The organism is Frondihabitans sucicola (assembly GCF_030296615.1).
Taxonomy (GTDB): domain Bacteria; phylum Actinomycetota; class Actinomycetes; order Actinomycetales; family Microbacteriaceae; genus Frondihabitans; species Frondihabitans sucicola.
The window spans coordinates 57,672-112,674 of sequence record NZ_AP027732.1; the positions used below are offsets into that span (position 1 = coordinate 57,672).

The window sequence follows — 55,003 nt, forward strand, 5'->3', positions numbered from 1 at the left end:
CCTGGTCTGCGGCGCAGCGGCGATCGCCTTCGTCCGGCTCGCTCCTCGGCCGCGCCGCTTCGTCCGGGCCGACCGCGGCGACCGGGCCGCTCGGGTCTCGGCCCGCCTCGGGCAGAACCTCCGTTCGCCCCGACAGCTCGTGCTCTACGCGCAGGGTTTCCTTCTGATGGGCGGCTTCGTGGCCCTCTACAACTTCTTCGGCTTCCGTCTCACGGCAGCGCCTCTCTCGGTGCCTCCCGCCGTCGCCGAGTTCGCGTTCGTGGCCTACCTCGCCGGCACCGTCACGTCGTCCCGGGCCGGCGCCCTCGCCTCCCGATTCGGTGAGCGCCGCGTGCTCCTCGCATCGGGGCTGGTCATGCTCGGTGGAGTCGCCCTGACGGTGACGACCGAGCTCGTGCCGGTCGTCATCGGGCTGATCCTCGCGACCGGCGGCTTCTTCGGGGCGCACGCCGTCGCATCCGGCTGGGCCGCCCGCGACGCCGGAGGAGCGCGAGCCCAGGCGTCCGGTCTCTACAACCTCTGCTATTACGCCGGGTCGAGCGCCTTCGGCTGGCTCGGCGGCCTGGCTTTCGATGCCGGAGGCTGGACCGGTACGGCGGTGACCGTCATCGGCCTCGTCGTCGTGGCTCTGGCGGCGGCGGCCGTCGGACTGCCTCGGCGGGTCGTTCCGGCGGTCGGGTGATCCGCGCGGTGCGCCGGACGGTGGAACGCACCGTGCTCGGGCGTCGTGTCTCGGCACAAACATCGGATGTATGGTGTCAGGACGAGAAAGCGAGGCGCGTGTGGCCGTCACGGATGAAGCGATCAGCAAGATCCAGGCGATGATCGTTGCAGGCGACCTCAAACCGGGCCAGCGCCTCCTCCCGAGAAAGAGCTCAGCGAGAGCCTCGGCCTGTCTCGGAGTTCGCTGCGAGAAGCGGTGAAGGCCCTCGAACTCATCCGAGTGCTCGACGTCCGGCGGGGCGACGGCACCTACGTGACCACGCTCGATCCCGGACTCCTTCTCGAGGCGGTCTCGTTCATCGTCGACATGCACCAGGACAACTCGCTCGTCGAGCTCTTCGAGGTGCGCAGAATCCTGGAGCCCGCAGCAGCGGCCATCGCGGCGCTGAACCTCGACGAAGCGGCGATCGCGTCGCTCCGCACCATGGTAGACGAGGTCGACGAGGCCACGACAGTCGAGGATCTGGTCGCCCACGACCTCGAGTTCCACGCCAGGATCATCACCGCGAGCGGCAACTCCTACCTGTCCAGCATGCTGGAGGCCCTCAGCAGCCGGACCGTCCGAGCGCGCATCTGGCGCGGACTCACCGAGGAGCGCTCCGTGGCCAGGACGCTCGACGAACACCACGCCATCGTGGATGCGCTCGCCCGGCACGACACCGAGCTGGTGCGCGCCCTGGTGACGGTGCACGTCAGCGGCGTCGAGAACTGGTTGCGGCGTTCGCTCGAGTGACCACGTCGTCGAGCCCGTAGACGCGCGACGCCGTGCGACGGAGGACGGCGTCCTGCTCGTCCGCCGACAGCTCGGCCAGGGCGTCGCGCACCGTGCCGACCGTGGCCCCGTAGGAGGCGTGCGCGAGCGACACCGGCCAGTCGCCTCCGAAGAGCAGGCGGTCGACCCCGAAGGTGGCGAGCGCCGCGTCGATCTCGGCCCGGAGGGCGGACGCCGCGTGCTCTTCCGGGGGACGAGTCCGCCCAGTCCGGAGAGCTTGGCGACGACGTTGGGCCGCCCCGCCAGGTCGGCGAGGTCGCGGCGCCAGCGGTCGCGGGCCTCGGGCTCCGCGTCGGCGAGGGCCGGCTTCCCGAGATGGTCCACGACCACCACGAGCTCGGGGACGTCGTCGACGAGTCGGGTGAGGGCCGGCCACAGGCGGGGCCACGCGTCCGGCACGTCGAGCGGCAGGCCGGCTCCGGCGAGTTCGCCGAGCGTCCGGCGGACGGTCGCCAGGTCGAGGACATCCGGTCGAGGATCGTCGTGGACGAGTTGCCGGATCCCGACGACCGCTGCGCCCTCGTCCTGCCAGGCGCCGATCCGCGCGGTCGCCGCGGAGGTGTCCTCGAGCGGAATCCACGCGACGACCCCGGCCGCCCAGGCGTTCCGCGCGGCCACGTCGAGCAGGGCAGCCGTGTCGCGATCGGTGTCGGCCGCCTGCACCAGGATCGCGCGATCCACCCGCGCCGCGGCGAGTACCCGCGCGGCGTCGTCCGCGCCGAAGCTGGCATGGGCCGCGCCGAGCGCGGGCGTGTTCCAGGCGTAGTCGCCCGTCGAGAGATCCCAGAGGTGCAGGTGCGAATCGACGATCACGGGATCAGGCCGCGATCACGGAGATCCGCCCAGAGCCCCTCGGGGATGTCCGTGACGAAGCGCTCGACGTTCTGAGCCACCTCGTCCGCGGTCCGCGCACCGATGACGATGCTGGTGACCGCTTCGTGGCGCAGAGGGAACTGCAGGGCGGCCGCCGGCAGCTCGACGCCGTGGTTCGAGCAGACCTCCGCGAGGTGTCGCAGCCGATCGAACACGGCTTCCGGCATCGCCGCGTACTCGTAGGTGAGGTCGGAGCGGGGCACGCGCCGGGAGAGCGCACCCGAGTTGTACACCCCGACGTCGACGACCTCGACTCCCGCGGCCGAGCATTCGGGCAGGAGCAGCGGCAGCGCGGGCTGCTCCAGCAGTGTGTACCGCCCGGCGACCATCACGACGTCGATCAGGCCGGTCGCGACCGAGGCCCGAAGCGCCTCGACGGACTTCGACCCGACGCCGACGGCCGTGACCAGACCCTCTTCCCGGAGTCGCGTCAGGGCCGGCAGGGCCGTCGCGAGCGACTCCTCGAGGCCGTGCTCCTCCGGGTCGTGGAGGTAGAGGATGTCGATGCGGTCGACACCGAGGCGTTCCAAGCTGTCCTCGAGGGAGACACGGATGCCGCGCTCGGAGGCGTCCCAGATCCGCGCGGTGTCGGCTGCGACCGCGAAGCCCATGTCGTCGGAGCGGCCCGCCGTCTCGGGGCTCGGACGCAGGATCCGCCCGACCTTCGTCGAAAGGACGTACTCGTCGCGCGGACGGCCGACGAGCGCCGCGCCCAGCCGCCGCTCGGCGAGACCCAGCCCGTAGTGCGGCGCCACGTCGAAGTGGCGCACCCCGAAGCCCACGCGGCATCGACCGCGCCGCGGGCCGTGTCGTCATCGAGTGGAACGAAGAGGTTCCCGAGGGCCGCGGCCCCGAAGCCGAGGCTCGGCAGCCCCAGGCGCGATCGTCCCGGCCCCAGAACGGCGCGCGTCAGGGGCGTCACGGCCCGGTCGCCGGCAGGGACCACACCAGCGGGATGCCGCTGTCGTCGCCGGAGTAGTCGTCCTCGACGTCCAGGAGCTCGGACATCGTCCCCTGCCAGCGGACGTTGACGGGGTCGTCGGCGAGTGCCAGGCGCATGGCGCGATAGTCGTCGACCTCGACGAGGTGGAAGAGGTCCAGGCCGCTCCGCCAGATACTCCAGGACACGACGCCGGCGGCTCGCAGTTTCGGGTCGAGGTCGTCGGGGATGCGCGCGTGGATCCGGTCGTAGTCCGCCTCCTTCCCCGACTTCAGGCGCGTGTGGAGCGCGATCCGTTCGGTCACGCCTCGTCCTTGAGGAAGAGCTCGACGACGGGGATGGCGACGTCCGGGCGCACCACCGGCAGCTGCAGCGTCAGGGTCCCAGCGGGTTGTCCGCCCATCCCGGTGGTGAGCGCCGGAGTGTCGGGATCGATCTCGCGGAAACTCAACTCCGAGGCGTCGCCCAGGAGTTGCGCGTACTCGACCTTGCCGGCGAGGCCGGGGAGGTGGATGTGCTCGAAGGGCCAGGAGAACAGGTGGAGGTAGAGGCGATTGCCGCGCTGCGTGTAGCGCGCGTCCACCGGAGTCTCGAAGGCCGAGGCCCCCGCGCCGTAGATCGAGCGCGAGTGCAGGTGCATCCACTCGGCGAACGCCTCGAGGGCCTCGGTCGCCACGGAGTCGAGCTCTCCGCGCGCCGTCGGCCCGACGTTGAGCAGCATGTTGCCGTTCTTCGAGACGCCGTCGACCAGCATCCGGATCATCAGCTCCGGCGCCTTGTGGTTGTGGTTGTCGCGGAAGTATCCCCAGCTGCCGTTGATCGTCTGGCAGGCTTCCCACGGGACCTCGACGCCGTCGACCTTCATCGGCTCCGACGGCTGGTACTGCTCCGGTGTGACGATGTCGCCGGGGATCCCGAGCCGATCGTTGACGACGATGCCGGGCTGCAGTTCGCGGGTGAGAGCGAGCAGCTCTTCTGCTCCCCAGTCTTTCGCGCCCTTTCCTCCCCAGACGGGGTTGTGCGGCTCGTACTCGTAGGAGAAGTCGTAGAAGAGGTAGTCGATCCGGCCGTAGTCGGTGAGCAGCTCGCGGATCTGGCCGTGGAGGTACTCGCGGTACGTGGCCATGTCGCGCCCCGCGTTGAGGCGCTCGATCTCCTCCGGCGAGTCGTCCCGGCGCGGGTGCCGACCGTCGATCGTGAAGTCCGGGTGATGCCAGTCGAGCAGGGAGTGGTAAAAGCCGACCCTCAGGCCCTCGGCCCGCACGGCGTCGACGAACTCGCGCACGAGGTCGCGGCCGGCGGGCGTGTTGGGCGCCTTGTAGTCGGTCAGCGCCGTGTCCCACAGACAGAAGCCCTCGTGGTGCTTCGTCGTCAGCACCACGTACTTCATGCCGGCGGCCTTGGCCGCTCGAGCCCACGCGCGCGGGTCGTAGAGGTCGGGATCGAAGTACTTCGCGTACTTCTCGTACTCCTCCTGCTGGATCTTCTCGTAGTTCATCACCCACTCGTGGCGGGCCGGCAGGGCGTAGAGGCCCCAGTGGATGAACATGCCGAACCGGTCGTGCGTGAACCAGGGCGCGATCTCGCCGGCGACCGCTTCGGCGTCCGTGTCGGTGGGGGTCGGAGTGGTGGTCATGCTGTGTTCCTTTCGAGGAGGTCGAAGACGTCGAACTGTCGAGGGCGGGTGTTCAGCGGCCGCCGAGACCGCTGGTGACGATCCCCTTGACCAGGTGACGCTGAAGCAGGATGAGCAGGATCACGGTCGGCACCATCGAGATGACGCTGGCCGCCATGACGAGGTTCCACTGGCTGCCCTGCTGACCGAAGAACTGCTGGAGCCCCAGAGGGATCGTTCCGTGGGCGTTCACGTCGTTGACGACGATGAGCGGCCAGAGGAACGAGTTCCAGTAGGTGATGAAGGAGAACACGGCCAGGACGGCGAGGGTCGGTCTGGCCAGCGGCAGCATCACCAGGAAGAAGGTCCGGACGGTGCCCGCGCCGTCGACGCGCGCGGCGTCGTCCAGCTCCTGCGGCACCGTCAGGAAGAACTGGCGGAGGAGGAAGGCCCCGAGAGCGGTGAAGGCCCAGGGGATGATCAGCGCCTGGAAGGTGTCGACCCAGCCGAAGCCCTGCATCATCACGTACATCGGGATGACCAGGACGTCCTGCGGGATCATCAGGGTCGCCAGGAACAGCACGAACACCGTGTTGCGTCCGCGCCAGCGGAGTCGGGAGAACGCGTAGCCGCTGAGGACGGCGACGGCCATGTTGATGGCCGTTCCCGCGATGGCGACGAACAGCCCGTTGACCAGGAATCGCGCGAATGGAAGGTAGGTGAACGCGTCGACGTAGTTCTGCCAGACGATCGCCGAACCCCAGAGCGTCGGCGGTGTGGTGAAGGTCTCCGCCGCGGGCTTGAGCGACGTGGCCACCATGTAGATGAGCGGCGAGATGAAGGCGAGAGCGATCAGGCACAGGATCACGTAGCCGATCGTGCTCTTGACCCGCTGCCCCGTGGTCCGCTGGACGACCCGCTTCTTCACCGGGCGGGTGGGCGCCGCCGCCGTTCTCGGACGGACGCCGATGCCGCTACTCATAGTGCACCCACTTCTTCTGGCCGATGAACTGCACGGCGGTGATCCCGAGGATGATGATGAACAGCACCCAGGCGCCGGCCGAAGCGAGTCCGAGTTGCTGGTACTGGAAGCCCTGGTTGTAGATGAACTGTACGAGAGTCAGGGTCGAGCTGCCCGGGCCGCCCTTGGTCAGGATGAACGGCTGGACGAAGACCTGGAACGACGTGATCAGGGTCATCATCGTGGCGAAGAACACCGACGGGGAGATGAGCGGGAACTTGATCCGCCAGAACGTCGTCCAGGCCCCGGCGCCGTCGAGCTCGGACGCCTCGACGAGGTTCTCGGGGACGGAGTCGAGAGCGGCCGAGAAGATGAGCATGTTGTACCCGAAGCCCTGCCACACGCTCATCAGCACGACGGCGATCATGGCCCAGTTGGCGTCTGCCAGGAAGTTCGGCGCGTGGAAGCCGAACACCGTCTGGACGCTCGCGTCGATGGCGCCGCCCGGCTGGTAGAGCATGCGCCAGACGACCACGTTCGCGACGATCGGGGTGACCGTCGGGATGAAGAACAGGACCCGGAAGATGTGGCGGTGCCGGATCTTCGGCGTCAGCCAGGCCGCCAGGCCGAGCGAGACGATGAGGTTGAGCGGCACGTAGAGGATCGTGAACAGGAACGTGTTCAGGATCACGGTGCGGAAGATCGGATCGGCGAGGAGCTGGGCGTAGTTGCCGAATCCCACGAAGGTGTGCGCGCCGAGCAGCGGCCAGTTGTTGAAGCTGATCACGAGGGACGCGACGATGGGCACGACCGTGAACAGGGCCAGTCCGATCGTGTGGGGGCCGGCGAAGGCGAAGCCCCACCAGGATCTCCGCCCCTGGCCGTCGCCGTCGCGATCCTGCTTCCTCTCGGAGATGGCCGTCGCGGCCGCGGGAGCCGCGGGCGTCGGCGGGGCCACTGATGTCGTCGTCATTGCGTGGTGCCTCCTCGATCGGGTCGTCGGGGGCGGGTCGCGTGCGCGGCCCGCCCCCGCGGGACTACTTGGGCAGCTGGCTCGAGATCTGCGTCATGACCTGCGAGCCGCTCTGCTGACCGTTGACGGCCTGGATGCCGTACTGAGCGAAGAGCTGACCCAGTTGATCGCTGTTCTTGTTGCCCGGCAGCGGCACAGCTCCCTTGAGAGCCGTCGCGAAGACGTCCTGCGCACCATCGATCTTGGCGTTGTCGAACCAGTCCTTCTGGACGGCCGTGCGACCGGGGAACGCGCGCCCCTTGGCTGCCAGCTCGCCGAGGGTCTTCTCACTGGTCATCGAGACGATGGCCTTGTACGCCTGGTCGGGGTACTTGCACTGCTTCGAGATGCCGAACCCGGAGCCCGCCGAGAAGGTCGTCTGGGTCGAGTCGCCGACCGGGAGGGTCGTCACGCCGAGGTCGAACTTCGCCTTCGCCTTCTGCGTGATCAGGGACCACGGGCCGTCGGTGTAGGTGGCGGCCTGGCCGCTGACGAACTCGTTGTCGTCGTTGGAGCCGTCGGCGCTGGCGGGCAGCGCGTAGCCCTTCTTGACGAGGCTGGCCAGCCAGTCGAGACCCTTCTCGAACTTCGGGTCGGTGGCGTTCAGCGTGCCGTCCTCGGAGATGACGCGGCCGTCGTTGTAGGCCAGGATCGACGACTCGAGGCCGAGGTCTTCGGCCGTCGAGGCGAAAAGCGTCTTGCCCTTGGCCTTGAGCGCGGCACCGGCCGCCTCGAACTGCGAGACGGTCCAGCCCGGCTTCGGCTCGGCGACGCCCGCCGCCTCGAACATGTCCTTGTTGTAGAACATGAGGTAGGGGCCGGTGTCGTAGGGCAGCGCGTAGAGCTTGCCGTCGACCTTCATCCCGTTGAGCGCGGTGGTGTCGTACGCGCTGAGGTCGGTGTCGTTCTTCTTGGCGAGTGAATCGATCGCGACGAGCTGGTCGGTGTAGTTCGCGGCGCGGAGGCTCTGGAGCGAGACGATGCAGGGCGCGCTTCCGGTGCTCAGCTGCGTGCGGAGCTTCGTCCAGTAGTCGTTGAACGGGGCGCCCTGAATGGTGACCTTCAGGCCGGACTGGTCGGCGTCGGCCGCGTCGGCGACCTTCTGCCAGGCGGCCTGGTCGGCGTTGCCAGCGATCCACATGCCCCAGGTGAGCGCCTTGGCGCTCTGCGAGCCGGACGAGCCGCTGGAGCCCGAGCAAGCGGTGAGGGCGATGGTCATCGACATGGCCACCGCCGCCCCGGCGAGGATTTTTCTCTTCATGGTGATTCCACTTCGTTGTGTCGGATGAGGAGGTGATCGGTGTTGACGGGTGAAGCTGGCCGGGGTCAGCCGGCAGCCGCGACGACGGAGTCGTCGTCGGCTCGCCAGGCGGAGCCCTGCGGGTACTCGAAGTTCACGAAGGTGTCGTCCCAGACGTCGACGCCGGCCCCCGGGGCGAGCGGCGCCACGTAGTTGCCGCCCCGGATCTCGACCGGCGTGACGAAGTGCTCGTGCAGGTGATCGACGTACTCGATGCGCCGGTAGGCGAGCGTGCCGGAGACGGCGACGAAATCGAACATCGACAGGTGCTGGACCGCCTCGCAGAGGCCGACGCCGCCGGCGTGCGGGCACACCGGGACGCCGAACTTGGCGGCGAGGAGCAGGATCGCGATGTTCTCGTTCACACCCGCCACGCGGGTGGCATCGATCTGCAGGTACGACAGCGACCGGGCCTGGAGCAGCTGTTTGAAGACGACCCGGTTCGCGATGTGCTCCCCGGTGGCGACCGGTACCGGCGCGATCCTACGAGCGATCTCGGCGTGGCCGAGGATGTCGTCCGGGCTCGTGGGCTCTTCGACCCAGGCGAGGTCGAACTCGGCGAGCTCTCCGATCCAGGCGACCGCCTCGTCGACGTCCCAGCGCTGGTTCGCATCGATCGCGATCCTGATGTCCGGACCGACGGTCTCGCGGGCCAGGCGAAGGCGCCGGATGTCGTCCTCGACGGAGCCGCCGACCTTGAGCTTGATCTGCGTGAACCCCTCCTCGAGGGCCTCGCGAGAGAGTCGGACGAGCTTCTCGTCCGAGTAGCCGAGCCAGCCGGGCGTGGTCGTGTAGGCGGGGTATCCCTCGGCCAGCAGCCGCGCTTCGCGGTCGGCTCGCCCCGGCTCCGCGCTCTTCAGGATCTCGAGGGCCTCCTCGCGCGTCAGCGCATCCGAGAGATAGCGGAAGTCCACGAGATCGACGATCTCCTCCGGCGACAGCCGAGCGAGCACCTGCCAGAGAGGAAGGCCCGCGCGCTTCGCCTTGAGATCCCACAGAGCATTGACGACCGCCCCGATCGCCATGTGCATGACGCCCTTCTCCGGGCCGAGCCAGCGGAGCTGCGAGTCGTGCACGAGTTCGCGCCAGAAGCCGCCGAGGTCGTTCAGGGTCGCCTCGACGTCTCGACCCACGAGGAACGGGGCCAGGACCGCATAGGCCGCGACCTCGACGTCGTTGCCGCGGCCGATCGTGAAGACGAAGCCGGAGCCCACGTGTCCGTCTGCCGCGTCCGTGTGGAGGTGGACGTAGGCGGCGGAGTAGTCGGGGTCGGCGTTCATCGCGTCGGACCCGTCGAGATCGCGGGAGGTCGGAAAACGCAGGTCGTGCGTTTCGAGATATGAGATTCGGCTCACCTGGACTCCTTTGACGAGGTGGGGGCAACTCTAAACATCTGATGTCTAGATCGTCAAGTAGAGATTTCGGCGCCTTTTTGAGCTACTTTGGGGAAGGCAAAGGCGCAGAGTTCGGATGCTTCGCGTCGATTCAGGAATGGAGACGTGATGCGATTTCTCAGGACGGGCCCCGTGGGCGACGAACGGCCGGCGGTCACGACCGCCGACGGGACATTCGACCTCGCCCCTCTGTTGGACGAGCTCGGAGTGCCCGACATCGGCCCGCGATTCTTCGAGGTCGGCGGGATCCTGCGCACCTCCGACGCGCTCTCCGCGGGCGTCCTGCCCGCCGCGACGATCGACGGCGACCGAGTCGGCTCGCCCCTCGCCCGGCCCGGCAAGATCGTCTGCATCGGGCTGAACTACCGCGACCACGCAGCCGAGACGCACGCCGAGATCCCGAGCGAGCCCATCGTCTTCATGAAGGACCCGTCGACCGTGGTCGGCCCGAACGACGACATCCTGATACCTCCGACGAGCGAGAAGACCGACTGGGAGGTGGAGCTGGGGGTCGTCATCGGCGAGCGAGCCCGCTACCTGCCCGACACGGCGAGCGCAGGATCCGTGATCGCCGGCTACGTCCTCTCGCACGACGTCTCCGAACGCGAGTACCAGCTCGAACGGGGTGGCCAGTGGGACAAGGGCAAGTCGTGCGAGACGTTCAACCCGCTCGGCCCGGAGTTCGTCACGGCGGACGAGATCGACCCGTCGAACCTCCGACTCACCCTGTCGGTCAACGGCGTCAGCCGTCAGAACGGCACGACGCGAGACCTCATCTTCGACGTGAACCACGTCGTCTGGTACCTCAGTCAGTTCATGGTGCTCGAGCCGGGAGACGTCATCAACACCGGCACCCCGGCCGGAGTCGCCCTGGGTCTTCCCGAGCACCCCTACCTGCGACCCGGCGACGTCGTCGAGCTGTCGATCGAGGGCCTCGGCCGGCAGCGGAGCACGCTCGTGCGGGCTTCCACCGACCCGTCAGCAGGCCCGTCCACCGGCCCGTCCGCCGGGGCGTCCGCCGGGGCGGAGGTCGCAGCATGAGCGGCGCCCTGGACGGCCTGCGAGCCGTGGTGACCGGCGGTGCGTCCGGGATCGGCGCAGCCATCGTCGACGCTCTGCTCGAGGGAGGCGCTCGAGTCGCCGTGCTGGATCGCGACCTGACCGGCGCTGACGGTCGAGCTCTCGGGATCCTGGCCGACATCTCGAACGACGAGTCCGTCCGCGTCGCGATCGACGAGGCGGCGACGGAGTTCGGCGGGATCGACACGCTCGTCAACAACGCCGGGATCGGTGCCCAGGGCACCATCGCCGACAACCCCGACGACGAGTGGCACCGGGTCTACGACGTCAACGTCGTCGGCCTCGTCCGCGTCACCCGGGCCGCGCTCCCCCATCTCCGCTCGGCCGGGCGCGCCTCGATCGTCAACACCTGCTCGATCGCCGCCACGGTCGGCCTTCCTCAGCGGGCGCTCTACAGCGCGACGAAGGGCGCCGTTCTCGCTCTCACCCGGGCGATGGCGGCCGACCACCTCGCCGAGGGAATCCGGGTGAACTGCGTCAACCCCGGAACGGCGGACACCCCGTGGGTCGGGCGTCTGCTCGACGCCGCCGCCGACCCTGCGGCCGAGCGCGCCGCCCTCGAAGCGCGCCAACCCCACGGGCGACTCGTCTCGGCCGCCGAGGTCGCCGGCGCCGTCGCCTACCTCGTCAGCCCGGCCGCGTCGTCGACCACGGGAACCTCGCTCGCGGTCGACGGCGGCATGGACGGGTTGCGCCTGCGCGACTGACCCGGGCGGCGCGCACTGCGCGCCGCCCGGCAGACCCTCGTCAGTCGGCGTTGCCGATCGTCTCGGCCTCGGGGAACACGTCGGCGTCTTCGACGCGGTCGAGTTCATCGCGCTCGGGTTGGGCGACCTCGCCGCGGTCGGCCGCGGTCAGCGCCTTGTGTGCGGTGCTCAGCACGATCGCCGCGGCGAGCAGCGTGGCCGTCCCGAGCAGGAACGGCACGTGCGCGTTGAACGCCGTGACCAGCAGACCCGCGACGAACGGCGCCATGCCGCCGCCGATGAAGCGGACGAAGCCGTACGTCGCGGAGGCGACCGGGCGCTCGACCGGGGCGATGCTCATGACCGCCGTCGTCACGAGCGTGTTGTTCACGCCGATGAAGGCGCCCGCGATGATCACGGCGACGATGACGGCGACGTGGTTGTAGGGGAAGACGCCGATCACGGCCAGGTCGATGGCCATCAGGACGAAGTTGACGTAGAGGGTGCGCGGCGTGCCGAAGCGACGCTGCAGCCACGGGGCACCCCACACCGCGAACACGGCGACGAGGACGCCCCAGCCGCAGAAGACGAGCCCCAGCTTGATCGGGCTGTCGATTCCCATCAGGAACGGCGAGTAGCCGAGGACCGTGAAGAAGCCCCAGTTGTAAAGGAATCCGACGATGCTCGTGGTGCGCAGCGACTTGTGCTTCAGCGCGGTCAGCGGCTCGGAGAGCTTCTGCTTTCGCGCCGGTTTCGGCATCTTCGGCAGGAGGAAGATCGTCGCGAGAAGCGCGATGAACATCAGGACCGAGACGCCGTAGAACGGGCCGCGCCAGCTGATGTTGCCCAGGACCCCGCCGATCAACGGCCCGAGCGCGATGCCGACCCCGAGGGCGCTCTCGTAGAGGACGATGGCCCCCGCGAATCCGCCGGAAGCCGATCCGACGATCACCGAGAGGGACGTCGCGATGAAGAGCGCGTTTCCGAGGCCCCATCCGGCGCGGAACCCGACGATCTCACCGATCGAATTGCTCGACCCGGCGAGAGCCGCGAACACGACGATGACGGAGAGACCTGCGATGAGGGTGCGCTTCGGGCCGATCCGGCTCGAGACCCACCCGGTGCCGAGCATGGCCACTGCCGTGACGACGAGGTAGCTGGTGAACAGCAGCTCGACCTGCGACGGGGTGGCGTGCAGTTGGCCGGCCAGCGACTTCAGGATCGGGTCGACCAGGCCGATGCCCATGAACGAGACGACGCAGGCGAACGCGACCGCCCACACGGCGCGTGGCTGTTTGAACGGACTCGGCGGCTTCGACCCGTCGGTGGTGTGGTGTGAACTCATGTGATCAGTGCTCCTCTTCGACGAACCGCCGGAGCGCGGGGACGGCATCCGCCAGCGCGCTTCGCGATTCAGGATCCAATTGCTCGAGACGCGCGGAGATGAACCGCGTTCGCGTGACGCGATAGTCGGTCAGCCGAGCCAGGCCGTCCTGGGTCAGCGCGACCAGGACGGCCCGCCCGTCGCCGGGGTCGGCGCGACGCTCGGCGAGCCCACCGTCGACCAGTCGGTTGACGAGGGTGGTCATGCCGGGCTGGGTCAGCCCCTCGCGCTCGGCGAGATCGGTGATGCGGAGCGGACCGAGCGCGTCGAGCCGAGACAGCGCGCTGAGCGCGCTCTTCGACAGGTCGGCGGGCTCGCGCGAATCGCGCAGCCAGGTCACGAGCGCCTCGAGCGCGTGGGCGACGTCGACGTTCTGAACGGTCTCTCGCGTCGCACCCATAGTCCGATTATATAAACCAGTTATGCATGTGGTCAAGCGGGTGCGTCAGGACCAGTGGAGTCACCAGGTGCGGGCGTTGGCCGGGGCCAACCCGGCGCCGGATTGCCGGGTCACTTGACTCCGCGGATGAACATCAGGAGTGTCGCCCCGAGGGCAGTCGCAATGATCGCGAAGGGCAGGAGGGCCACGTAGCCGCCGAAGAGCGCGATTGCCGCACCCCCACAGTCACCCCGATCGTCTGCGGAAGAGTGGTCGTGATGTTGATGATGCCGAGGTCTTTGCCCGTGTTCCCACCCTCGGGAAGCACCAGCGTGATCAGTGTGAAGTCCACCGAGATGTATCCGCCCATTCCGAAGCCAGCCAGAGCTGAATAGACCAGCATCGACGCCAGAGTCGGCGCGACCAGAGGCACGATCAGCCCCACGATTATCACGGCCGAGGCCACGTAGATGATCGGCTTGGTCCGCTGGAACTTCTGAACCGCCAGCCCCGCAGCCAACGTGCCGACGATCGACCCGACGAGGTTGGCAAGACCGATGGTGGGGATCGCGGCCACGGCCGCGTCACCAAGGCCGATGAAGTTCTGCAGCAGGTAGAGCATGAACGTCTGGATCGGGAAGTAGCCGGTGAACAGAAGAAAGCGGCCGAAGAACGCCCACGCGAAATTCGGATGGGTCATGGGATTCACCCAGAATGTCGACAGGATCGCCCGCACGTCGAGCGGCAGCCGCGTTTCGCCCACGTTCGATTTGACGTTGACCAGCGAGAACACGATGACGAGAACCGCGAGTAATCCACCGAGCACCAGGTAGGCGATGGTGATGCTCGTCGAGAACGTCGCACCGATGGTCTGTCCGACGACGCTTCCGATCAGCTGAGCAAGTCCGAACGCCGCGGAGAACATTCCACGCTTGACCGCTGGGACACGATCCGGGATATAGGCGCTGACCGGAGTGAGGATGAGCGCCGTCGTGAACTGGATCGCGACCAGGAGGACGATCATGAGCGCGATCGAGTTCGCGAACGAAAGCGCGACGGCCAAGCCGAAGGTGCCGACGGCGCCCACGATCATCCAGGGGCTCGGCCGCCGAGGCGGGAACGAGTGCGGTCGGTCACTGTTCCAGCGATCGGAGCAGCCACCATCGAAGCGATCGCGCCGATCCCGACGATGAGCGCCAGCGAGCCGTTCTGGCCGACACGATCGATTCCCTGGACCTGCAGCGGGAGCAGGATCCCCTGCACTCCACCCCAGAACACACTGAAGCTCAGGATGGCGAGGGGAAGCGTCACGAACAGCATCCTGAGGTTCAGCGACTTGAGCGTCGGACGGGGCGAATCGATCAGGTCCCCGAGGTCGGGATTCGCTTGCTCTCCGGGAAGAACGGTCATGGGCACACTCCTTCGTGCTGGTGGCGGGGGTCGCCCAGGACGCTATCACTAAAAACCTCCACCCGGAACCTCCGCGTGGAACTTCTTTGACAGCGCGCGGGCGTACCGAACCACCGACCCGTCAGCGGCCGCCACGCGAAGCCGACGCCTTCAGGAGACGGGCAGTCGGCCTCAGTCGATCGAACTCGTGCCCAGCAACCGATCCAGGAGGTGCATCGCCCCGCGCATGTCGACAGTGGGATCGATCAGCCACTGGGTTGCCAGACCATCGCAGGCAGCGATGACGAGGGAAGCAGCCACCTCCAGGGGGATGTCCTCACGAATCGTGCCCTCCTTGCGACCCACTTCGAAGATGGCGGCCAGCGCTCCCCGAACTCGCTCGTAGCGCTCGACGAAAAAGGCTCGCGAGTGCTCGTCGTGGGACTCGAGAGCGTGGGCGGACATCGTGTTGTACAGAGCCATGAGTCCGGGAATCCGCATGTTGTAGTCGGCCCCGCGGAGGACGAAATCCACTGCGCCTTGCCCCGACTCTTCAGCGAAATCCATAGCGCGCCGGTCGGCCTCGCGAAGCACTTCGAGAAGGAGTTGATCCCTCGAATCGAAATAGTGCCTCAGAGCCGCATGGGAAACACCGATCGCCTCTCCCAGCGCCCTCAGGGACGTCCCCTCGAAGCCTCGCTCATTGAACACGGCAAGCGCGCGGTCGAGGATCTGCTGACGACGCTGGACACCTTTCGGATACGGGCCCCGCCTGCCGGTGTCTTCGCGTGAGACTCGCGACTCGAGCTCCGAATTGGACATTCTCATCTCCTGCGATTGACCTTGATTGCTTCGCCCGGCGCGGCGATCAAGCCAGTCTAGGTCTGCCGGTTCGTCGAAAACCTCCACATGGAGCTTTATGCTAAAGTCGGCTGGCTCGTCTTGATGGGACAGGACGAGGCCCAAGAGTGACGAAGAGGTACTAGATGACCGACAGCACACCCACCATCGACAACTCCGCCTGGTGGCGGCAGGCCGCGATCTACCAGATCTACCCCCGGAGCTTTGCCGACGGGAACGGTGACGGCATCGGCGACTTGACCGGCGTCCTGAACCGCGTGGACTACCTGGGATCTCTCGGAGTCGATGCAGTCTGGTTCAGCCCGTTCTATCCGTCCGCTTTAGCCGACGGAGGCTACGACGTCGACGACTACCGCGACGTCGATCCGGCGATTGGCACTCTCGACGAGTTCGATGCCGTGATCGCCGAGCTCCACGCTCGGAATCTGAAGGTCATCATCGATATCGTGCCGAATCACAGTTCGAATCGGCACGCTCGATTTCGCGAAGCCCTCTCGGCGGAGCCCGGCGCACCGGCTCGCAGGCGATACATCTTCCGAGACGGCAAGGGGCTCTCCGGTGAGCTCCCGCCCAATGATTGGCAGTCCTTCTTCGGCGGCCCCGCGTGGACGCGCGTTCCTGACGGCCAGTGGTACTTCCATCTCTTCACCCCGCAGCAGCCCGATTGGAACTGGGACAACCCGGACGTTCGAGAGGACTTCCTCCAAACCCTGCGATTCTGGGGCGACCGAGGGGTCGATGGCTTCCGGGTGGATGTCGCCATGGCCCTCGCGAAAGACCTTCACGAGCCATATCCCGCCTGGGAGACGGTCAGCGCGAACCTTCCCGAACCGATGGGGTCCGGCGGCCGCAGCAGGTTCGCGGACGGTAATCATCCGCTTGTCGATCGAGACGAACTCGTCGATATCTACTCGTCGTGGCGCCACCTCTTCGATTCTTACGACCCGCCGCTCTTCGCAGTGGGCGAGACCTGGGTCGAGCCGCATCGCCTGATCCGATATTCGAGCCCGGACAGCCTTGGTCAAGCCTTCAACTTCGATTTCCTCTGGAATCCGTGGGATGCCCGCAGCTTCCGCGACGTCGTTCACGACAGCCTGGACCGCGCACATGCTTCAGGGACATCGAGCACCTGGGTCCTCTCCAATCACGACATCATCCGCCACGCGACGCGATTCGCGCCAAGTCCTTTGCCCCAGTCGAGACGAAGCACCAGCGCAGTGCCGCTCCCGCCAGGAGCACGTGAGCACGGCCTTCGGCGAGCGACGGCCGCCACCCTGCTCGCACTGGCCCTCCCGGGAAGCGCCTACCTCTACCAGGGCGAAGAACTCGGCCTGCACGAAGTGACGGACATCCCAGACGATGCGCGACAAGACCCGCAGGGCCGAAGCATCGACGGCATCTTCGCCACGCGCGATGGCAGCCGAGTCCCCCTGCCCTGGACGTCTTCGAAGCCCTTTTTCGGCTTCAGCACGGGCGGCTCGCACCTACCGCAACCCGACTGGTTCGCAGACGTCTCGGTCGAATCCGAGTCGGCAAGCCCTGCATCGACACTGTCGCTCTACCGATCGGCTCTCGCGCTGCGGAGACGCTTGCAGTCGGGTGAAGAGCTCGAATGGATCGACCTCGGCCCGGACGTCGTCGCGTTCCGCCGACCCGGCGGATGGACCTCGGTCACCAACTTCGGCAGCGATCCCGTTCAGCTGCCCGAAGGCGAAATCCGCCTCACGAGCGGACCACTCCAGGGCGGCCTGCTGGCCTCGGAGACGACCGCCTGGCTAGAGAGGTCGGATCGCGCCTGAGCCTGATCGCATCGACCGCGCCGCGACGTCGTGGGGACGGGCGATCGGTCAGCGGCCGCCGGTCACTGCATCGACTTCGTCGACTCCGATCGGCCTGGCATCCTGGAGTCGCCTCGGAGTCCAGGCGCAGCCAGCGCGGTGACGATCGCGAAAACACCGACCGCCGATCAGACCCAGAACACGATGGCGAAGGTGTCGCCGATCAGCGGCTCCTTCCCGCGAAGCTCGACCAGGGTGATCGCCACGAGTGCGACGGCGCCGACGGCCAGAAGACCGATGGACTTGAAATCGCCTCAGCCCCACGTCTCCGGAGCGATCGTGAGACTGATGGTCCCGGCCAGGTCGACGCCATCGGGCTTCCGGATCCGCGGACGCCGGCATGGCGACGAGCCGAGCGACCTCACCCCCGCCCGACGGCCGCCGCAACGGACGACGACACCGGCAGCGACATCGGGTGGCCGCCCGTCATCTCCTGGAGGATGCGGAAGACCTGGCGGCTGTAGCCCGACTCGTTGTCGTACCAGACGTAGAGGACGACGTGCTCGGAGCCGTCCGCGATCGTGGCCAGGCCGTCGACGACGCCCGCGCGACGGGTTCCGAGGAAGTCGGTGGAGACGACCTCCGGAGACTCGATGTAGTCGATCTGACGGCGCAGCTCTGACGCCAGCGACACGTCGCGCAGATACGCGTTGACCTCGTCTCGGGTGGCGGGCCGCTCGAGGGTCAGGTGCAGGATCGCCAGCGACACGTTGGGGGTCGGAACCCTCACCGCGTTCCCCGACAGCCTTCCCGCCAGTTCGGGCAGGGCCTTCTCCGCCGCCCGCGCCGCCCCGGTCGCCGTGATCACCATGTTGAGGCCGGCGGCCCGGCCACGACGGTCGGCCGAGTGGAAGTTGTCGACGAGGTTCTGGTCGTTCGTGAAGGAGTGGACCGTCTCGACGTGCCCGTGCGCGACGCCGAACCGGTCGGCGATCACCTTGAGGACGGGGACGATCGCATTCGTCGTACACGATGCGGCGCTCACGATCCGGTCGTCGCCGAGGGAGTCGTGGTTGATGCCGTGGACGATGTTCTTGATCGCGCCCGCGCCGGGAGCGGTGAGCAGCACCCGAGACGCGCCGCGGCTGACCAGGTGCTGCTCGAGTCCGTCGGAGTCGCGCCAGCGGCCGGTGGTGTCGACGACGATGGCGTCGTGGATCCCGTACTCCTCGTAGTCGATCGCGGAAGGCGAGTCGGAGTAGACGACCTGGATCAGGGTGCCGTTGGCGAGGATGGTGTCGCTCTCGACGTCGACCGAGATCGTGCCCTCGAAAGGCCCGTGGATGGAATCGCGACGGAGGAGGCTGGCGCGCTTCACGAGGTCGTTGGCGCCCCGCCGCTTCACGACGACCGCGCGGAGGGTGAGGGCGCCGCCTCACCGGCGCGCTCGAGCAGGATCCTGGCCAGCATCCGGCCGATTCGGCCGAAACCGTACAGGACGACGTCACGCGACGGGATCCTCGGCGGCCGTCGCCCGACCCGCGCGCCAGGAAGAGCTCATCCGCCAGGAATTCGGCCAGGGTCGCACTCGTGGTGTCCTCGCGGAACCGCAGGGCGAGCTCGGCGATGTCGACCGACGCCGGGGACAGGTCGATGCGGTCGAGTTCGGTCAGGATCGCCAGGCTCTCCGTCGCGGGCAACTCGGCCTCCTCGATCCTGCGAGTGAAACGGTGCGCCTTCAGGATGCCGATGGGCGACTGCCCGAGGAGAGGACGACCGTACAGGGACGCCACGACGTCCTTGTGCCGGTAGAGACGACCGATGAGCGGGATCATCGCCTCGGCCGCTGCCAGTTTGTCCGTCCAGGTGAGTTGAAGGGCTTCGCGAAGAGCGGGGTCGGTCATTCCGCACCACCCGTGTGCCACGTGGATCCGCGGTGGTCGGCGATGACGCAGGCCGGCCCGTCGCCCGTTCCGACGCGTTCTCCGTCCGAGAGCATCGGCACGGCGTTCTTCTCGCCGGGCCCGATCCGCGGCAGGTTCGAGACGATCGACATCAGGCCACCTTCTCGACGAACCGCGCGCTGTGGAGGCTGTAGCGCGTCGACCGCAGGACGTCCGCGAACTCCGGAGGAACCCGGTCGCCGAACTGGGCGAAGAACTCCTCCGTGAGGTCGCACTCGGCCAGCCAGGAATCCGGATCGACGTCGAACAGCTGCTCGAGCCGGTCTCGCGTCACGTCCAGCCCGCTGACGTCGAGGTCGCGGAGCCGGGGAACCTCGCCGATGGGAACCCGGACCGCCGGGATCCTGTTCTCGACCCTGCGCAGGATCCACTCGAGAACGCGGGAGTTGTCTCCGAAACCGGGCCAGAGGTAGCTGCCGTCGTCGCCCTTGCGGAACCAGTTCACCTGGAAGATCTTCGGCGCGCGGCTTCCGAGCCGATCGCCGACGTCGAGCCAGTGCGACCAGTAGTCGGCCATGTTGTACCCGCAGAACGGGAGCATCGCGAAGGGGTCGCGCCGGAGCGACCCGACAGAGCCCTCGGCCGCGGCGGTCTGCTCGGACGAGATCGTGGCGCCCAGGAAGACGCCGTGCTTCCAGTCTCTCGCTTGAACGACGAGGGGCACGTTCGTGGCACGTCGGCCACCGAACAGGATCGCGTCGAGGGGGAAGCTCTCGTGGGCGTCCTCGGCGAGCGTGGGGCACTGGTCGATGGACACCGTGAACCGCGAGTTCGGGTGCGCGGCCGGAGTGCCCGACGAGGGCGTCCAGTCGGCGCCCGTCCAGTCGATCAGATGCGCCGGAGCCTCGGGAGTGAGGCCCTCCCACCAGACGTCACCGTCGTCGGTGAGCGCGACGTTCGTGAAGATCGTGTTCGCCCGAACCGTCTCGACGGCGATCGGGTTGGTCAGCGTGCCCGTCCCGGGAGCCACCCCGAAGAAGCCCGCCTCCGGATTGATGGCGTGGAGGCGCCCGTCGGAGCCCTGCTTGAGCCAGGCGATGTCGTCTCCGATCGTCTCCACCGTCCAGCCCGGGATCGTCGGCTGGAGCATCGCCAGATTCGTCTTGCCGCAGGCCGATGGGAACGCCGCCGCCACGTGGAAGGTGTGGTTCTCGGGCGAGGTGACCTTGATGAGCAGCATGTGCTCGGCGAGCCAGCCCTCGTCGCGCGCCATCACCGACGCGATCCGGAGCGCGAAGCACTTCTTGGCGAGGAGAGCGTTGCCACCGTAGCCGGAGCCGTACGACCAGATCTCTCTCGTCTCCGGGAACTGCACGATGTACTTGGTGTCGTTGGACGGCCAGGCGACGTCCTCCTGAAGGGCACCGTCGTCACCGCGGAGCGGGTGTCCGAGACTGTGGACCGTGGCGACCCACGGCGTCCCCGCGTTGATCTCGCGGAGCACGCGGTCGCCGAGCCGGGTCATCAGCCCCATGCTGAGCACGACGTAGGCGGAATCGGTGATCTCGACGCCGAGCTGCGAGAGCGGACCTCCGACGGGGCCCAACGAGAAGGGGACGACGTACATCGTGCGCCCGCGCATGCTCCCCGCGAAGACGCCGTCGAGCTCGGCCCGCATCTCGACCGGATCCCGCCACTGGTTCGTCGGTCCGGCGTCGTCCTCGTCGACGGAGCAGGTGAACGTCCTGCCCTCGACCCGCGCGACATCGTTCGCACTGGTTCGCGCCAGGTAGCTTCCCGGTCGGAGATCCGGGTTCAACTCGACGAGCTTTCCCTCGGCGACGAGCTGCCGGGTCAGACGCCGGCTCTCCTCGGCCGAACCGTCGCACCACACGATGTCGTCGGGCTGGGTCAGGCGTGCGACGTCGGCGACCCACGCGTCCAGCCGGACGCGCGGTGATCCCGGAACGACGTTGTGCTCCAGGCGAGCCGGGTGGTTCGGGTTCGTGATCATCAGCGATCTCCTTGGGTCGAGGCCTTGTCCTGTCTCGATTCTTGGTGGAGATCAGCGTGAATTTCGAAACTGATCGTGGGGAAAATCGCCCTTTTCCCGATATCGTCAAAGAATGAGCGCAGACATCGACGTCATCACGTTGGGGCACCGCATCCGCCACTTCCGCACCGAGAAGGGAATGACGCTGTCCGACCTCGCCGGAGCGAGCGGAATCTCGACCAGCCAGCTGTCCCTCGTCGAGACCGGCAAGCGCGAACCGCGTCTCTCCCTCCTCGGCGTCATCGCCGAGGCCCTGTCGGTTCCCCTGACCGATCTGCTCAAGAACGAGGCGCCGGATCCCCGGTCGGCCCTCGAGGTCGAGATCTCCCGTTTCCAGGGCGGTCCTCTCTTCGCCTCCCTCGGCCTGGAGCCGGTGCGACCCAGTGCCGGCACGCCCTCGGCCACGCTCGAGACCATCGCCGGGCTCTACCGGGAGCTCGACCGGCGAGCGCGTCTGGCCATCGCGACGCCCGAGGAGGCGAGGCGGGCCAACAACGAGATCCGCCTGCGAATGCGCGGCCAGAACAACTACATCCCCGAGATCGAGGCCATCGCGGAGGAGCGCGTCAAGGCGGCCGGTCACACCATCGGAGCGCTGTCGCACCGCGAGGTCAGCGTCATGGCCGAGCAGCTGGGCTTCACCCTCATCTACGTGAACGACCTCCCGCACTCCGCCAGGTCCGTCACCGACCTCGCGAACGGCAGGATCTACCTTCCGCCGGCGTCGATCCCGGGCGGTCACGGTCTGCGCTCGATGGCGCTCCAGGCCATGGGGCACCGCATCCTGGAGCACCGCCGGCCGCTCGACTACGCCGAGTTCCTCCAGCAGCGACTCGAGATCAACTACTTCGCCGCGGCGTGCCTGATGCCGCGCGGGGCGGCGGTCGAGTTCTTGCAGCAGGCCAAGCGCGAACGGAACCTGTCGGTCGAAGACTTCCGCGACGCGTTCGGAACGACTCACGAGTCGGCGGCGCTCCGCCTGACGAATCTCGCGACCTCGCACCTCGACATGACCATGCACTTTCTGCGCATCAGCGACGACGGAGCCGTCCAGAAGGGCTACGAGAACGACGGCCTCCCGCTGCCCGTCGACGCCACCGGCGCCATCGAGGGTCAGATCGTCTGCCGGAAGTGGAGCGCTCGCACCGCGTTCGACCACGAGAACCGCACCACTGAGTTCTACCAGTACAACGATCTGCCGACCGGCACCTACTGGTGCGCCACCCAGACCGGCACGACGTCATCGGGAAGCTTCTCTATCACGACCGGTGTTCCGTTCGCCGAGTCGAAGTGGTTCCGGGGCGCGAAACGACCTCGCGCGGCGTCTCGACCTGCCCCGACGAGTCGTGCTGCCGCCAGGCGCCCGCCGAGCTCGCCGACCGGTGGAGCGACAGCGCCTGGCCGAGCGCACGTCTGCACGCCCACATCCTGTCGCCGCTGCCCACCGGCACCTTCCCGGGCATCGACGACTCCGAGGTCTTCAGCTTCCTGGAGAAGCACGCCGACCAGATCTGATCGACGGCGCCGCTCCGGACGACTCGCGGTGAGCTTCAGCCGACGACGAGCCCGCCGAGCCGCGCGAAGCCGCGGTCGACGTGTGGCTGCAGCGGAGTGCCGGGAGCGGCGCGCCAGGCGCCGATCGCGTGGGCGAGAACACCCCAGGCCGTTCGGGCGGCGAGCGCCGCGTCGTCGGGGGACGCACCGCGGGCGACCAGAAGCTCGGTGATCAGGGCGATGAGGGTGGACTCCTTCGAGGCAGCGCGCTCGCGTACGGCGGGCGTCGCCGCGGCAATGACGGCGAGACGGTCGCCCGCCTGCCGGTTGGCCTCGAGCGGCGGAACGATGAGGTCGACCGTGCGGCGCATCGCTGGCCAGAGCGGCTCGTCGGCGGGCACCGACGCCAGAGCCTCGGCCACCCATTCGGCGAGGCGCCGCTCGCCGTCGAAAAGCACTTCGCGTTTGTCGGGGAAGTGCCGGAAGTAGGTGCGCTCGGTCACGCCCGCCCGAGCGGCGATCTCCGCCGTGGTCACGGCATCGAAGCCGCGCTCGGTGAAGAGTTCGAGGGCCGCCTTCTCCAGGCGCTCGCGTGCTTCCTTCCCGCTTCTCGGCATGCGTCGAGTGTAGCGCACGTAGTGACAGCGACTGTCGCAACGTGGTAGCGTCTGCGACTGACACTACGAAGAGCACCCCAGCACGTCACGAAGGAGAGCGTCATGAGCGCAGTCGAGTCACGAACCATCCGATTCCACGAGGTCGGCGAACCCCTCGACGTCCTGCGCGAGGAGCGGACCTCGATCCCCGACCCGGGCCCGGGCCCGGGGAGGATTCGGGTCCACGTGGCAGCCGTCGGTCTCAACCCGGCCGACTGGGAGCTCTGCCGGGGCTTCATGCCCGGTGCCCTTCCGCGCGGCATCGGATTCGACGTCGCGGGAACCGTCGACGCCATCGGAGAGGGAGTCGACGACGTGGCCGTCGGAGAGCTCGTGTTCGGATCGTCGGACTTCGCGGCGGAGCCGAGTGCGGGTGCCGCCGACTTCGCGATCCTGGACCTGTGGTTCGCCGTCCCGGTCGGGCTCGACGCCGTTCATGCGGCGGTTCTGCCGATGGTGCTGCAGACCGCGGCCTGGACCCTCCACCTGGTGAGTGTGAAGCCGGGCGAGACCGTGCTCATCCACGGGGCGGGCGGCATGGTCGGCTACGCGGCCGTGCAGATCGCCCTGCGCGCCGGCGCCCGAGTGATTGCCACGGCGGGCACGACGTTCGCCGCCGACCTCGAGGCCTTCGGCGCCATGGTGACGCCCTACGGCGACGGCATGGTCGAGCGGGTCCGGGCGCTCTCCGACGGGCCGATCGATCACGTGCTCGACGTGTCCCGTCCCAACGCCGGCGCGATCGCTGCCCTCGTCGAGATCGCGGATGACCCGAAACGCGTGGTCACCATCAGCAACCATGACGAGGCACGCAGCCGGGGCGCCCGCGTCAACATCGACGAGCTCATGGCCGTGGGCGGGTTTCCGACCTCCGACTTCCTGGCCGACTACGCGGCCCTGAGCGCCGTGGGCGAGTTCACGATCCCCGTGGCGAAGACGTTCCCGCTCGCCGAGTGGCGCACCGCCGCCGAGCTCAGCCTGTCCGGGGCGCCGCACGGGAAGGTTGTGCTGATTCCGTAGCTCGGCGGGTCCGGGTGACACGAAAGCAGGAGTGCTCTCAGGTGGCGGCGGGTAAGCACGGGGTATCGCCGCGGACGCGGCGGACGAAAGGAGCACCATGCCCGAGATCACTGCTCACCACGGACTGTTCAAAGACACCAAGCTGCACGTGGACGACACCGGTGGTTCCGGTCGCCCGATCGTCCTGATCCACGGCTGGCCGCTGTCGGGAGCGTCGTGGAACCACCAGGTCCCGGCTCTCGTCGACGCCGGCTACCGGGTCATCACCTACGACCGCCGCGGCTTCGGCCGCAGTGACAAGCCCAAGACCGGTTACGACTACGACCACCTCGCAGAAGACCTGCACACGATCGTCACCGAGCTCGACCTCGACGACGTGACCCTCGTCGGCTTCTCCATGGGCGGCGGCGAAGTCGCACGCTGGTTCTCGAAGTACGGCGCCGAGCGGCTCCACAGCGTCGTGTTCGCGTCGGCCGTGCCGCCGTACCTGCTCCAGGGCTCGGACAACCCGGACGGACCCCTGCCGAAGACGCAGGCTGCGGAGATGACCGCGGGGCTCACGAAAGACGAAGACGCCTTCTACGACGACTTCATCACGCAGTTCTTCTCGGTCGACGGCGAGCTGAAAGTCAGCGAGGCGGATCGCCAGGAAGCCCTGGCCCTCGCCAGGCAGGCGTCCAAGATCGCGGCCCTCGGGGCGATGGCGTCGTTCGCGAACACCGACTTCCGCGACGACCTCACGAAGGTCACCGTGCCGACCCTCGTCATCCACGGCGACGGAGACGGCGTCGTGCCCTCGAAGGCTCCGGTGCCCGCACGCACGCGGCGATCGCCGGCTCCCAGCTCTACGTCGTCGAGGAGCCCCGCACGGCGTCACCGTCAGCCACGCCGACGAATGGAACCGTGCCGTCCTGGAGTTCCTTGCCACCTAGGCGCGGCGGACTCCGATCGCGACCTGCGAGCGGTGCGGTGCCGCGGGCAGCCGTCGGGCCGGTGGTGACATCACGTCGTCCCCCGTTCGACGGTGGTCCGGGCCCCTAGTGGATCGCGCCGGCGGCGGTCCGAACGCGCAGCGCGCCCGGCTCGACCCAGGCCCTGAAGGCCACGGCTCGGCCGAACCCGTCGCCGTCGAGCTCGATCTCTTCGGGGCGAGAGAAACGAGCCGTGAAGGCCGTCGCCGTGTCGTAGTGAAGATCGCGGTCGCTCTTCTGTTCACCCGCGAGTTCTCGGCCCGTCTTGGTGCGCCGCACCACCTGGTTCGTCCAGGCGACCTTCGCGAGAGTGCGGACCCACCCGAAGAAGCCGCCGGGGCGGGCCATCAGCAAATCGAGAAGGCCGTCGTCCAGCACGGCATCGGGCAGGAGCAGGACGTTCCCGGGAAGGGAACCGCAGTTGGCCAGGATCAGAGTGTGAACCGTCGCGTGAAACGGTGTGTCGTCGTCGAGCCGGAACTGGACGTGGAGCTCGCGCTTGTCACGGAGGGACGCGGCCATCGCTTTCAGGTAGGCCGCCCACCCCGCTTTCTTCTTGAGGCCCTCGTCGGTATTGGCGATCATCTTGGCGTCCAGACCCAGACCGGCCATGACGACGAAGGCGTGACTGTCCCGGGTTTTGTCGTGCCGTTCGATGCGGATCATGCCGAGGTCGATCCTGCGTTCTTCACCCGTGAACGCGGCCCGGATGCTCCCGGGTACATCGTCGAGGGACATCCCGAGGTTACGGGCGAGAAGGTTACCCGTGCCCGACGGGAGAAGGGCGACGGGAACGTCGTGGCCCCGCACGGCCTCGACGACGGCGCGGACGGTTCCGTCGCCTCCCGCCACGATCACCAGGTCCACCCCGCGATCGAGCGCTCGACCGGTCGCCTCCTGACCGACGTCGTCGACCGAGGTCTCGAACCAGAGGGTCTCGGCCCACCCGGCCTCGGAGGCTTCGCGGGCCACAGTCGCTTGCAGCGACTCGAGGTCGATCTTGACGGGGTTGTAGATGACCGCAGCGGTCTTGGGATCGGTCATTGGCTCCAGCGTAGGGGCGCCGGCGGCTCGACGCCGCCCCTTGCGCACCGCGGCTCATCATGCCTTCGACGACGCTTCGGGAGCTCTCTTGCTCGTGAGGTAAAGGCGGTGGCTCGTGACGACGAGGCCGAGCCAGCCGGTGCCCGTGGTCCAGCCGACGAGGACGTCCGTGAACCAGTGGGCGCCGAGCAGCACCCGGCTGAGACCGACCGCGGCGGCGGTGCCGGCACCCGCGGCGATGATGGCGGCCTGCGGGAGCTGCTTCCGTCGGCCGAGGACGAGAAGGTACGCGAGTGTGCCGGCGATCGTCGTGGCGTTCAGAGTGTGGCCGGACGGGAAGGACGGCGACGACTCGAAGGGAGCGATGGCGTCGTGCCGAGCAGGTCGATTGCGGCGGATCATCCCCTTTCCGCTGAGGGTCATCAGGAGTGAGCCGCTGCCGGCCGCGACCAGCAGGGTCAGCGGAGTCCGCGTTCGGCGCCGTCGCGCGAGGACGGCGGCTGCCGTCAGGGTCAGGATCGGCATTCCGATCGGCCCGAACACCCGGGCGATGCTCGACGCTGCCTGGTCGAGCCCGGGTGATCGGAGACGTTTCGCGGCCGCCAGGATGGGCTTGTCGAGAGTCTGAATGCCGGTGCTGCCCGACACGGAGTCGAAGATTCGAGACGCCGAATACGCGGTGGCGACGGAGATGGCGCCGCCGACGGCCAGCGAGGCGATCAGGGCACCGTGGGCACCGATGACCTCGCTGAGCCGGCGATGCTGGTGCGCCAGCCCGCGGCCGGCCGGAGTCGTCCACGCGGTGACGTCCTGCCGCCCCACGAAGCGTGCGTGCGTCTCTTCCGCGCCTGGTGCGCCTTCCGTCGACTCGCTCATCGACCGAGTCTGCTCTCCGAGGTTGTGCGGGGGCCTGCGATGTCGAGCCCGTTCTCCCCCGCGGCATCGGTTGCTTCGGGAACGCCGCCGCAGATCGCGCGATCCAGGGCACACACGACCCGCGGCGAAGTGAGAGACCCGCCCTAACCCGCTGACGAAAGCTCGGGGCCCCTCGGTTCGGCCGAGTAGACGAGACCCGTCCCGGCGTTGGCAGACGCCTCGAGGACGGCGAGCCACGACCGGTTGATGCTGGGTGACCGTCCACCGAGGAAACGGAAGTACAGGACGCTCGTCGGATCGAGCCAGATCGAGCTGTGTCCGCTTCCTTCCGCGGCCGAGTCGGACCAACTGAACAGAAAACTCTCGCGGCGACGGAGCTTGGCGGTGATCACGATCTGGAGGTGGACGAGCGCTCGGTCGTCGAACGTCGCCGTGATGCCTGGATTTCCGTACATGAGCGTGCCCATGAGAGCTGTCTCCGTCTCGCTGTCCCCTGAGACTACGGGCGCAATCGCTTCTGCACCATTCGTCGCCGTCCGAAGGTTCGCCCGTCACCGACAAATCGCACACGTCCGAAGGCGGGATAGGGTAAGCGCTGGCGTGAGCATCTGCTCATCGACAATGGCAAACCGGGTGCGAACCCGCGACGCAAAGGCACGGGACCCACGCGGTCAGCCGGCCCACCAAGCGGCTGAGGCGATGCCCATGCTCACGACCACCCTGGCCCAACGTCTGCGACTCGACACTGCCGACGACCACCTGCGGGCCGAGTCGGCTCTGGGGCTGCCCGCCTCGCTCCTCTCCCGGACCGACTACGCGCGACTCGTCGATCGTCTGATCTCGTTCCACCTGGCTGTCGAGGCGATCTTGGCGGAACCTCGGTGGCGCGACGACTGGGTCGGTGCCGGAATCGTCCTGTCCGATCACGTCCGATCCCCTCTCCTCGAGGACGATCTTCGATCCCTCGATTCGTCCTCTCCGGCGGTGCGCGAGACCGTCCGATTGGCGGGCTTCGCCTCCTTCGGCGAAGTGCTCGGTCTCCTCTACGTCATCGAGGGGTCTTCGCTGGGCGGTCGAGTCCTCGGTCCGCTCATTCGCGCTCGCCTCGGAGACGTGCCGACGCGCTTCTACGACGGAGACGGACGCGACCATCCGCGACCGTGGCGGTCACTGCAGGCGGCGCTGACTGGATTCGACGATCGTGGCGGCGATCAGCGCGAGGTCGTTGGGGGCGCGCGTCTCGCCTTCGACCTGTTCGGATCCCGTCTGGACTCGACGCTCTGGTCGTCGCTCCGATGAAAGACACCGAGATCCTCCGCCCCGACGGCGAGGACACCCGCCTCGCAGAATGTGTCCTGGAACCGCTCCGACGCCCTGGCGCCGTTCAGCCGCACGGGATCCTGTTCGTCCTGGACAGGCAGGGCCGACTCGTTCTCGAAGTGAGCGACAGCATCGCGGAGACCCTGCACGTGCCGGTGCTCGACGTGCTCTCCCGACCCCTTGCCGCCCTGGTCGGTGACGACGCGCTTCAGGCGATCGTCGAGGTGGCCGACGCGGCTCCGGGCTCGAGCAATCCCGTGCCGATCCGCGTCGGAGAGCAGGACTTCGACGCGATCGTCCACCGGAGCGGCGCGAACGTCATCGTCGAGCTCGAGCCGTCGCTCCCCGGGGTCGGCCGAGCGGAAACCTCTGCGGTGTTCGCCGCGGTACACCGTCTGGCGCGGCTGACGACGCCCGAAGCGCTGTGGGCGGAGACCGCCGACACCGTCAGCCAACTCACCGGTTTCGACCGGGTCATGGTCTACCACTTCCATGAGGACGACCACGGGCAGGTCGTCGGCGAAGCGGCCCAGACGGGCATGGATCCGTATCTCGGCCTGCATTTTCCCGCCTCCGACATCCCCGCGCAGGCGCGTGAGCTGTACCTCACGAAGCTGTCGCGCTCCATCGTCTCGAGCGCGGAGAACGGCTCGGCCCTCGTCTCTCCGGACGAGGGCGCCGGCGCATCGACGGTCGATCTCGGTCAAGCGGAGCTCCGGAGCGTGTCGCCACATCATCTTGAGTTCATGCGCAACATGGGACAAGCCTCGACTCTGTCGTTCTCTTTGATCCACGACGGAGTCCTCATCGGCATGATCACCTGCGCCCACCGCACGCCGCACCGGGTCCCCTACTTCGTCCGGCAGGGTATCGAGGTGCTCGCCGGACAGGTGGCTCTGCAACTGAGCTCCATGGCGGAGATCGAGAAGCTTCGCACGCAGGTGCGGTTCCAGGGCATCCGGACTCGCCTGATCGAGGGCCTGTCGACGGGGGTCGGAATGGCCGACGCTCTCCTCGGCGGCAGCACGACGCTGCTGACCCTCGTCCCTGCGGACGGTGTCACGCTCGTCATCGATGGCGAGGCGTCGTCGCTCGGCCGAGTACCGGACGACGCGGGCCTCGTCCGAGCGAGCCGAGCTCTGCAGGAGCTGAGTCCGGACAGGCGTCTGGCGACCGAGGCGCTCGGCGTGGAGGCGCCCGCGCTGGCGGCGCTGTTGCCCGATGTCGCGGGAATCGTGATCGTTCCGATCGGCCGCGGGGACGACTTCATCGCCTGGTTCCGGGGTGAAGTCGCGCAGAGCGTGGACTGGCTCGGGGACACGGCCCTCGGCAACAGGCAGACGCCCCTGTCGCCCCGCAACTCGTTCTCCTCCTGGACCCAGAGCGTCTCGGGGAGGTCGCTTCCCTGGGCCGGCCTCGATCGCGAAGCCGCCGAGCTGTCGCGCGACCTCGACGGCTTCCTGCTTCAGGAAGCCGAGTCGAAGCTCGCCGACCTCGCCGTCACGGACGTGCTGACCGGACTTCCCAATCGTCGGCTCCTGGTCGATCGCCTCGAACACGGTCTGACGAAATACGCGCGCGGCGAAGACCTGTCGCTGCTGTTCCTCGACCTGGACGGGTTCAAGAGCGTCAACGACGAACTTGGACACGACACCGGGGATCTTTTGCTCATCCACGTCGCGGGGCAGCTTCGTCTGGCCACTCGCGACCAGGACACGGTCGCCCGCCTCGGTGGCGACGAGTTCGTCATCCTGTGCGAGAACACGACGGCGGAGGAGGCGGACAGCGTCGCCGAACGCGTCCTGGCCGCGCTCCGGATCCCGGTCCTGCTCGCCGGGACGTGGGTGACCGTCACGGCATCCGTCGGTATCGCGTCCGCGAACTTCACCCGGAGTGCGGCCGAACTCCTCCGGCAGGCGGACGAGGCCATGTACCGGGCGAAGAGCCGAGGACGAGACCGTGCCGCCAGATAGTACGCCTCAGGAGGGGTTTCCGTGGGTATCCCGCCAGCCCTTGCAGACGAGCGGCGGCACGCCTACGTTTACGCCACCGACGAAGCCACTCAGACGTGACCGCACCACCTCATCGAAACGGCAAACCCGGCGCAAGCCGGCGACGCAAAGCCACGGGACCGCCACGGTCAGCCGGGCCACCAACCGAGAGAACGCATTGACTCTGCACGACGCCCGACCGACCACCGCTTCCTCCGAGACACGCGGGCGGTGGTCCGTCGCTCTCGTGGAGAGGAGCGCCCGATCGCGGGAGGACACGGCCGCGCTGCAACTCCTCGCGATCTTCGACGTGCTCGACGACCTCTTCCGGCGGGGCGATCGGAACGCCCGGATCTTCGTCGAGGCGCTCGGCACCATCGGGCGCGGCCAGGCCGTCGCGGCGGCGGACCGAGTCATCGAAGACGATTTCCGGCTGCTCGTGGAGACGCTCACTCGAGACACGGATCTCGGCGAGGGGGACGACCTCGCACTCTCGTTCCGTCTGCTGGTCAACGGCGCCATCCTCAAGTCGCTTCGCGGTGATCACGACGCGTCCCTTCGCGCGAAATCGATGGCCGGCGATCTCCTGCACCGTCACGGGTTCCCCCGCGCCACGGGATCGACGCCGGCCCATCCTGCTCCGGCAGGATCGTGGGCCTCGCTCGACCTGGACTCCTACGCTGCGGACCGACCCTCATGGCCGTGAACGGCTTCGGCCTCTACCGGCGAGGCAACGGTTCCCTCGTTCGCATCGAGAGCCTGATCCCGTCCCGCTCGTCGTTGATGGCTTTCCTCGAGAATGCGCGACCCGATGACACGCAGACGGTCGCCATCGTTCTGATCGGCGAGGCGTAGCCGCGCCTACGCCGCCCGAGGCCGAGCTGGTCGTCACCGACATCGGCGCCTCGACCGTCGTGTCGTCGTCACCCGAGTGGCTTCGGGCCGCGCCGGTCGCCAACGACTACGTTCCGAGCATGAGATCACTCAGAAAAGAACGAACGTCCCCGCCACCTGTGCCACCTGTGGATCCCATCCCCGCCGGTCTGAAGATCGGCGCCGGCTTCACGGCACGCATCCTCATCATCGCGGCGGGGCTCGCGCTCGTCGGCGTGCTGGTCTACGAACTCTCCGAGATCGTCATCCCCTTCCTGATCGGGCTGATCCTGTCCGCGCTACTCCTCCCCTGGAGTCCGTGCTTCGGCGACGCCACGTCCCGAAGTGGCTGTCGATCGTCGTCGCGTTCGTGGTGGTGTTCGGCGTCATCGCCGGGCTGGGCCTCCTGGTCACCCAGCAGGTCACCTCCGAATTGCCCGCGCTGGAGAAGCAGATCACGAAGGCTCTGAAATCCGGTGAGTCCTTGCTCGCGACGCACCCCTTCGGCCTGACCGAGGCCAAGGTGAACGGCTACATCACCGACGCGGAATCGTGGTTGCAGAAGAACGCGTCCAAGCTGGGGGCGGGCGCCGCCGCGGCCGGCAGCTCCGCCATTCACCTGCTCGAGGGCGTCTTCATCGTCATCTTCGTCACCCTGTTCACGCTGATCGACGGTGGACGGATCTTCGACTGGGTCGCCGGGCTCTTCCCCCGACGGGCGCGCGGCCGGATCCACGCCGCCGGCGACGCCGGCTGGCGCACGCTGACCTCCTTCATCCGAGTCCAGCTGGTCGTCGCGGCGACCGATGCCGTCGGCATCGGCCTCGGCGCGTTCATCCTCGGCGTGCCCCTCGCCGTTCCGATCGCCGTCATCGTGTTCTTCGGCGCGTTCGTGCCGGTCGTCGGTGCGATCGTCGGTGGAATCGCGGCCGTCGGGATCGCACTGGTCTTCAACGGGTGGGTCCACGCGCTGATCATGCTGGGCATCGTCCTCCTGGTCCAGCAGATCGAGAGCCACGTGCTGCACCCGCTTCTCACCGGCTCCGCGGTGAAAGTCCACCCTCTCGGAGTGGTTCTCGGTGTCACCGCCGGCAGCACGATCGCCGGAGTCGCCGGTGCGTTCTTCGCCGTCCCCTTCATCGCCACCGTGAACGCGATGATCGTCGCGGCCTACCATCACGATCCCGACGAGATCACCGGCGCGGGCCACGACCCCGACCCGAAGGCCAAGGAGAAGAACGAGCGCTCGACGTCGTGAGCTCGGCCGCACCGTGCGCGGCCACCCCGACCCTCTCCCCTGATCCACGAGAAAGCTCACCATGCGCCCCATCGCCCTGCCCCCGAATCAACCCGCCGATCGCCCCTACCGCGGTGGCGCCGGAATCCTGGCTCTCCGCGGGATCGGCTCGACCGACGATCACGTCCCGGAAGACTTCGTCGCGTCGACGACGACCGTGCACGGCAGCGACACGGTCGGGCTGACCGTGCTCGACGACGGCCGAACGCTCAGAGACGCCATCGCCCTCGACCCGATCGGCTATCTGGGCGAGGACCACGTCACCCGACACGGCGTCGACACCGGACTCCTCGTCAAGATCCTCAGCACCGGCGAGCGGCTGTTCAACCACTTCCATCCGGGAGGCGACTTCGCACGCGCCCACCTCGACTCGCCTCGCGGCAAGACCGAGGCGTGGCTGATCACCGACACCGGAGGGGCGGATCGCGGAACCGTCTGGCTCGGGTTTCGCGAGCCGGTCGACCGGAGAGACATCAGGAAGTGGGTGACGGAGCAGGACACAGCCGCCCTGCTGGCGACGCTGAACGAGGTCACCGTCGAGGCCGGCGACTGGCTCTACGTCCCGGCCGGAACGCCCCACTCCATCGGGTCGGGGATCACCCTCGTCGAGCTGCAGGAGCCCAGCGACCTCTCGATCATCCTCGAGTACGCCCCCTTCCCGGCCCTCGACCCCGAGGCCGCGTTCCTCGGCCTCGACCTGGACACGGCCCTGGACGCCCTCGACCTCACGCCTCTCACCGGCACCGAGCTGTCCGCCCTGCACGGGCACCCGGAGTCCAGCCCGCGAGCGCGCCTGCTCCCCGGAGCGGCCGACCGGTTCTTTCACGCGGAACTCGTCGCGCCGACGCTTCCCGTGACCCTGGAACCCGGGTTCGCCGTCGCGGTCGTGATCGACGGGACCGGTTCGTTGGCCTGGGCCGGAGACGGCGGCGGAACCATGAGTCTCTCGCGGGGCGACGTGATCCTGGTGCCCCACTCCGCGGGCAGCACCGTCGTGGACGGGCCCGTCCGCGTCATCCGCTGCACCCCGGCCGGGGTGTGAGCCGGGCAGCCTCGTCCCCCGTCTGTACCCCATTGATCGGGCGGAGCGTAGCGTCCCGCCCATGACCACCGATAAAGAGCACGAAACGACCGAGCATCACGAGAGCTCCGACGGATCGACGGACGTGACGAAGTCCGAGAAGGAGTACACCGAGTCCCTCCCGGACGGGTCGAAGTCGGGCGACTCCAGCGAAGACACCGACTTCGCCTCCGGCGGCGACCCCGAGGACTCCTGATGAGCGACCCCAAGCCCGCCGACCCGTCCACCCCGAAGCCGAGCGAGGTGGATCCCGACGAGGGCACCACCGAGGAGGGCACCCCGGTGGAGAACCCTTCCGGGTAGTCGCCGCTGCCGCCTGTCAGTACGTCGGCATCGTCTCCCTCGCGGTCAGGGCCGATCGTCCGCGAGCGGCTTGAGTCGCACCATGCCCTCCTGGACGACGGTGGCGATGAGTCGACGCTCGCGGTCGTAGATCGACCCGAAGACGAGGGCTCGCCCGCTCCCGGCCCAGGGGTTCTCCTGCACGTAGAGCAGCCAGTCGTCGACGGGCGCGTCGGCGTGCCACCACATGGAGTGGTCGAGACTGGCGACGCGCAGACGCGGCTCGTCGAACGTGAGGCCGTGATGGCGGACGGGCAGCTCCATCAGGGTGAAGTCGCTGCCGAAGGCGAGAGCAGCGCGGTGCAGGCCCGCCGTTCCGTTCGACGGAGACCTGAGCAGGGGTGCGGGAGCACGGAGCCAGACGGCCTGCCGAGTATCCGCGTCGCGCCGCGCGTTCGGGATCCGCCTGATGTCGAAGATGCTCCGGTGCGACATCGAGACGCCGGCCGCGGGCAGCTCGCGCGGCAGGGTCTCCGGGTCCGGATACTCCGCGACCAGCGACGGCTGATGCTCCACACCCGACGCCTCCGCCTGGAACGACGCCTCCATCGTGAAGATCACCTCGTCCTCCTGCGTCGCAGTGATGCGCCGACTGGAGAACGATCCACCGTCTCGGAGGCTCTCGACGCGGTAGAGGACCGGTCGGCGCGAGTCACCCACGGCGAGGAAGTACGCGTGGACCGAGTGGAGCACTCGCTCCGTCGGCACCGTCGCGGAAGCCGCGACCGCGGCCTGACCGAGGATCTGCCCGCCGAAGAGCCGCCCGCCGCGCCCCGGGTACGACGAGCCCTCGAAGAGGTGGTGCGCGACGAACTTGAGGTTGAGCAGGTCGAAGAGCCGCGAGTCCGCCTCGCGAGGAATCGAAGTCATCGCTGGAGGACGACGGCGAGGCCCTGGCCGACCCCGATGCAGATCGCCGCGACCCCGACGCCGCCGCCGAGCCGCTCGAGTTCGAGCGCCACGTGCAGCAGGACGCGCGCGCCGGAAGCCCCGAGGGGATGCCCGATCGCGATCGCCCCGCCGTGGCGATTGAGCTTGGCGGGATCCAGCTCGGGCCAGAGCGACAGGCAGGCAAGGCTCTGCGAGGCGAACGCCTCGTTGAGTTCGACGACGTCGACGTCGCCCCAGGCCAGACCGGCGCGGGCGAGTGCGCGGTTGGCCGCCTCGACGGGGGCGACGCCGAACACGTCCGGATCGTTCCCGGCGACTCCTCGCGAGACGATCCGGGCGAGCGGCTCGATGCCCAGCGCGTCCTCCTCACCGATCAACACGGCCGATGCCCCGTCGTTGAGAGGTGACGAGTTGCCCGCCGTCACCGTTCCATCCGGCCGGAACGCCGCCGGGAGCGCTGCGAGCGCCTCCGGCGACGTCTCCGGCCGGATCCCCTCGTCTCGAATCAGGCGAGACGAGAAGCTGGTGGTGACCTCGCGGTCGAAGATCCCGTCGTTCCACGCTGCGTCCGCCAGCCGGTGGCTGCGCAGCGCGAATGCATCCTGCGCCTCGCGGGAGATGTCGTAGCGCTCCGCCAGGATCTCGGCCGACTCGCCGTTCGAGATGGTCCACTGCGACGACATGGCGGGGTTGACCATGCGCCACCCGAGCGTGGACGAGTGCAGCGTCGCGTTCGTGGCCGGGAAGGCCCGCTCGGGCTTCAATTGGACCCACGGGGCGCGAGACATCGACTCGACGCCGCCGGCCAGGATCAGCGACGCGTCGCCGGCTTCGATGGCCCGGCTCGCCTGGATCGCGGCCTCGAGGCTCGACCCGCAGAGGCGGTTGACGGTGACCCCCGGAACGCTGGTCGGGAAGCCGGCGAGCAGGGCGGCCATGCGAGCGACGTTGCGGTTGTCCTCCCCGGCCTGGTTCGCATCCCCGAGGATGACGTCGTCGAGTCGGGCGGGATCCAGGTCAGGATGCCGCGCCATCAGATCGCGCAGCACCGTCGCCGCGAGATCGTCGGGCCGCACCCCGGACAGCGCCTTGCCGAAGCGACCGAACGGCGTCCTCAGTCCGTCGTAGACGAAGCTTCCTGTCATGCGGAAATCCTTCCCGCGCCGGGCTCCCGGCACGTGTCACGGCTCGTCGAGCCTCAGATGTTGCGGCCGCCGGCGATCTCGACGACGACTCCGGTCACGTAGCTGGCCAGATCGCTGGCGAGGAAGAGCGCGACCTTTGCGACCTCCGCCGGTTCGCCGAACCGCCCGAGCGGCACGTCGGCGAGCCGTTGCGCACGGATCTCGTCGCTGAGCTTCTGCGTCATGGCGGTCTCGATGATGCCGGGCTGGAGAGCGTTCACCCTGATCCCGGCGAAGCCGACCTCTTTCGCCGCGGCTTTGGTCAGACCGACGATCCCCGCCTTGGCGGCGCTGTAGTTCGTCTGGCCGGCGTTGCCCACCTTGCCCGAGATCGACGACATGTTGATGATGGCGCCGCCCGTCCCCTGCTCCCGCAGGAGTGCGCTGGCCGCTTTCGTGCCCAGCCAGGTTCCGCGCAGGTGCACGTCGATCACGAACTGGAAGTCGTCGACGGTCATCTTCCGCATCGTGAGGTCGCGAGTGACTCCGGCGTTGTTCACCATGATGTCGAGGCGGCCGAACGTCTTCGTCGCGGTGTCGAGCAGAGCGTCCACGTCGGCGGGCACGGTCACGTCGCAGGCCACTCCGACGGCCCGGTCACCGAGTCGGGCTGCGGCAGCCGCCGCCGCGTCGCCGTCGAGGTCGCCGATGACGATCGACGCCCCGTTCTCGACGAACAGCTCGGCGATCGCGTAGCCGAGGCCCTGCGCGGCGCCGGTGACGACCGCGATCCTGCCGTCCAGCAGACCTGTTGCAGGTTCAGTCATGCGCTCGCCCTTCGAGACGCTCCGGCACGAGGAGGGTGATGGCGTCGGCGACGCAACCCGGGACGGAGGCGCCCTCGATCTCGACGGTGTGCCGGATCACGACACGAGTTCCTCGCTCGCCGGGCTCGGCCGAGATCAGGGTCGCGCGGTCGCGGACCCGAGATCCGGAGGGCACGATGGCTGGGAACCGGACACGGTCGAGGCCGTAGTTGACCAGCATCCGGAAGCCGGCCAGCGAGTATGCGTCACGGGCGAGCAGCGGGATCAAGGACAGGGTCAGATACCCGTGGGCGATCGTCTGGCCGAACGGCCCTCCCGGGCGGCATCGAGGTCGACGTGGATCCACTGGTCATCGCCCGTGACCTCGGCGAACCCGTCGATCACGGGCTGGTCGAGGTCGAACCACGATCCCGCACCCAGCTCGCGACCGACGGCGTCGACGACCTGGTCCACGCCGGTGAGCGTCAGCACGCGGCGCTCAATTCGTGAGCCCGCCGGAGACCAGGTCGCGGAGGTCGAGCTTGCGGATCTTCCCGGTGGGCGTCTTCGGCATGGAGTCGAGCACCGTCAAAGCCGCCGGGATCTTGAAGGACGCCGCCTGCGGCCGGAGCCACTCGATGATCTCGTCGGGTGACGTCTTCGAACCGTTCCGGAGCACCACGAAGCCCACCGGCAGCTCGCCGAGATCCGCGTCGGGTGCGCCGACGACGGCCGCCTCGAGGACAGCGGGATGGGCCGAGATCAGTCGTTCCACCTCGCCGGGGTAGATGTTCTGACCGCCGCGGATGATGAGCTCGCGTCTGCGGTCGACGATGCTGAGTCGACCGTCGGTGAAGGTCCCGATGTCGCCGGTGTGCAGCCAGCCGTCGACGACCGGACGGGCCTCCTCGGTACCGATGTAGGCCGAGAAGACGGACTCGCCGTGGATGAGGATCTCGCCGCGGCCGTCGTCGGCCGTCGAGTCGTCGAGGCGGACGTCGACACCCGGCATGATTCGTCCGGCCGACGCGAACTCGCCCGTGTTGTGCTCGAACGTTCCGACGCGGTTCTGCGACGCGATGGCCGTGCCCTCGGTCAGTCCGTACCCGAAGATGAGGAACGCGTTGGGGAACACCGCCCAGGCATCGGCAGCGATCTGGGTCGGCGACGCCGCCGCGCCGATGCCGACCGTGGCGACCTCGTCGTAGCGCACCCCCGCCTGGAACAACCGGGTCACCATCGTCGGCACCATCGGGATGAAGGTGGGCGACGTGTCGTCGAGCGCCCTCTGGAACCCTTCGGGAGTGAACCGTCGGAGCAGGCGCAGGGTCGCACCGGTCATGGCCATCAGGTTGATGCCCTGATTGAGCCCATAAGTGTTGAAGATGGGGAGGGGCAGCAGGATGCGGTCGTGGTTGCCGACGTTCATCCATCGATAGGTCGCGTCGTAGTTGGCGGCGAGGTTGCGAAGCGAAAGACGGACGCCCTTGGGCCGACCGGTCGATCCCGAGGTCTGCAGGATCATCGCGCCGTCGTCCGCGTCGAGCTGTTCCATCGTCGGTACGGCGCCGGTCAGAGGCGGGCTCGAGAACTCTCCCGACACCTCGTAGAGCGCCGGCGCCGACTCCAGCTCGAGGTGGGTGTCGGCGACGACGACCTCGAGCCCGATGTTCCGCACGATGTCGTCGATCTCGTTCGGCTTCATCGACCGGTTGAGCGGCATGACGACTCCGCCGAGGTAGAACACCGCGTACTGGTGGACGAGGAAGTTCGGGGTGCTGTCGATGTAGAGGCCGACCGGGGTGCCGCGGTGCACGATGCTCGACAGGGCCGCCGCCGTGGTTCGGATGGCCTCGGTCATGTCGCCGTAGGTGTAGGTCTCCGAGTCGGTGACGATGCACGCTTTGTCGGACTGCGAGAAGGCCCAGTCGAAGAGCGGGAGGGCGCGATTCATCAGTGGTTCTCCTCGGAGTTGAACCAGGCGATGGCGCCTTTCAGGCCGCGCTCCTTGATCATGTCGGTCATGACGTGCGTCGAGGCCGAGGTGTGGGCGAGGGCGTCCCATTCCGCTCCCATGAGGATCGAGTCGCGGAAGCCTTGCTGGTCCATCACTCGATTGAGCGCCAGCTTCTTCATGCGCAGCAGCTCGAGGGGCATCTTGGAGATCCCCGCGGCGATCTCCAGCGCCTTGTCGAGGGCGGTGCCGGCCGACACCGCGTGGTTCGCCCAGCCGAGGGATGCCGCTTCGGCTCCCGACAACCGGCTGCCGGCGATGAACGACAGCTCCTTGGCCTTCTTCGGACCGATCAGCCAGGCGGTGGGAGGGCTGAGAAGGCCTCCCCCAGAGGGATCGAGGGCCAGCCGATCACCGCCGTCTCGCTCACGACGGTGATGTCGGTGCAGACGGACAGCATCGTGGCTCCTCCCATGCAGTAGCCCTCGATCGCGCTGATCACCGGCTTCGGGGTGTCCCAGACGGCCAGCCAGCGGTCGATGTTGCGCCGCAGCGACTCCCAGTCGGCGTAGGGCGAGAGGCCCGCGGCCGCCTCGGAGTAGCCGTTCGAGGGCTCCACGTCGTAGCCGACGCTGAAGTTCTGGCCGGCGCCGGAGACGACGATGACCGAGACGGACGCGTCACGGCCGAGAGTGGCCAGGGCCTCCGAGAACTCGACGAGCATCGGATCGTTCAGAGCGTTGAGCTTCTTGGGGCGATCCAGGATCACTTGGGCGATTCGACCATCGACGGTGGTGGTCACGAATTCGGGCACGGTCATTCTCCTGTGAAGACGAGGTCGTCGAGGTCGCGCTTCGCGAGGAAGGCGTCGACGGCCGATTTGTGGTCGGATGTGGAAGACAGAACGGCTTGGGCGAGCGTCTCGCGGTCGAGGGCGTCGCCGAGCGTGCCGTCGACAGACCGGTTCGCGAGGAGCTTGGTCAGCCCCGCGGCCACGGGCGGTCGCTTGGCGAGCTCGGCGCAGTAGGCGACGGCCTCGGCGTCGAAGTCTCCGTCGAAGATCTCGGTGACGAAGCCGAGCCCCGTCGCCTCCTCGGCCGTGAACCGATGCGCCGTCAAAAGAGCAGCCTTCGCCCGGTGGAGCCCGATCGCCTGCGCGAGCAGATAGGTCCCGCCCATGTCGGGCATCAGCCCCATCCGGATGAACGACTGCTGGAACCACGCGGTCGGACTCGCGACGACGATGTCCGACGACAGCGCGAGGTTGAATCCCGCGCCCGAAGCGAGCCCGTTGACCGCGGCGACGACGGGTTTCTGCAGCCCGGTGATGCCCTCGGTGATCTCGCGCCCGAAGGTGAGGACGTCTATCGTGCCGGTCGCGCTGCGAGTCCCCATGGCGCGGATGTCGCCGCCTGCCGAGAACGCGCGCCCGGTGCCGGTGAGCAGGACGATGCGATCCTGCTTATCGGTCGCAGCATCCTGAAGCGCGGCGACGAGTTCGCTCTTGACGCCCTCGTCGAGCGCGTTGAGGGTGTCTGGTCCGTTCATTCGCAGACGGAGCACACCGGCGGCCGGCCGGTCGACATCGAGGCGGGTCACCGGTCTCCTCCGAAGAGGGAGTCGAGTTCGAGGACCTGATCGAGATGGTGCTGCAACCCGACCTCCCACGTGTAGCCGACTCCGCCGTGCACCTGGATTCCGAACTCGATGCTCCGGCGGGCGAGCGTGAACGCCTGCGCCGCCCAGACATCGGCGCGGAATGCCTCGTGTCCGGCCGCGATGGCTGCCGTCCATGCCTGCTCACGCGCGATGTGGGCATCCGCGAGCATGTGCCGCACGGCCTGAAAGCCTTTGATGGGCTGACCGAACTGTTGCCGCGTCTGGGCCCAGGCGATCGAGCGGGTCAGGACGATGTCGGCGCAGCCCACTGCGACGGCCGCAAACACCGCGCGCGCCTCGGCGAGTCGCTCCCCGTCGAGGGCAGGATGCTCACCCGGAACGAGTGCGAGCGGGACGAGATCCGCGAACACCGCGGCCTCGACGCCGGATGACTCGACGACCGCCCCCGCGCCGTCGACGATCGCGACACCGTCCGCGTAGTAGGGCGCCACGAGTCGATCGTCGCGCCGGACGATCGGCACCGCGCCGCGATCGAGCACGTCCTGGTCGAGCTCGAACCAGCGGCCCGCCAGGAGCGTGGCCACGAGCGGAGTGGACACGGCGAATCGTCCGGCCGTGCGGGCGACCTCCTGGATCTCCCGCAGCTCCATGCCGTTCTCGTCGTCGGCCGAGATGCTCGCCCAGCCCCCTCGGCCAGAACGGCCCACGCGGCGGGGCTCGGTCCGGCCTGGACGCCCTCCCCGCGATCCTGCAGGATCTCCGCCACGTTCTCGGACGCCATCGTCCCGACTTCTCCCACGATCGTTGCCATGATTACCTCGCCACTTTCAGAACCCGGTCGGTGATGATGTTGCGCTGGATCTCGTTCGTGCCCGAGTAGATGGACATCGCCTTCGACGCCAGATAGCTGTGCCGCCAGTAGTCGCGGTGGATCGGGCAGCGGGTGTCGATGCCGAGGCGTGTCGCGTCCTGGATCAGCTCGCTCCACTGGACCTTGAGCACCGAGCCGGCCGTGAACCAGTCCTCGCCCGCCGCTTTCTCTTCGGTCGCCCGCAGGATGTGCCACCGCAGAAGCTCCTTGCGATCCTGCAGCCGCACGGCGTCGTGCGGCTTGTCCAGGGAGCAACAGGAACTGAGCAGGTCGATCTCGGTGGTCGCCTCGACGAGCCGCGTCGCGGCCTCGGTGGTGCCCCGCTCGTTGCTCAGGACGGTCATCGCGACCGCCCAGCCTTCGTGCTCGCCACCGATCAGGTCTTCGTCGGGGACGAAGACGTCCGTGAAGAAGACCTCGTTGAACTCCTGCTCGCCATTGATCTGGCGGATGGGGCGGACGTCGATGCCGTCCTGCTCCATGTCGAGGAGGAAGAAGCTGAGGTTGTGGTGTCGCGGCAGCTCGGTCGAGCTCTTCGCCAGCATCAGACAGCGCGTGGAGTACTGCGCGAAGCTCGTCCAGATCTTCTGCCCGGTGATGCGGTAGCCGCCGTCGACCTTGACGGCGCGGGTCGTCACGGCCGCCAGGTCGGATCCTGCGCCGGGCTCCGAGAACCCCTGGCACCAGATCTCCGACGCGTCGAGGATGCGGGGGAGGTACTTCTTCTTCTGCTGCTCCGTGCCCGCCGCGATGATCGTCGGTCCGGCGAGGACGCGCCCGATCCTGCCGAAGCCGTCCGGGGCGTTCGCCTTCGACGACTCCTCGTAGTAGATCAGCTCCTCGATCGGGCCGAAGCCCCGCCCGCCGTACTCCTCGGGCCAGGACAGGCCGGCGAAGCCTCCCTCGAACAGCGCTTCGTCCCACGAACGTTGGATGCGCTGCACGTCGTCGGGTCCGAGGGCCTGTCTGCCGTCCCGCCACTCTGCGGGAATTGCCTCGGCGACCCAGGCGCTGACGTCCGCTCGAAAGCGGTCGGCCGCGGGATCGTCGAATCGTGTCATGGTCATGACGTCGATCTCTCCTTCTGTCAGGTGATCTCAGGGTGGTCGTAGCGAGCTCCGACCAGGTGAAGGGCCAGGTCGGCGTACTCGTCGCCGATCTGGGTGGGGGTGAGGCGGCCGCCGGGGCGGTACCAGTTGATGACGGACTCGCCCATGCCGAGGATCGCGAAGGTCACCCGCGTCACGTCGACGTCTCGGAATTCGCCCCCGTCGATGCCCGCGCGCAGGATGTCCCGGAAGATCTGCTCGTACGACTTCAGCATCGTGACGAGCCCGGTCCGGATCTCCGGATCGAGGTGGACCAGCCCCTCGCGGACCATGACGAGGTCGTCGGAACTGCAGTAGTGCGCCGTGTGCGCTCCCACCGCGGCGTAGAGACGGTCGGTCTGCGTCGGGCCGGCCGTGGCGAGTGCCGTCTCGACCTTGTCGCGCAGGATCTCCGTGCCGTTGCGCATCATCTTCTCGACGAGCGCTTGTTTCGACGGCGTGTAGTTGTAGATGCTCTGCGCCTCCATGCCGACCGCGCTCGCGATCTGCCGCAGGGTCATCCCGACATAGCCCTTGCGATTGAAGAGCTTTCGGGCTTCGTTCAGAATCCGGGTCTCGGTTTCGTTCTTTTCGAGCAGCACTATTTCTCTCCAACTGACAGGTGACGGTCGACGAGATCCGGATCGGACACCAGGAGTTCCGGGGTGCCCGACCAGACCATCTCCCCAGTCTCCAGGACGTGCACCTCGTCGGCGAGATCGGTCACGAAGCGAAAGTTCTGCTCGGCCACGACCACGCCGAGATCGAAGATCTCGGGAAGTCGGGCGATGGAGGCCTGCAGCTGTTCGACGATGAGGGGCGAGAGGCCCTCCGTCGGCTCATCGAGCAACAGGAAGTCGGGCGCGCTCATCAGAGCGCGGGCGATGGTGACCGCCTGCTGCTCTCCGCCGCTCAGCTCGTAACCGGCCCGCTTGAGCAGACCGCGCACGAGCGGAACCGCCTCGAGTACGCGCTCGAGCTGGTCGGACGCGACGCCGCGGCGCCGTGCGATGTCGAGATTCTCGGCGACCGTCAGGCGCGTGAAGATCCGTCGCGTGTCGGGCACCCAGGCCACACCGAGACGCGCGACCTTGTACGTCGCGAGCTTGCGCAGCGAGCGGCCGTCGATCGCCACGTCACCGCGCACCGTGATCTCGGGGTCGGCGACGATCGACTTCAGCAGAGTCGTCTTTCCGGCGCCGTTCCGGCCGAGGAGACCGACGCACCGGCCCTTCTCCACCCGCAGGTCGATGCTCTTGAGCGCCGAGGCGAGGCCGTACGAGGCGGACAGCCCCGTGACCGTGAGTGTCGAGGTCATCGGTCCTCCCGATACGAGTTGCCGAGATAGATCTCTCGGGTCAGCGGAGCGTCCCGCACCTCGTCCGGCAGACCCTGGAGAGCGATCCGGCCGTTCGCCAGGAGCACGACCTTGTCGGCGAGCGCGAAGACGACGTTCATGTCGTGCGCCGTGATCACGCAGGTCATCTCGGGTCGAGACGCCCGGAGGCCCTTCAGCAGTTCGATCGTGCCGGGGATGTCTTCCGCTCCCATGCCCGCCGTGGGTTCGTCGAGGAGGAGGACGGAGGGATCCTGCGCGAGCGCCATGGCGATCTCGAGGCTCTTCCGGTCACCGTGCGAGAGTGTGGCGGACGGCCGGCGGCGCGCCGAGCTCAGGCCGACGGCGTCGAGCGCGAGGTCGACGGTGTCGTCGGATCGCGGCGACTTCGAGACGAGGTTGCGGTAGCGCGACTGGTGGGCGAGACGCGCGATGACGACGTTCTCCTCCACCGTCTTCTCGAGGAAGTACCGGGCGACCTGGAAGGTGCGCGCGACGCCCTGCTCGGCGAGGTGCCGGGCGCCGGCGCGGGTCACGTCCTTGCCGAACAGGGAGACGCGGCCCTTCGTCGCCCGCGTCTCCCCCGCCATGACGCCGAAGAGGGTCGTCTTGCCCGCGCCGTTCGGCCCGATGATGGCGACGGTCTCCCCCACCTCGATCGAGAGGGAGACGTCCTGCACGACGGGCGGGCCGCCGTAGTTCTTGTCGACACCGACGAGGTCGAGAGCGATCATGCTTTCCTCCCGCGGCGAAGACGGCCGAGAACGGGGAACCGGTTGCTGAGGCGTTCGAGGAGGCCGAGGACGCCCTTCGGGAAGACCAGGACCACGACGAGGAGGATGACTCCCAGATAGAGCGTCCCGTTCGACGAGTTGCCGAAGACCGCCGTGCTCAGCAGCTGGAAGATCAGCGCACCGATCGCAGGGCCCCAGAATCGGTACATGCCGCCGAGCAGGGCCATGATGATGATCTGACCGCTGAACGTGAACGACAGGGTGTCGGGGGTGACGATGCCGCCCTGCTGCGCGAACAGCGCGCCGGCCAGGCCCGCGACGGCGCCGGAGAGTGTGAACGCGGCGAGTCGCAGACCTTTCACCGGCAGGCCGATCGAGGCCGCTTTCACCGGATCGTCGCGGATGGCGTTGAGACTCGCCCCGAACGACGAGAGGTTGATGCGGCGCAGGATGCCCATCACGACGGCGATGACCACGATCGTGTAGATCCAGAACGAGTTGTTCGAGGTCACGTCGAACCCGAACACCGACCCTCGAGTGATCCCGACCAGTCCGTTGTCGCCTCCGAGGGGCCCGATCTTGAACGTGAGGAGGTAGGCGATCTGCCCCACGATCATCGTCAGCATCGCGAATTCGACCTTGACGAGGCGTCCGCCGAGCAGGCCGATGACGACGGCCGCGATGGCGGCGACCACCGCCGACAGGCCCAGGAAGAGGAGGGCGTTCCACGACTCCGTCCGGAGGAGCGCCGTGGCGTACGCCCCCATTCCGAAGAACGCGGCGTGGCCGAAGGTGTAGGTGCCGGTCCAGCCGAACAGGATGCCGAGGCTCGTGGCCAGCAGGGAGTAGATGACGCCGATGGTCAGGGTGTACTGCCAGCTCGACGGGAGGACGAAGTAGCCGATCGACAGGACGACCGCGAAGATCGCGGGTTCGTAGAGGGGCCGGACGTCCCAGGCGCGTCGCCCGACCAGGGCTTTGGGTGCCGGACGCCGAGGGAGGACGGTGCCCGGAGCGGTCTTGGTCGTCACGCGGCGGCTCCGATCCTGGCGTTCCCGAGCAGACCACGCGGGCGGACGAGAAGCACCACGGCCACGAGGATGTAGAAGGTGAAACCGCTGAGGAAGGGGAAGTACGCCACGGCCAGGGCCTCGGTGACCCCGACCAGGATCGACGAGATGAGCGAGCCGGTGATGGATCCCAGCCCGCCGATGATGACGACCGCGAAGCTCTCGAGGATGTACGAGTCGCCGAGATTCGCCGAGACGGAGACCGTGGGTGCGATGAGCACCCCGGCGAGACCGGCGAGGGCGCTGCCGAGGCCGAACACCAGGAACATGACGCGCTTGGTGTTGAGGCCCACGGCCTCGCCCATGACCTGGTCCTGGGCGATGGCCTTGATGTCGCGCCCGAAGCGACTCCGGTTCAGCAGCAGGAACAGCCCGACGGCGAAGACCGCGCCGATGACGACGAGGAGGATCGAGTACGCCGGCAGCGCTGCTCCGAGCACGTGGACGTTGCCGCTCAGGACCTTCGGCTGATTGACCGTCGCCGGGCTGTCGCCCCAGAGGAGCTCGGAGGCGCCTTCGACGATGAGCAGGATCGCGAACGTCGCGAGCAGCATCGTGATGTGGTCGCCCCGGTACAGGCGCCGCACCACCGTGCGCTCGACGACGAGACCCAGCACCCCGACGACGACCGCTCCGACGAGCGCCGCGCCGATGAAGACGGGAATCGACGGGAAGACCGTGCCGATCACCGACGTGGCGACGAGCGCACCGACGGCGAACAGCGAGCCGTGGGCGAAGTTCAGCACTCCGAGCACCCCGTAGATCAGCGTGAGTCCACTCGCGACCAGGAAGAGAGGACGCCGAAGGCGATCCCGCTCACCAGGGTCGAAATGAGTTCGGTCATGTCATTTCCCCGTCTTGACGACTGTCGTGCTGAGGATCTTGACGTTCTCCGGGCTCTTGGTGTCTCCGACGGTGTTGGACACGACCACGGGTGCGTTCGCCTGGTGGGTCGTCTTGTCGATGGTCAGCTTCCCCGAGAGCGTGGTGAAGCTGAGGCCGGGCATCGTCGCGAGCACCTTCGAGTAGTCGTCGGTGCCGGCCTTCTTGATGGCGGCGGCCATGGCCTTGACCCCGACCCAGGCGTCGTAGCTCCAGTCGATGGGGAGCTTCCCGGTCTTCGCCTTGTAGTCGTTCACGAACTTCGTGTTGGCGCTCGACGTGAACGCGGCGTAGTTGTAGTCGTAGGCGTTCCACACGTTGGGTGCGAGGCCGTTCAGCGTACGGGCGACCGGGTAGTAGCCGCCGGGCTGCAGGATCACCGCGAACTTCTTCGAGATGTCGTACGACTGCGACTGCTTCAGGAACGTGCCGGTGCCGCTGCCGAACGTGCCCAGGTAGAGGGCGCTCGTCTTCGGATCGCCGACCTTGCCGACGAGCGACTGCACCTGGAGGCTGAAGTCGGACTGGGCGATCGGCACGAACGTGCTGCTCTTCACCTTCAGCGGCACGCCCGCCTTCTTGATGGAGCTCTGGTAGAGCGCCCACTGCGACGTGCCGGTGACGTAGTTGTAGCCGAAGGCCGAGTAGTCCGTGACGTCGGGGAACTTCTTCGCGATGGTCTTGGCGAGGTTGATCACCAGGTCGTCGTCGTCGGTGCTCGTGCGGAAGAGGTTGGAGAACGGGGCCGGCTTGCCGTTCTGACCGGTGAGGCCGTCGTTGGTGCAGCCGGTGTCGACGAGCACGACGTTGAGGCTCGGCAGGGTCGGACCGACGGCGAGGCAGCCGGCGCTGTTGAGCATGCCGACGACGAGGTGGACGCCGCTGTTCGAGAGGTCACGGACGGCGGTCGACGCGGTCTGCGGAGTGGACTGCTCGTCTTTGTTGACGATCTTGATCTTGCGACCGAGCACACCGCCCGCTTTGTTGATCTCGGCGGCGGCGACCTCGGCGCCCGCGACCTGGTTCTGGCCGATCTCGGCCAGCGGCCCCGTCTGCGGGCCGACGACGCCGATCGTGATCGGACCCGATTTCGATCCGCCCCCGAGTTGCTGGAGCACCCGCTCAGAGCGACGACGCAGGCGATGATGGCGCCCAGTGCCAGAACCGGCTTGGCTGGAAAATTCTTCATTGAATTGATTCCTCACTGTGTTCGTGGTGGATCAGAGAATCGCGATCGCGTTCCCTGGGGAGCCGGCGGCGCCGCTGAGGTTCAGCGGTGCTGCGGCGACGAAGAAGTCGTATCGGCCGGTGTCCCGGCAGGCGACGGAGAGCCGCTCCAGGTCGAACAGCTCGCCGAGGGGGATTCCAAGCAGGGGCAGGAGACGGCGATGCAGCGATCCGACCGCGGGGTCTCCCGGCACGGGTTCGACGGCCGGAGTGTCCGTCGCGATGGCGGCGATGCCCCAGTTCCAGAGCAGACGCGCAGTCGCCTCGCCGGCGTGGATGCCCGGGATCCTCGTGACCGGTGGAGCGTCCGACGCTCGGCCGGCATGTGCCGCCGGCCATCCGGTGCGGACGAGCAGGATGTCGCCGCGCCGCACCTCGACGCCCTCTGCCGCAGCGATCTCCTCGAGTAGCTCAGGCGTCACGACGAACTCCTCGTCCACCGGGACGCTCGAGCCCCGCGCTCCGAGATGCGCGGCCACGTCCAGCAGGACGCCGCGTCCCGCGATGCCGCGCCTGGCCCAGACCTCGATGCCGAGCGCCGTCTGCTCCGGGTCGTTCGTGTCGAGCACTCCGCCGTAGAAGCCGAACTCGCGAGCGCGAACGTGGCCGAAGCCGTCCCACTGCGTCGAGCCCTGCGGGAAGTAGTTGTCGATCTTGTCGTCCCAGGTGTTGCGATCGACCTCGAAGTGGTCGTGCCGGATGGGCTCTCGGCCGAACAGCGGAGGATTCGGCTCGTCGACGGGGAGGCTGAGCCCCACCGTCACGCCCGAGACGATGCTGCGTGCGGCCGCGGCGACGACCTCCGGGGTCAGGTGGTTCAGCGTGCCCAGCTGGTCGCCCGCGCCGAAGAACTCCCACGAGTAGGGCAGGTCCAAGCGCTCGAGCCGGGGCAGCTCGTCGTAATCGGGAACTTCGTCGTTCATCACGGGGACAGATTGACTTACGAACGCTCGTAAGTCAAGATTCCCGATGAACGATCTTCCCGGGAGTGCAACGAGGCACCCCGTTCACAAGGAGGGGATTCTTCGATGTTGAAGACGAGATTCACCGACGGCTTCGGCGTCAGCGCGCCGATCATGCAGGGGGCATGCAGTGGATCGGCAACGCCGATCTCGCAGCCGCCGTGTCGAACGCGGGTGGCCTGGGGACGATCACAGCACTCACCTTCGCGACCCCCGAGCTCCTCGCCGACGAGATCGCCCGCTGCCACGACCTGACCGATCGGCCGTTCGCCGTCAACCTCACGACGCTGCCGTCCATCAGCCCTCCGCCGTACGCCGAGTACCAGCGGGTGATCCTGGAAGGTCGCGTCGCCGCCGTCGAGACGTCCGGCTCCAACCCCGCGCTGTTCGTCGACACCTATCACGAGGCCGGGCTCAAGGTCGTCCACAAGGCGACCAGCGTCCGCCACGCGGTGAAGGCAGCCGAAGCCGGAGCGGACGCCGTCGCGGTGATCGGATTCGAGGCGGCCGGACACCCGGGCGAACTCGACGTGCCCCTGCTGGTGCTGCTGGCAGCCGTCGCCAGGCAGGTCGACGTCCCCCTCCTGGCCGCGGGCGGCATCGCGACGGGATCCGGGCTCGCAGCAGCCCTCGCCCTGGGAGCCGAGGGAGTGCTCATGGCGACCCGCTTCATGGCCACGGCGGAGACGCCGATCCACGAGAACGTGAAGAACGAGCTCGTCGCTCGCGACGAACTCCAGACCAACCTGATCTTCCGGCCGCTGCGCAACACGGCCCGGGTGTCCCGCAACTCCGTCTCGGACGAGGTCGTCGAGATCCTGGCCTCGGGCGGAGACTTCGCCGCCGTCCGCGATCTCGTCGCCGGCCGCCGCGGTCGAACCGTCTACGAGACGGGCGACCTCGAGGCGGGCATCTGGTGGGCCGGCCTCTCGCAGGCCCTCATCGACGACGTGCCCACCTGCGCCGACCTCGTCGACCGCATCGTCCACGACGCCGAGACCGTCATCCGCACGCGACTCGTCGACGCCGTGTCCGACCCGATCGGCACCGCCTCGACCGGAACCCAGAAAGGCAGCACACTGTGAAAATCGTCGTCCTCGTGAAACAGGTTCCCGACACCTGGGGCGAACGCCGCCTCGACCTCTCGACGGGTCTTCTCGACCGCTCGTCGAGCGACCTCATCATCGACGAAGTGGGCGAACGGGCCCTCGAGGCGGCTCTCGCCTACAAGGACTCTCACGACGCCGACGTCGTCGTGATGACGATGGGCCCGTCCGGTGCGACGGACGTCCTCCGCAAGGGCCTCGCGATGGGGGCCGACACCGCCGTGCACGTCCTCGACGATGCTCTCGCCGGCTCCGACATGGTCCGAACAGCCACTGTGCTCGCGGCGGCGCTCCGCCGCACCGGCTTCGACCTGGTCATCACGGGCAACGAGTCGACCGACGGCCGAGGAGGCGCCATCGCACCGATGCTGGCCGAGATCCTCGGCCTCCCCCAGGTCACCTACCTCAACTCGCTCGCCATCACGACCGAAGGAATCTCCGGTGAGCGGGGAACGGAAGCCGGAACGCAGGACGTCCACGCCTCGCTTCCGGCGATCGCCTCCGTCACCGAGCGGTCACCCGAACCACGCTTCCCAGGGTTCAAGGGCTCGATGCGCGCCAAGAAGAAGCCGCTCGAGACCTGGTCCCTCGCCGACCTCGGCGCTTTCGAGGCGCCGGCGGCCCGCTCGGTCGTCCTCACGGCAACCGAACGCCCCGCCCGGACGGCCGGACGCACGATCGTCGACGACGGCTCGGCCGCCCACGAGCTCGCCGCCTTCCTCTCCGACGCCCACCTCATCTAGGAGCACCGATGTCATCCATCCTCTTCCTCGCCGACACCACGACCGACGGGCAGCTCTCGGACACCGTCGCTCCTCTCGCCGCTGCGGCCGCCCGCCTGGGAGACCCCGTCGCGGTCGCCCTCACCCGAGGGCCGGCGCCTGCCGACCTGGCCGCGGCGCTGGGCGGCCTCGGAGTCGCGGACGTGCGGCTTCTCGAGAGCGACGCGGTCGGCGAACGCCTGACGACCCCCGAGGTCGCCGCGCTCGTCGACGTCGCTCGCGACGTCTCCGCGGACGTCGTGCTCGTGGCCAACTCGATCGTGGGACGCGAGATCGCGGCGCGCGCAGCGATCCGTCTCGGCGGAGCCCTCGTGGTCGACGCGGTCGACGTCCGACTGGATTCCGACCGTGCAGTCGCGACGACGTCGGCGTTCGGCGGGGCCTTCGGCGTCGAGAGCAGCGTCGTCGGCGGCCCGCTCGTCGCGACCGTCCGTCGCGGAGCAACCGAAGGTGATCCTGCGCCCGTCGAACCGACGATCACCCGCGGCACCCTCGACGTCGGCGGTGAGCCGGCCGCCGTGATCGACAGCGTGCACGAGATCGTCCAGACCTCGTCGCGACCCGACCTCCGTGGCGCCACTCGGATCGTCTCGGGCGGTCGGGGGCTGCAGTCCCGAGAGCGCTTCGAGCTGGTCGAGCGGCTGGCCGACGCGCTGGGCGCTGCCGTCGGCGCCTCCCGCGCAGCCGTCGACGCGGGCTTCGTGCCGCAGAGCTCGCAGGTCGGGCAGACGGGCGTGACGGTGTCGCCCGACCTGTACGTGGCGCTCGGCATCTCCGGGGCCATCCAGCACAAGGCCGGCATGCAGACGGCCAAGACGATCGTCGCCATCAACAGCGATCCGGACGCACCCATCTTCGAGATCGCCGACTTCGGCATCGTCGGCGACCTCTTCACCATCGTGCCGAGCATCATCGACGAAATCTCGGCCGTCCGCGCATGACGAGCGTCAGCCGGACCACGTCGAACCGCTGGTTCAAGCTCGCCTGGATCGTGCCTGCGATCCTCGTCGGGCTCGCGCTCCTCGTGCTCGCCGCGCGCGGCATCCGGGCGAGCTCGGGCGGACAGTCCTTCCTGGCGAGCTATCCCGGCCAGAGCAGGCTGCCGTCCTTCGCTCCCGTGGGCTTCCCGGCGTGGGTCGAGTGGCAGCACGGGCTGAACGTGTTCTTCCTGGTGTTCATCGTGAGATCGGGCTGGATGGTGCGGACGGTTCAACGCCCGGGCATGTACTGGACGCGCAACAACCGCGGACGCATCCGCACGAAAGGCGCGCCGACGCGAATCAGCATCAACCTCTGGCTCCACCTCAGCCTCGACGTGCTCTGGGTGCTCAACGGCATCGTCTTCTGGGTGCTGGTCTTCTGCACCGGTCAGTGGACCCGCATCGTCCCCACGTCGTGGAGCGTCTTCCCCAACGCGGCGTCGGCTCTCCTGCAGTACGCATCGCTGCAGTGGCCGACGGAGAACGGCTGGTCCAACTACAACTCGCTGCAGGTGCTGAGCTACTTCCTGGTCGTGTTCATCGCGGCGCCGGTCGCCCTCGCGAGCGGCTTGCGGATGTCCCCGCGTGGCCGAAGAACGCGCCGCGCCTCTCCAAGGCGCTGCCGCTCTCCTGGGCTCGGGCCACGCACCTGCCCACGATGATCTTCTTCGTGGTGTTCGTCATCGTGCACGTGACGCTCGTGTTCGCCACCGGGGCGCTGAACAACCTGAACCACATGTACGCGGGACGCAACGACGACAGCTGGGTGGGATTCGCGTTCTTCGCCGGCTCCCTGGTGATCATGGTCGCCGGGTGGATGGCGGCCCGCCCGATCGTGCTTCGCTCCCTCGCCTCCCTGACCGGCTCCGTCACACGCTGAGGGGCACCCCGACGGCGACGGCGTCGAGCGTCACCCCCACCGCGGAGCGCGCTTCTCGCTGAACGCGGCGGCGCCCTCTCGCGCGTCGGCCGCCTGGGCGACGGCTCGCGCCAGCTCGTCGCTCGGAGGGAAGAGTCCTGCGCCACCCGCCCGCTCGGTGTCGGCGACGATGCGACGCGTGACCGCGACGGCGTGCGGCGAGTTCGCAGCCACGACCTCGGCGAGCCGGTGAGCGCGCTCCAGCGCCCGACCCGGGTCGGTCAGCTCGGCGACGAGACCCCACTCGTCGGCCTCCGTCGCCGAGAAGAGCCGCCCCGTCAGCAGCACCTCCACGGCCCGCGCGTACGGGATACGACGCGGCAACAGCTGAGCTCCGCCACCGATCGCGACGAGACCCGACTTAACTTCGGGGAGCCCGAACGTCGCGTCGCGCGCGGCCACGACGAGGTCGCAGGCCAGGGCGAGTTCGAATCCGCCGGCGACCGCATACCCTTCGACGGCGGCGATGACGGGTTTCGACGGGCGGACCTCGGTCATCCCCCGAAGCCGCGCCTGCCGCGCGGAACCGAACCGGTCGCCGCGAACGCTGTGAGATCCAACCCGGTGCAGAAGTTCCCTCCGGCGCCCGTCACGACCATCACGCGCAGGTCGTCCCGCGCCTCGAACTCGTCGACGGCGATCTCGAGCTCGGCCCCCAGCGCATCGTTCACGGCATTCATCACGGTCGGGCGGTCCAGCGTGAGAACACGCACCGGGCCGCTGTCGTCGATGATCACAGTGTCGTACGCAGTCATGGCATCGAGTATGCGCCGACCGGAGGAGAGCCAGGCGTGCCGGTCGCGCGGATCCCCACCGCGCCGCTCGCGCGGATCTACACGAGGATGCGCTGGATCGCGGGCGCGAGGATCCGGATCAGCTCGTCCTTCGTCGCCTCGGCGAGCAGAGGCACTCCGATGACGCGCCGGCTCGTGACGACGCCGACGAGCATCGAGGACGCCAGGCCGGCTCGGAGGGCGGCATCGGGTCTCGAGTCGGCCAGGGTGCCGGCCAGGAGGCGCGACTGGAGGAAGGCGCGCAGCTCTTCGGCTGCGGATTCGTTGACGATCGCACCGCGCAGCATCGCCATGAGCGGATCGGATTCCTCGGCCGGCCCCTCCCAGGCTTCGACGTACGCTCGCACGACTCGCTCGCCGAGGTGCTCGTCCGGGCCCTCGAAGGCGGTGTCGAAGCGCGCGAGTGCGGATGCCGGGACGCTCATGACCTCGGCGAAGAGGGCGTCTTTCGAGCGGAAGAACTGCATCACCTGGGACGCGTCGACCCCGGCGTCGGCGGCGACCAGTCGGATGGTGGTGGCCGTGAAGCCGTCGCGAGCGAAGCGGGCGCGAGCGGCTTCCAACACCGTGGAGCGCGTGTTGCCCGCGCCGGGGCGTCGCCCGAGTCGCGCCGGACTCGCGGGGGTACGGGATTCGTTCACGCCCCTCAGAGTAGTGCTCGCATCTCGTGATCTCAACGGGCGTTGAGTTTTGCGACGAACAGTCGTACTCTCTCGACGGGGCGACTCACCCTCTCCGATCAGCAGGAAGACGGCAGGACCATGACCATCGACACGAACAGCACACCCCTCACCGGAACCCAGCACCGGGTTCACGTCGTCGGACGGGAAGACGACCGCGACATCGACGGGTTCGAACTCTTCTCCGCCCGGCGCGCCCTGGCCCTGCTCAAGACGACGCTCGGACGAGAGCGGCTCCTCGACCTCCTCGGCGACGAGATCCGCGCCGGCGACGACTTCCTCCGCGACCACCTGGCCCGATCCGGCGGACAGGAGACGACCGGCGTCACAGTCGTGCGAGCCCACGGCATCACCGCCGCGCAGTACACCGAGTGGCTCTCACGCGCGTTCGGCCGACTCGACGTCATGCTCGCCGCGCACCCGGAGCACTACTCGATCCACGCCGAAAAGGGCCGCGTCAACATCGTCGAGACCCTCGGCGACAAGGTCTGCTCCTTCTACATGGGCGGTTGGGACGAGAGCGTCATCGAGGACGCAGCCACGGCCGGCCCCCAGGAGCCCCCGACCGACCGCCGCTCCCGCCTCGCACTCGAGGACGGGACCGTCGTCGGCTGGATCTCCAACGAGTTCGAGGACGAAGAGGACGGGTTCTCGGTGCGCCTCACGGTGACCCTGCCTGCCACCTGCGCCCCCGACGTGATCGAGCAGCACCTGCAGCACTTCGCCGTCGAATACCGCAACTGGATCCTCGGCGCCGCCGCGGAGCTCGCGGTCGCCGAAAGCTGATCCTGCGGCCCGCCGTCCCGCGGTCAGGAGAGATCGACCGACAGGATGCGGTCGTCGCCCGATGCCGGGGTGCCTCGGCCGTCGGTGTTGTTGGTGACGATCCAGAGGCCGCCGTCCGGTGACGGCAGCACCGTGCGCAGGCGCCCGTACTCACCGGCGAAGTACTCGTGCGACGTCGACGGGTCGGAAACAGGGACACCGCGCAGGACCTCGCCCCGCAGGTTGGCGATGAAGACCGTGTCGTCGACGACGGCCAGACCGCTGGGGCTCGCGTCGTCGGTGTGCCACTGCTGAACCGGGTCGACGAACTCGGAACCGCCGC

At 68.2% G+C, this 55,003-nt stretch carries 57 protein-coding genes, 6 pseudogenes and 2 riboswitches (2 of these 65 only partly in view); of the genes and pseudogenes, 20 read left to right on the forward strand and 43 right to left on the reverse strand.

What is annotated here, in order from left to right; all coding sequences use genetic code 11:
- Window positions 1-682, forward strand: the 3' portion of a protein-coding gene (locus tag QUE79_RS00295) for an MFS transporter (RefSeq protein WP_286344902.1). The gene continues 557 nt to the left of window position 1, outside the view; only the last 682 of its 1,239 coding nucleotides appear in the window; its start codon lies off the left edge, out of view; the stop codon is at window positions 680-682.
- A 100-nt stretch (window positions 683-782) separates the two neighbouring features.
- A pseudogene (locus QUE79_RS00300) lies at window positions 783-1,456 on the forward strand (FadR/GntR family transcriptional regulator).
- Here the strand turns inward: QUE79_RS00300 and QUE79_RS26275 are convergent.
- From QUE79_RS26275 to QUE79_RS00345, 9 genes and pseudogenes are all read right to left on the reverse strand, one after another.
- Entirely contained in the window at window positions 1,416-1,763 is a 348-nt protein-coding gene (locus QUE79_RS26275; RefSeq protein ID WP_491018494.1) for an amidohydrolase family protein, read from the reverse strand. The pseudogene QUE79_RS00300 and the gene QUE79_RS26275 overlap by 41 nt on opposite strands.
- Window positions 1,751-2,308, reverse strand: a pseudogene (locus QUE79_RS26280) (amidohydrolase family protein); the annotation flags it as partial. The gene QUE79_RS26275 and the pseudogene QUE79_RS26280, both read right to left, overlap by 13 nt.
- Entirely contained in the window at window positions 2,305-3,138 is an 834-nt protein-coding gene (locus QUE79_RS00315) for an aldo/keto reductase (RefSeq protein ID WP_350271607.1), read from the reverse strand. The gene QUE79_RS00315 and the pseudogene QUE79_RS26280, both read right to left, overlap by 4 nt.
- Before the next feature lie 148 nt (window positions 3,139-3,286).
- Window positions 3,287-3,613 carry an L-rhamnose mutarotase gene (locus tag QUE79_RS00320; RefSeq protein WP_286344904.1) on the reverse strand — a complete coding sequence of 109 codons (327 nt, stop codon included), beginning with the start codon at window positions 3,611-3,613 and terminating at the stop codon, window positions 3,287-3,289.
- Window positions 3,610-4,944 (reverse strand): alpha-L-fucosidase, encoded by a 1,335-nt coding sequence (locus QUE79_RS00325; RefSeq protein WP_286344905.1) that lies wholly within the window; start codon window positions 4,942-4,944, stop codon window positions 3,610-3,612. Before QUE79_RS00325 ends, QUE79_RS00320 begins: the two co-directional genes overlap by 4 nt.
- 52 nt (window positions 4,945-4,996) lie before the next feature.
- Window positions 4,997-5,905, reverse strand: coding sequence for a carbohydrate ABC transporter permease (locus QUE79_RS00330; RefSeq protein WP_286344906.1), 909 nt, complete (start codon window positions 5,903-5,905; stop codon window positions 4,997-4,999).
- Window positions 5,898-6,857: a carbohydrate ABC transporter permease gene (locus QUE79_RS00335; RefSeq protein WP_286344907.1), complete on the reverse strand. Its 960-nt coding sequence runs from the start codon at window positions 6,855-6,857 to the stop codon at window positions 5,898-5,900. The genes QUE79_RS00330 and QUE79_RS00335 overlap by 8 nt, the downstream gene beginning before the upstream one ends.
- Window positions 6,858-6,921: 64 nt before the next feature.
- Entirely contained in the window at window positions 6,922-8,157 is a 1,236-nt protein-coding gene (locus QUE79_RS00340) for an ABC transporter substrate-binding protein (protein ID WP_286344908.1), read from the reverse strand.
- Window positions 8,158-8,222: 65 nt separating this feature from the next.
- Window positions 8,223-9,551: an enolase C-terminal domain-like protein gene (locus tag QUE79_RS00345; RefSeq protein WP_286344909.1), complete on the reverse strand. Its 1,329-nt coding sequence runs from the start codon at window positions 9,549-9,551 to the stop codon at window positions 8,223-8,225.
- A 147-nt stretch (window positions 9,552-9,698) separates the two neighbouring features.
- Here QUE79_RS00345 and QUE79_RS00350 point away from each other — a divergent pair, with 147 nt between their 5' ends.
- A complete protein-coding gene (locus tag QUE79_RS00350; protein WP_286344910.1) occupies window positions 9,699-10,631 on the forward strand; it encodes a fumarylacetoacetate hydrolase family protein in 933 nt (310 codons plus the stop codon).
- Entirely contained in the window at window positions 10,628-11,377 is a 750-nt protein-coding gene (locus tag QUE79_RS00355; protein WP_286344911.1) for an SDR family NAD(P)-dependent oxidoreductase, read from the forward strand. Before QUE79_RS00350 ends, QUE79_RS00355 begins: the two co-directional genes overlap by 4 nt.
- Before the next feature lie 40 nt (window positions 11,378-11,417).
- Here the strand turns inward: QUE79_RS00355 and QUE79_RS00360 are convergent, their stop codons facing one another.
- The 5 genes from QUE79_RS00360 to QUE79_RS00380 all read right to left on the reverse strand — a co-directional run bounded on the left by QUE79_RS00360 (window position 11,418) and on the right by QUE79_RS00380 (window position 15,417).
- Window positions 11,418-12,701, reverse strand: a complete 1,284-nt coding sequence (locus tag QUE79_RS00360; protein WP_286344912.1) for an MFS transporter — start codon at window positions 12,699-12,701, stop codon at window positions 11,418-11,420.
- Window positions 12,702-12,705: 4 nt separating this feature from the next.
- The gene (locus tag QUE79_RS00365; protein ID WP_286344913.1) at window positions 12,706-13,140 is read right to left on the reverse strand and encodes a MarR family winged helix-turn-helix transcriptional regulator; all 435 of its coding nucleotides are present in this window, start codon (window positions 13,138-13,140) and stop codon (window positions 12,706-12,708) included.
- 133 nt (window positions 13,141-13,273) lie between these two features.
- Window positions 13,274-14,212: an MFS transporter gene (locus QUE79_RS00370; RefSeq protein ID WP_286344914.1), complete on the reverse strand. Its 939-nt coding sequence runs from the start codon at window positions 14,210-14,212 to the stop codon at window positions 13,274-13,276.
- The gene (locus QUE79_RS00375) at window positions 14,209-14,529 is read right to left on the reverse strand and encodes a hypothetical protein (RefSeq protein WP_286344915.1); all 321 of its coding nucleotides are present in this window, start codon (window positions 14,527-14,529) and stop codon (window positions 14,209-14,211) included. Before QUE79_RS00375 ends, QUE79_RS00370 begins: the two co-directional genes overlap by 4 nt.
- 171 nt (window positions 14,530-14,700) lie before the next feature.
- The gene (locus QUE79_RS00380; protein ID WP_286344916.1) at window positions 14,701-15,417 is read right to left on the reverse strand and encodes a TetR/AcrR family transcriptional regulator; all 717 of its coding nucleotides are present in this window, start codon (window positions 15,415-15,417) and stop codon (window positions 14,701-14,703) included.
- A gap of 77 nt (window positions 15,418-15,494) precedes the next feature.
- Here QUE79_RS00380 and QUE79_RS00385 point away from each other — a divergent pair, with 77 nt between their 5' ends.
- Complete coding sequence (locus QUE79_RS00385) at window positions 15,495-17,168, forward strand: glycoside hydrolase family 13 protein (protein WP_286344917.1); 1,674 nt, start codon at window positions 15,495-15,497, stop codon at window positions 17,166-17,168.
- 400 nt (window positions 17,169-17,568) lie between these two features.
- On the opposite strand, the pseudogene QUE79_RS00390 reads toward QUE79_RS00385, so the two are convergent.
- The 3 genes and pseudogenes from QUE79_RS00390 to QUE79_RS00400 all read right to left on the reverse strand — a co-directional run bounded on the left by QUE79_RS00390 (window position 17,569) and on the right by QUE79_RS00400 (window position 21,065).
- A pseudogene (locus tag QUE79_RS00390) lies at window positions 17,569-19,051 on the reverse strand (glyceraldehyde-3-phosphate dehydrogenase).
- Complete coding sequence (locus QUE79_RS00395; protein WP_286344918.1) at window positions 19,048-19,203, reverse strand: hypothetical protein; 156 nt, start codon at window positions 19,201-19,203, stop codon at window positions 19,048-19,050. Before QUE79_RS00395 ends, QUE79_RS00390 begins: the two are co-directional and overlap by 4 nt.
- Window positions 19,203-21,065, reverse strand: a complete 1,863-nt coding sequence (locus QUE79_RS00400) for a phosphoenolpyruvate carboxykinase (GTP) (RefSeq protein WP_286344919.1) — start codon at window positions 21,063-21,065, stop codon at window positions 19,203-19,205. Before QUE79_RS00400 ends, QUE79_RS00395 begins: the two co-directional genes overlap by 1 nt.
- Window positions 21,066-21,177: 112 nt before the next feature.
- On the opposite strand from QUE79_RS00400, the pseudogene QUE79_RS00405 reads away from it, so the two are divergent.
- Window positions 21,178-22,619, forward strand: a pseudogene (locus tag QUE79_RS00405) (helix-turn-helix domain-containing protein).
- 35 nt (window positions 22,620-22,654) lie between these two features.
- On the opposite strand, the gene QUE79_RS00410 reads toward QUE79_RS00405, so the two are convergent.
- The gene (locus tag QUE79_RS00410; protein WP_286344920.1) at window positions 22,655-23,215 is read right to left on the reverse strand and encodes a TetR/AcrR family transcriptional regulator; all 561 of its coding nucleotides are present in this window, start codon (window positions 23,213-23,215) and stop codon (window positions 22,655-22,657) included.
- Window positions 23,216-23,317: 102 nt separating this feature from the next.
- On the opposite strand from QUE79_RS00410, the gene QUE79_RS00415 reads away from it, so the two are divergent.
- Together QUE79_RS00415 and QUE79_RS00420 are read left to right on the forward strand one after the other, a co-directional pair.
- Window positions 23,318-24,274 (forward strand): NADP-dependent oxidoreductase, encoded by a 957-nt coding sequence (locus QUE79_RS00415; RefSeq protein ID WP_286344921.1) that lies wholly within the window; start codon window positions 23,318-23,320, stop codon window positions 24,272-24,274.
- 97 nt (window positions 24,275-24,371) lie between these two features.
- Window positions 24,372-25,206 (forward strand): annotated as a pseudogene (locus QUE79_RS00420) (alpha/beta fold hydrolase).
- A 105-nt stretch (window positions 25,207-25,311) separates the two neighbouring features.
- On the opposite strand, the gene QUE79_RS00425 reads toward QUE79_RS00420, so the two are convergent.
- The 3 genes from QUE79_RS00425 to QUE79_RS00435 all read right to left on the reverse strand — a co-directional run bounded on the left by QUE79_RS00425 (window position 25,312) and on the right by QUE79_RS00435 (window position 27,632).
- Window positions 25,312-26,289 (reverse strand): diacylglycerol/lipid kinase family protein, encoded by a 978-nt coding sequence (locus QUE79_RS00425; RefSeq protein WP_286344922.1) that lies wholly within the window; start codon window positions 26,287-26,289, stop codon window positions 25,312-25,314.
- A 57-nt stretch (window positions 26,290-26,346) separates the two neighbouring features.
- Window positions 26,347-27,165: a phosphatase PAP2 family protein gene (locus QUE79_RS00430; protein WP_286344923.1), complete on the reverse strand. Its 819-nt coding sequence runs from the start codon at window positions 27,163-27,165 to the stop codon at window positions 26,347-26,349.
- A gap of 143 nt (window positions 27,166-27,308) precedes the next feature.
- Window positions 27,309-27,632 carry a DUF7882 family protein gene (locus QUE79_RS00435; RefSeq protein ID WP_286344924.1) on the reverse strand — a complete coding sequence of 108 codons (324 nt, stop codon included), beginning with the start codon at window positions 27,630-27,632 and terminating at the stop codon, window positions 27,309-27,311.
- Between the two features lie 146 nt (window positions 27,633-27,778).
- A riboswitch (cyclic di-GMP riboswitch) is annotated at window positions 27,779-27,853 on the forward strand.
- Between the two features lie 17 nt (window positions 27,854-27,870).
- Here QUE79_RS00435 and QUE79_RS00440 point away from each other — a divergent pair.
- The 7 genes from QUE79_RS00440 to QUE79_RS00470 all read left to right on the forward strand — a co-directional run bounded on the left by QUE79_RS00440 (window position 27,871) and on the right by QUE79_RS00470 (window position 33,923).
- Complete coding sequence (locus QUE79_RS00440; RefSeq protein ID WP_286344925.1) at window positions 27,871-28,464, forward strand: biliverdin-producing heme oxygenase; 594 nt, start codon at window positions 27,871-27,873, stop codon at window positions 28,462-28,464.
- Window positions 28,461-30,458 (forward strand): bifunctional diguanylate cyclase/phosphodiesterase, encoded by a 1,998-nt coding sequence (locus QUE79_RS00445; protein WP_286344926.1) that lies wholly within the window; start codon window positions 28,461-28,463, stop codon window positions 30,456-30,458. The genes QUE79_RS00440 and QUE79_RS00445 overlap by 4 nt, the downstream gene beginning before the upstream one ends.
- Before the next feature lie 109 nt (window positions 30,459-30,567).
- Window positions 30,568-30,642: riboswitch (cyclic di-GMP riboswitch) on the forward strand.
- Between the two features lie 12 nt (window positions 30,643-30,654).
- Complete coding sequence (locus QUE79_RS00450) at window positions 30,655-31,182, forward strand: hypothetical protein (RefSeq protein WP_286344927.1); 528 nt, start codon at window positions 30,655-30,657, stop codon at window positions 31,180-31,182.
- Window positions 31,179-31,331 (forward strand): hypothetical protein, encoded by a 153-nt coding sequence (locus tag QUE79_RS00455; protein WP_286344928.1) that lies wholly within the window; start codon window positions 31,179-31,181, stop codon window positions 31,329-31,331. Before QUE79_RS00450 ends, QUE79_RS00455 begins: the two co-directional genes overlap by 4 nt.
- Window positions 31,332-31,668: 337 nt before the next feature.
- Window positions 31,669-32,607: an AI-2E family transporter gene (locus QUE79_RS00460; RefSeq protein ID WP_286344929.1), complete on the forward strand. Its 939-nt coding sequence runs from the start codon at window positions 31,669-31,671 to the stop codon at window positions 32,605-32,607.
- Window positions 32,608-32,668: 61 nt separating this feature from the next.
- Window positions 32,669-33,688 (forward strand): class I mannose-6-phosphate isomerase, encoded by a 1,020-nt coding sequence (locus tag QUE79_RS00465; protein ID WP_286344930.1) that lies wholly within the window; start codon window positions 32,669-32,671, stop codon window positions 33,686-33,688.
- A 61-nt stretch (window positions 33,689-33,749) separates the two neighbouring features.
- Complete coding sequence (locus QUE79_RS00470; protein WP_286344931.1) at window positions 33,750-33,923, forward strand: hypothetical protein; 174 nt, start codon at window positions 33,750-33,752, stop codon at window positions 33,921-33,923.
- A gap of 152 nt (window positions 33,924-34,075) precedes the next feature.
- On the opposite strand, the gene QUE79_RS00475 is transcribed toward QUE79_RS00470, so the two are convergent.
- The 18 genes from QUE79_RS00475 to QUE79_RS00560 form a co-directional block, all read right to left on the reverse strand.
- On the reverse strand, window positions 34,076-34,939 hold the full coding sequence (locus tag QUE79_RS00475; protein WP_286344932.1) for an acyl-CoA thioesterase: 864 nt from the start codon (window positions 34,937-34,939) through the stop codon (window positions 34,076-34,078).
- A complete protein-coding gene (locus tag QUE79_RS00480; protein WP_286344933.1) occupies window positions 34,936-36,105 on the reverse strand; it encodes a thiolase family protein in 1,170 nt (389 codons plus the stop codon). The genes QUE79_RS00475 and QUE79_RS00480 overlap by 4 nt, the downstream gene beginning before the upstream one ends.
- Window positions 36,106-36,158: 53 nt before the next feature.
- Complete coding sequence (fabG, locus tag QUE79_RS00485; RefSeq protein WP_286344934.1) at window positions 36,159-36,911, reverse strand: 3-oxoacyl-ACP reductase FabG; 753 nt, start codon at window positions 36,909-36,911, stop codon at window positions 36,159-36,161.
- Window positions 36,904-37,179 (reverse strand): hotdog family protein, encoded by a 276-nt coding sequence (locus tag QUE79_RS00490; RefSeq protein WP_286344935.1) that lies wholly within the window; start codon window positions 37,177-37,179, stop codon window positions 36,904-36,906. Before QUE79_RS00490 ends, fabG begins: the two co-directional genes overlap by 8 nt.
- An 8-nt stretch (window positions 37,180-37,187) precedes the next feature.
- On the reverse strand, window positions 37,188-37,382 hold the full coding sequence (locus tag QUE79_RS00495; protein WP_286344936.1) for a hotdog family protein: 195 nt from the start codon (window positions 37,380-37,382) through the stop codon (window positions 37,188-37,190).
- Between the two features lie 7 nt (window positions 37,383-37,389).
- On the reverse strand, window positions 37,390-38,844 hold the full coding sequence (locus QUE79_RS00500) for a class I adenylate-forming enzyme family protein (protein ID WP_286344937.1): 1,455 nt from the start codon (window positions 38,842-38,844) through the stop codon (window positions 37,390-37,392).
- The gene (locus QUE79_RS00505; protein ID WP_286344938.1) at window positions 38,844-39,149 is read right to left on the reverse strand and encodes a Clp protease/crotonase-like domain-containing protein; all 306 of its coding nucleotides are present in this window, start codon (window positions 39,147-39,149) and stop codon (window positions 38,844-38,846) included. The genes QUE79_RS00500 and QUE79_RS00505 overlap by 1 nt, the downstream gene beginning before the upstream one ends.
- A 47-nt stretch (window positions 39,150-39,196) precedes the next feature.
- Complete coding sequence (locus QUE79_RS00510) at window positions 39,197-39,658, reverse strand: enoyl-CoA hydratase/isomerase family protein (RefSeq protein WP_286344939.1); 462 nt, start codon at window positions 39,656-39,658, stop codon at window positions 39,197-39,199.
- Between the two features lie 2 nt (window positions 39,659-39,660).
- Entirely contained in the window at window positions 39,661-40,443 is a 783-nt protein-coding gene (locus tag QUE79_RS00515; RefSeq protein WP_286344940.1) for an enoyl-CoA hydratase/isomerase family protein, read from the reverse strand.
- Window positions 40,440-41,171 (reverse strand): acyl-CoA dehydrogenase family protein, encoded by a 732-nt coding sequence (locus QUE79_RS00520; RefSeq protein WP_286344941.1) that lies wholly within the window; start codon window positions 41,169-41,171, stop codon window positions 40,440-40,442. The genes QUE79_RS00515 and QUE79_RS00520 overlap by 4 nt, the downstream gene beginning before the upstream one ends.
- A gap of 106 nt (window positions 41,172-41,277) precedes the next feature.
- A complete protein-coding gene (locus tag QUE79_RS00525; protein ID WP_286344942.1) occupies window positions 41,278-42,402 on the reverse strand; it encodes an acyl-CoA dehydrogenase family protein in 1,125 nt (374 codons plus the stop codon).
- Between the two features lie 20 nt (window positions 42,403-42,422).
- Window positions 42,423-43,025 carry a TetR/AcrR family transcriptional regulator gene (locus tag QUE79_RS00530; protein ID WP_286344943.1) on the reverse strand — a complete coding sequence of 201 codons (603 nt, stop codon included), beginning with the start codon at window positions 43,023-43,025 and terminating at the stop codon, window positions 42,423-42,425.
- Window positions 43,025-43,741 carry an ABC transporter ATP-binding protein gene (locus QUE79_RS00535; RefSeq protein ID WP_286344944.1) on the reverse strand — a complete coding sequence of 239 codons (717 nt, stop codon included), beginning with the start codon at window positions 43,739-43,741 and terminating at the stop codon, window positions 43,025-43,027. The genes QUE79_RS00530 and QUE79_RS00535 overlap by 1 nt, the downstream gene beginning before the upstream one ends.
- A complete protein-coding gene (locus tag QUE79_RS00540) occupies window positions 43,738-44,493 on the reverse strand; it encodes an ABC transporter ATP-binding protein (protein ID WP_286344945.1) in 756 nt (251 codons plus the stop codon). The genes QUE79_RS00535 and QUE79_RS00540 overlap by 4 nt, the downstream gene beginning before the upstream one ends.
- Window positions 44,490-45,524 (reverse strand): branched-chain amino acid ABC transporter permease, encoded by a 1,035-nt coding sequence (locus QUE79_RS00545; RefSeq protein ID WP_286344946.1) that lies wholly within the window; start codon window positions 45,522-45,524, stop codon window positions 44,490-44,492. Before QUE79_RS00545 ends, QUE79_RS00540 begins: the two co-directional genes overlap by 4 nt.
- Entirely contained in the window at window positions 45,521-46,351 is an 831-nt protein-coding gene (locus QUE79_RS00550) for a branched-chain amino acid ABC transporter permease (protein ID WP_286346804.1), read from the reverse strand. Before QUE79_RS00550 ends, QUE79_RS00545 begins: the two co-directional genes overlap by 4 nt.
- Before the next feature lie 57 nt (window positions 46,352-46,408).
- On the reverse strand, window positions 46,409-47,563 hold the full coding sequence (locus QUE79_RS00555; protein WP_286344947.1) for an ABC transporter substrate-binding protein: 1,155 nt from the start codon (window positions 47,561-47,563) through the stop codon (window positions 46,409-46,411).
- A 102-nt stretch (window positions 47,564-47,665) separates the two neighbouring features.
- Window positions 47,666-48,595 carry a cyclase family protein gene (locus QUE79_RS00560; protein WP_286346805.1) on the reverse strand — a complete coding sequence of 310 codons (930 nt, stop codon included), beginning with the start codon at window positions 48,593-48,595 and terminating at the stop codon, window positions 47,666-47,668.
- A gap of 164 nt (window positions 48,596-48,759) precedes the next feature.
- On the opposite strand from QUE79_RS00560, the gene QUE79_RS00565 reads away from it, so the two are divergent.
- The 4 genes and pseudogenes from QUE79_RS00565 (at window position 48,760) to QUE79_RS00580 (ending at window position 52,382) form a co-directional block, all read left to right on the forward strand.
- A complete protein-coding gene (locus QUE79_RS00565) occupies window positions 48,760-49,719 on the forward strand; it encodes an NAD(P)H-dependent flavin oxidoreductase (protein ID WP_286344948.1) in 960 nt (319 codons plus the stop codon).
- Window positions 49,716-50,483, forward strand: coding sequence for an electron transfer flavoprotein subunit beta/FixA family protein (locus QUE79_RS00570; protein ID WP_286344949.1), 768 nt, complete (start codon window positions 49,716-49,718; stop codon window positions 50,481-50,483). The genes QUE79_RS00565 and QUE79_RS00570 overlap by 4 nt, the downstream gene beginning before the upstream one ends.
- A gap of 8 nt (window positions 50,484-50,491) precedes the next feature.
- A complete protein-coding gene (locus QUE79_RS00575) occupies window positions 50,492-51,463 on the forward strand; it encodes an electron transfer flavoprotein subunit alpha/FixB family protein (protein WP_286344950.1) in 972 nt (323 codons plus the stop codon).
- Window positions 51,460-52,382: pseudogene (locus QUE79_RS00580) on the forward strand (cytochrome b/b6 domain-containing protein). Before QUE79_RS00575 ends, QUE79_RS00580 begins: the two are co-directional and overlap by 4 nt.
- 30 nt (window positions 52,383-52,412) lie before the next feature.
- Here the strand turns inward: QUE79_RS00580 and QUE79_RS00585 are convergent.
- The 3 genes from QUE79_RS00585 to QUE79_RS00595 form a co-directional block, all read right to left on the reverse strand.
- Window positions 52,413-52,919, reverse strand: coding sequence for an enoyl-CoA hydratase-related protein (locus QUE79_RS00585; protein WP_286344951.1), 507 nt, complete (start codon window positions 52,917-52,919; stop codon window positions 52,413-52,415).
- Window positions 52,916-53,158 carry an enoyl-CoA hydratase-related protein gene (locus QUE79_RS00590; protein ID WP_286344952.1) on the reverse strand — a complete coding sequence of 81 codons (243 nt, stop codon included), beginning with the start codon at window positions 53,156-53,158 and terminating at the stop codon, window positions 52,916-52,918. Before QUE79_RS00590 ends, QUE79_RS00585 begins: the two co-directional genes overlap by 4 nt.
- A 95-nt stretch (window positions 53,159-53,253) precedes the next feature.
- The gene (locus QUE79_RS00595; protein WP_286344953.1) at window positions 53,254-53,856 is read right to left on the reverse strand and encodes a TetR/AcrR family transcriptional regulator; all 603 of its coding nucleotides are present in this window, start codon (window positions 53,854-53,856) and stop codon (window positions 53,254-53,256) included.
- Between the two features lie 120 nt (window positions 53,857-53,976).
- Here QUE79_RS00595 and QUE79_RS00600 point away from each other — a divergent pair, with 120 nt between their 5' ends.
- Complete coding sequence (locus QUE79_RS00600; protein ID WP_286344954.1) at window positions 53,977-54,681, forward strand: hypothetical protein; 705 nt, start codon at window positions 53,977-53,979, stop codon at window positions 54,679-54,681.
- 23 nt (window positions 54,682-54,704) lie between these two features.
- Here the strand turns inward: QUE79_RS00600 and QUE79_RS00605 are convergent, their stop codons facing one another.
- Window positions 54,705-55,003, reverse strand: partial view of a PQQ-dependent sugar dehydrogenase gene (locus QUE79_RS00605; protein ID WP_286344955.1) — the final stretch only. Its footprint extends 823 nt past the window's final position; only the last 299 of its 1,122 coding nucleotides appear in the window; the start codon falls outside the window, past its right edge; the stop codon is at window positions 54,705-54,707.

Excerpts from the sequence above, each read along its gene's own strand:
- QUE79_RS00325 (WP_286344905.1), bottom strand. The coding sequence starts at position 4,944 with ATGACCACCACTCCGACCCCCACCGACACGGACGCCGAAGCGGTCGCC.
- QUE79_RS00330 (WP_286344906.1), bottom strand. The coding sequence starts at position 5,905 with ATGAGTAGCGGCATCGGCGTCCGTCCGAGAACGGCGGCGGCGCCCACC.
- QUE79_RS00335 (WP_286344907.1), bottom strand. The coding sequence starts at position 6,857 with ATGACGACGACATCAGTGGCCCCGCCGACGCCCGCGGCTCCCGCGGCC.
- QUE79_RS00340 (WP_286344908.1), bottom strand. The coding sequence starts at position 8,157 with ATGAAGAGAAAAATCCTCGCCGGGGCGGCGGTGGCCATGTCGATGACC.
- QUE79_RS00350 (WP_286344910.1), top strand. The coding sequence starts at position 9,699 with ATGCGATTTCTCAGGACGGGCCCCGTGGGCGACGAACGGCCGGCGGTC.
- QUE79_RS00355 (WP_286344911.1), top strand. The coding sequence starts at position 10,628 with ATGAGCGGCGCCCTGGACGGCCTGCGAGCCGTGGTGACCGGCGGTGCG.
- QUE79_RS00360 (WP_286344912.1), bottom strand. The coding sequence starts at position 12,701 with ATGAGTTCACACCACACCACCGACGGGTCGAAGCCGCCGAGTCCGTTC.
- QUE79_RS00365 (WP_286344913.1), bottom strand. The coding sequence starts at position 13,140 with ATGGGTGCGACGCGAGAGACCGTTCAGAACGTCGACGTCGCCCACGCG.
- QUE79_RS00370 (WP_286344914.1), bottom strand. The coding sequence starts at position 14,212 with ATGATCGTGGGCGCCGTCGGCACCTTCGGCTTGGCCGTCGCGCTTTCG.
- QUE79_RS00375 (WP_286344915.1), bottom strand. The coding sequence starts at position 14,529 with ATGACCGTTCTTCCCGGAGAGCAAGCGAATCCCGACCTCGGGGACCTG.
- QUE79_RS00385 (WP_286344917.1), top strand. The coding sequence starts at position 15,495 with ATGACCGACAGCACACCCACCATCGACAACTCCGCCTGGTGGCGGCAG.
- QUE79_RS00395 (WP_286344918.1), bottom strand. The coding sequence starts at position 19,203 with ATGTCGATCGTCTCGAACCTGCCGCGGATCGGGCCCGGCGAGAAGAAC.
- QUE79_RS00400 (WP_286344919.1), bottom strand. The coding sequence starts at position 21,065 with ATGATCACGAACCCGAACCACCCGGCTCGCCTGGAGCACAACGTCGTT.
- QUE79_RS00410 (WP_286344920.1), bottom strand. The coding sequence starts at position 23,215 with ATGCCGAGAAGCGGGAAGGAAGCACGCGAGCGCCTGGAGAAGGCGGCC.
- QUE79_RS00415 (WP_286344921.1), top strand. The coding sequence starts at position 23,318 with ATGAGCGCAGTCGAGTCACGAACCATCCGATTCCACGAGGTCGGCGAA.
- QUE79_RS00425 (WP_286344922.1), bottom strand. The coding sequence starts at position 26,289 with ATGACCGATCCCAAGACCGCTGCGGTCATCTACAACCCCGTCAAGATC.
- QUE79_RS00430 (WP_286344923.1), bottom strand. The coding sequence starts at position 27,165 with ATGAGCGAGTCGACGGAAGGCGCACCAGGCGCGGAAGAGACGCACGCA.
- QUE79_RS00435 (WP_286344924.1), bottom strand. The coding sequence starts at position 27,632 with ATGGGCACGCTCATGTACGGAAATCCAGGCATCACGGCGACGTTCGAC.
- QUE79_RS00440 (WP_286344925.1), top strand. The coding sequence starts at position 27,871 with ATGCTCACGACCACCCTGGCCCAACGTCTGCGACTCGACACTGCCGAC.
- QUE79_RS00445 (WP_286344926.1), top strand. The coding sequence starts at position 28,461 with ATGAAAGACACCGAGATCCTCCGCCCCGACGGCGAGGACACCCGCCTC.
- QUE79_RS00465 (WP_286344930.1), top strand. The coding sequence starts at position 32,669 with ATGCGCCCCATCGCCCTGCCCCCGAATCAACCCGCCGATCGCCCCTAC.
- QUE79_RS00470 (WP_286344931.1), top strand. The coding sequence starts at position 33,750 with ATGACCACCGATAAAGAGCACGAAACGACCGAGCATCACGAGAGCTCC.
- QUE79_RS00475 (WP_286344932.1), bottom strand. The coding sequence starts at position 34,939 with ATGACTTCGATTCCTCGCGAGGCGGACTCGCGGCTCTTCGACCTGCTC.
- QUE79_RS00480 (WP_286344933.1), bottom strand. The coding sequence starts at position 36,105 with ATGACAGGAAGCTTCGTCTACGACGGACTGAGGACGCCGTTCGGTCGC.
- fabG (WP_286344934.1), bottom strand. The coding sequence starts at position 36,911 with ATGACTGAACCTGCAACAGGTCTGCTGGACGGCAGGATCGCGGTCGTC.
- QUE79_RS00500 (WP_286344937.1), bottom strand. The coding sequence starts at position 38,844 with ATGAATCGCGCCCTCCCGCTCTTCGACTGGGCCTTCTCGCAGTCCGAC.
- QUE79_RS00525 (WP_286344942.1), bottom strand. The coding sequence starts at position 42,402 with ATGACCATGACACGATTCGACGATCCCGCGGCCGACCGCTTTCGAGCG.
- QUE79_RS00535 (WP_286344944.1), bottom strand. The coding sequence starts at position 43,741 with ATGACCTCGACACTCACGGTCACGGGGCTGTCCGCCTCGTACGGCCTC.
- QUE79_RS00540 (WP_286344945.1), bottom strand. The coding sequence starts at position 44,493 with ATGATCGCTCTCGACCTCGTCGGTGTCGACAAGAACTACGGCGGCCCG.
- QUE79_RS00560 (WP_286346805.1), bottom strand. The coding sequence starts at position 48,595 with ATGAACGACGAAGTTCCCGATTACGACGAGCTGCCCCGGCTCGAGCGC.
- QUE79_RS00565 (WP_286344948.1), top strand. The coding sequence starts at position 48,760 with ATGCAGTGGATCGGCAACGCCGATCTCGCAGCCGCCGTGTCGAACGCG.
- QUE79_RS00575 (WP_286344950.1), top strand. The coding sequence starts at position 50,492 with ATGTCATCCATCCTCTTCCTCGCCGACACCACGACCGACGGGCAGCTC.
- QUE79_RS00585 (WP_286344951.1), bottom strand. The coding sequence starts at position 52,919 with ATGACCGAGGTCCGCCCGTCGAAACCCGTCATCGCCGCCGTCGAAGGG.
- QUE79_RS00600 (WP_286344954.1), top strand. The coding sequence starts at position 53,977 with ATGACCATCGACACGAACAGCACACCCCTCACCGGAACCCAGCACCGG.